Below are 57,671 nucleotides of genomic sequence, written 5' to 3' on the forward strand. Positions count from 1 at the left end.
AGCCTTACCGGGCGGTGCTGGAATATGTGGTCATCGAAGGCCGCTCCTACGACGACGCGGCAGAAAAATTCGGCTGCGCGATCGGCACGGTGAAGAGCCGCATCAACCGGGCGCGCCAGCAGCTCGCCGCACAGCTCGATGAGGACTTTAGCTGACATCGCTGACCGCCATCGCGGCGTCACGGGCGTCTTTTTAAACCCAGCCGACATCGTGCGGCTGGGTTTATAGGTTGGCAGAGGTGCGGCACATGTGCATCGCAGCAAAAAACTTCGGCCCGAGGGGTTTACAAGCAGTTCCTTGAATGTGACTCTGCTCATCGAGAGTTGCTTAAGACGCGCGAAGCGTTTGTCTCGCGCGACGGCGGTGTGAGCGCCTAAAGGTAGCGCACCGTTGGATCGGCTCTAACCAAACCAAATCAATTTGAGGCTGAACATGCGTTTTCGCATTGTCTTCGGCTGTCGATGCAGCGCTCCAGCGCGCGGGCATTGATACAAACGCAATTGGGCTTTTGTGATGAGATTCGTTTCAACCGGTATTTTTCTGGGTATTCTCGCAGGTGCTGCCCCGCTTTCGCATAAGGCTTATGCCGGCGACCTCGTGATCTGGTCGCCGGTCAAGGTTGCCCCGCGGACCTATCACGCGACGATCGGCTTTCGGCTGCCCATGGCCTGGGAAATGAGCGCAGGTGCGGATGTCGGCCTCGGGGGCGCGGCAGGTGGAACGATCCTGACCGGCTCCGAACTCGCCACGTTGTGGGGAAGAGCGGTAGACGATCGCAGCAATTTTTCCGGCAATTCGCGCCGGGAAGTGGCGGTACGGGTGGACACGCTGAAGGGCAGCGGAATGATGTACCTTGGTCGCTCTCGAAACTGGATCTTTTCGCAAGATATCGACATGCAAATGTTGCGGTCGTTGAACGTCAGCTATGCGACGACGCAGGCCGTACCAGCCTCCATCACCGCCTCGCAGGCGGCAACGATGATCTTTCCGTGGACCGGAACGTCGATTTCGGCGAGCGGAGAGGTGACCGACGCAAAGGACGCCTTTTCGAGCAGATTTGCCTTCAAGCAGGCGGTCGCCCCCAATCTCAATCTCACCGCGTCACTTACCGATCCGCTGACGTTGACGCCGGCGGGCAATGTGCGGGTCGACTATCGCATCAAGTGGTAACAGGCGTGGACTTCGAGTCCGCCCGGAAATGAAACCCCGGCCCTAAGACGCGGTCAGGCCGGGGTTCTCTTTGTCGCGAACATCTTGGGAGGATTTCCGCCACATCATGTTGTGAGCCCATCAGGCCGTGAAGACATAGACGATCGTAAACGTGCTGGGGTCGACGATTACGATACGACCATCGTCAAGTACGAAGAAGCGATACGACTTGTATTGCGGTACGATTTTGACGATTCGCGGGGGAAGCGCCACGAGCTTGATCGAGTGCGGAATGGTGGCGCCAACGGACACCGTCTTGATTTCCGTCTGCTGGATCGGCTGGGTATGAACTTCCTTGATGACCTGCCGCACCTGGGTTTGCTGCTCGACGGTTATGTTGGTGTTGGAGTTCGTAGACTGGTTGGTATTCGTTTGGGTGGTGCTGCCAGTCTTTGTGGTGTCGGTCGTTCCGCTGTTGTCATTGGTGGATTTGGACTGATCCGTGCCAGTCTGCGTCTTGCCTGATGTTGTCGATTGCTGGGTGTCGATCCTCGTGCCGGATTTCTGTGTTGTGTCGGAGCTTGGCTGTTTCGTTGATGATTTTGCCGTGGGCGACTTCGTGCTCGACCCCTCGGAGGTGCCTTTTTCCATCGTTCCGCCTTGTGTCTTCTTCTCACCGGATCCGCTCTTAGACGTGCCGGTCTTCGGAAGGACAGTCGAATCTTGCGAATCCTGGGCAGTCGCGATGGAATGAGCCACCGGGGAGAGGCTGAGGGCGGCGGACGCCAAGAGAATGTAGAATAGATTGCGAGTCATGTTGAATTCCTTCTAGTGCACTGATGCCGATCGACGACAAAAGCGCCGTTTGCTTCACGACGAGCCGACCATGATGATGTGTCTCCACGGCGCACACGCCGGCCGCGGCGCCAGAGACGCCGGGTTCCGTTTTTAGTTGTGAGAAATGATTGGAGAGCCCTCAGGCTCTCCAACGGTCGATCAGTTGAGCACTCGGATCACTTTCCGCGAGGATGGCTCAACGATTACGCGTTCGTGGTTGACTATCGCGTAGGCGTATTTCGGATTTTCCGGAATCGTTCTTACCCTGACGGTTTCCGGCAAGGGTCGACCGACTACGACTTTCTCTCTGACGACAACCGTGTCCTCGGGCATCGGCTGTTCACGCACATAGGTCACGACCCTCTGTGGCGGCGGATCGATAGCGGTACCGACAATAGCGCCGGCAACACCACCGACTGCGGCTCCTACTGGACCGCCCACGATGGCACCTGTCACTGCGCCGCCTGCGGCGCCGTTAACGGTCGACGACTGTGCGAAGGCGTACCCGCTCGCCAATGCAAGGGAGAGGGCTGCCATACCAAATAGTTTCGTTTTCATTAGATTCTCCTTTGTATTTCCCATTCGTCCGCGGGTAACGGAGCTTTGGCTAAAACAACTGGGAACCGGGTCTGTTCCTGTTTTGAGGCTTCAGTCGGGGTGGGGTGGGACGTTGGTCCCAGGCGGTTCGGACTAAGGTCTCACAACGCTCCGCCTGCTATCGGATCATGGTCGCGGTTGCGGTGGCATGCCACGTCGTTGTCGGGAACAAATGCTGTCAATAGCAGTTCGAATGCCCGCGAGGTGGTCATCCTTGCTAAAGGTGCCGCACGCCTTATGCGGCCATGGAAGCCTGCCGTTGGTGACTGTTCGCCTATGCCGACGGCAGGTTCAACCGCCCGATTTACTGAGGAACCCGGCGAGACCGAACGAGGTCGCGGAACGCGAGGCTTGGGAAGAGGCCGATGTCAAAGGTAAGGCCGAGAAAAAGCCCGGAATTCGGCAGCAACTGCCACCAATCGTGGGTGCTCCTTCATGACACCTTCGCGCGCTAGTGGATTGATCGAGACAAAGGAGTCCGATTTGGGATTCCCATTTTGGCCTGCATATGCGACGATCTTGCATGCGCACAGGTATCACATTTGAGGTTTCCGCTGCCGACCGGGTTCGGCTGAATGCAATCGTTTCAGCGGGCAGTTCGCCGCAAAAGCATGTGTGGCGGGCGAAGATCATCTTGATGAGCGACGAGGGCCTGGGAACGACCGCGATCATGGAGGCGACGGCTAAGTCGAAGACCTGCGTCTGGCGTTGGCAGGAGCGCTTTATGACGGAAGGTGTAGACGGCCTTTTGCGCGACAAGAGCCGGCCGCCCGGCACTGCGCCGCTCAAGGGTGACCTTGTCGACCGCGTTGTTGCTCTGACGCAGGAGCCGCCCACGCAGGAAGCCACACACTGGACGGTTCGTGCCATGGCAAAGGCTGTGGGGATTGCGGCATCCTCAGTCGTCAAGATCTGGCACGAGCATGGTCTCGCACCCCATCGGTGGCGCAGCTTCAAATTATCGAACGACAAGGCTTTCGCCGAGAAGCTTCACGATGTGGTCGGTCTCTACGTCTCGCCGCCTGCCCATGCGATTGTCCTTTCCGTCGATGAGAAAAGTCAGATCCAGGCGCTGGATAGGACGCAGCCGGGTCTTCCCATGAAGAGGGGTCGTGCCGGCACGATGACCCATGATTACAAGCGCCACGGCACCACCACACTTTTCGCTGCCCTGAATGTTCTCGACGGCTCCGTCATCGGTCGCAACATGCAGCGCCACCGGCACCAGGAGTTCATCCGCTTTCTCAACACGATTGAGGCTCAATTGCCGAAGGATAAAGCGGTTCACGTCATCCTGGACAACTATGCCACACACAAACAGCCCAAAGTCCGCGCCTGGTTGGCGCGACATCCACGATGGACCTTCCACTTCGTTCCGACATCATGTTCCTGGTTGAACGCCGTCGAGGGTTTCTTCGCGAAACTCACCCGTCGTCGGCTGAAGAACGGTGTCTTTCATTCGGTCGTTGATCTTCAGGCAGCCATCAACCGCTTTATCAAAGAGCACAACGAAGAACCCAAGCCGTTCGTCTGGAAAGCAGACCCTGACGACATCATCGCTGCCGTCAGACGTGGGCACCAAGTGTTGGAATCAAACCACTAGAAGCGGTCACCAGCTTGTTAGGTTAGACAATCTGTCCGGAAACATGGGGCAAGCCCACTCATGCCGTGTGATGGGAATGTTATGATCTCATCTGCGTCAACATGGCTGATGTTGTATGCAGCAGTTTTGAGGTAGTGCTCCCTCACGATAGATAGTGCCAAGTAATAGCGTGGAAATATCCGAAATGTGGGATTGGTTCCCTATAGTCTTCATTACGTTCAAGGTTCTCGTGTTAGGCACGGGCATGTTCTTCGCCATCAAGTGGCATCACGATCAAGAGAAGAAGAAATAACGAAACCAGCGGACCGCAAGCGCTCGCTGATTAGAGAAGCGCCGTCCATTTAGTCCGCTTAGGGCCAGATGGCGGACGAACGTGTCGGCCGGAACGCGCCGCAGGCGGACCTTCCTTTATAGGCCCGCACATACCGGATACTTGGTTGGGCAACTTGGCACGACGGCAGTCGCCACACGGTGAAACCCTGCAATGTGCCATGAACAGACCTCGGAGGGAACGCTATCCATTACCTCTGGACGTTACACTTTTTGCGTGAACCAGACTGTCGGTGTCCCAACCACTCCTCCACTCTGCATCGCCTTTCGCAACTCTTCCAACCTAGTGAAGGCCTGAGCCGCCTCCAGTGTCGCGAATTCATGTGTCACGGTAACGTCGTTGGGGTTATCGGTGGCTTGATACACTGCCTCCGCTGTTACGCCGTTCGCCTTCTGGATCGCAGAAAACGTGTCGTAGACCTTCCGCCAAGCCTCGTAGTCCGAGACAGCGTGCCTCACGAATAATGTCGTCATGTCATCCTCCCGGTAGCTATTCTATTCGCCATTCGGATGTTCGAATTGGCGTCCACGACGCGGAATTCTGGACTTTCCCGCTACGATTGAACGCATCCGCCGCTGCCTTGGTTTTCCTGAACTCAGCCAAGCGGCCCATGTCGGCGCCTCCATGACCAGTCCAACTCGTTTGGACGGCTGTGGATCGACAAACGTGCGAATGTTTGCACAGCCAACGGGTTCGAACATCTCTTTGCGGCGCGGTGAAGCGAGCCAGTGTTTGACGTCTTTGACGTCATGGTAAGGCCAATATGGTAGGCATCGCGTCCTCCTCTTGTTGCCCCCCGAAATGAAGGGCGAACAGAACACTACGCCTCGCTTGATCACAATAAAATTACTCGAATGGGACGGGGGCGCACTATGCACTAACCCTTATGGGCGCGCCCGGCGTCGACACTATCGATTCTAAACACCCAAACTGCATCAACTCGGACCAGATCGATGGCGGGAATCCTCGAGCCGTTCTTCGGAAATGGTTACGCTATACAATTCGTCCATCATTCAACCTTTCCTTCAGCCGCAAAGCCGCCCGCATGGAAAGGCGGCTGCGGCTCCAGTTCTTTATCGTGCCGATGGTCTTCGTTTGGATACGGCGAGAAGACCTTCGCGCTGCATCTTCTTCCGAGCAGCTTTGCGCTGCCGGCTGATTGCCTGCGCTTTTTCCCGAATGCGGCGTTCGGAGGGTTTTTCGTAAGCCCGCCGCTCCTTCATTTCCCGGAACAGCCCCTCGCGCTGCATCTTTCTTTTCAGCGCTCTGAGCGCCTGTTCGACGTTATTATCTCTGACCAGAACGTGCATTTTGTTCTCCTTGTTGTTGCGTTGGTAGATGTTTGCCGATCAGCCGAGCTGTTCGGCGATTAATTCCTGCAGTTCTCGACGTGTGAGAAGGCAGGGATACGGTTTCCAGTTCTTGTCGGGCCGGTTTACGGCCCCATCGCGCTCGCGCGGCTTCACAGCCGCGGGCGCGGCAGCGATGTTTGGTTTGTTCAATAGAAGTCCTCTACCGACCGTTCGGTCGGCGTAAATGATAAGGAATTACGGGAATGCCATTACGCAAATAAGCGGTCGGCATGTTGGCTGTGGAGTAATGCTCCTGCCATGGTTTCGGCGGCGCATCGGTTTCGGCGCGACACAAATTCGCGCGGCTTCACAGTCGTCACAGCATAAAATGGGTAGTAGGCTAAGGCTTTGCAAGGTGGAGATGGCGCCTCCTCCCGCCTCCACACCCGCCTACAGCCTCATCGCCTCCAGCTCTTTTTGGAGACGGTTCCGTTCGGCAATATGCATCAGTTTCAGTTCTTCAAAGGTCGATAGGAGCCGACGAGCTTGTGACGTGTCGTCTTGGCCTTGCGTAAGTTTGACAATGATTTGCTTTTGCCGAGTGATATGCCTGCGGCCTTCGGCAACGTGCTGCTTCGCCAATTTCAAATGTTGTTCTACAAGTTGCTTATCCATACCCAATTGTACGCCTTGGACGATGTTCATGCATCTGTTTCGTCAATCTCTTCGTGAGCCGAGGAAACGGGAGCATATCGCCCGAGCGTTCTCAAACGCGAAACCGGACCCCAAGGCAGACCTTGGAACCCGTGATCGCATCCGGCTATGTATCTGCCGACAGAAGACACTACCGCCACCGAGGTTGTTTCGGCGGTGCGTTGGCATGTAGTTCATGCAGCGGAGCATGACGGCCTAACAGCTTGACCAGTTTCTTGGTTTCGGCCGCGTCAACGCCGTGCTTCTTGCAATGTTTCTCAACGTCCAGCTCGCGCGGGCCTGGCCTTTTGACCTGTCGGCTTTGCAAACTCTTCATGGCGCATTCCTCCTGGCGGAGAAACGCTCCCAGGACGCTTATTGTTCATAAGTTATTTCCGTCAGGCGCTGGGCTCGTGTTTCGGAATTTCGTGATGGGTCACCGCTTCCGCGATGATCTCTACGACGGCGCGCGGATCGGTGTGCTCGGTTGTTGCGCGGCGCTGGCTTAAGTAGCCTCAAATCGGATAAAATATTGTGTCGAAGGGCTACGCTTCCTTAACTAGGTCACTTCATTCGATATTGTGATTTTCATGGCACAACCAGCTCAAAGGCGAGGTGACCTATGAAAGAACTCTCAGTTTCATCGAAAATTATTGAGTCTGTCTTTTTTAATCCGGACGACGGCCGTCTCTATATTCGTTTCAAGAACGGCGAAGAGCGTCTATTCACAGGCGTTCCGGAAGAGGCCGCCTTGGCTATGGTCGCAGCGTCCTCCCCCGGCCAGCACTATATCGAGCATATCCGTACCCGCTTCGAGCGTGTTGCTTAAAAGAATTCCAGCAAGCCGCGCCGCGGCTCCGTCCGGAATCGCGAGGCATCAATTAACTGGAGCGATTCTGAGATTTCGTGAAAAGCCGAAGCACGCGCGGCGTTTAAAGGCGTGTTGTGGGGCCGCAGCCATGCGGCCTAATCTTCCTTGTTCAGGATCCCGCGAATACTGCGTTATTTCACGCCAAAGGCGGAAAACACGTCACTCTTGGACAGGTATAACCCATGCCTGTCTCAGTGCTCACGCGCAATCTTTGATTGAACATTTGACAGGGCTCACTTCATTAGCATAATGTAAATGAGTGCCTGGAAGAGTGTTCCCGCGGATGGGGGCGCTGTCTGGGAGCAATCGCGTGTGGGGGCTTAAGTTCGGCAATTATTTAATCATTTATGCGTAATATTCGAAACACAACCATTTGGTACTTGTGAAGAGCAGGTGTCTGTATTCGGTCCGTTAAATCCTAAGACGACAGGAGATTGAAAGCGATTACGAAGCCTGAAAGTTCCCAGGACAGGACGGAGACCGGAATGGCAGCCAGTAGCGTCATTAAATTTGACATACCTTTGCCGGCTAGCAGCGCACCTGACGTGCTTTTTTCGTTTTATGACTGCGACTTGAATCTCATTATGTCGTCTGAGAGATTCAGGGCGTTCTACGGCGACGAGAGGACCTCGCAGGCCACGCTTTTCGGAATATATCCGGAGCTGGACGATCCGAGCATGAATATGTTCGCTGAGCAGGCGGGCAATACCGGATGGCTGCGGAATGTGCAGTTCCAAAGACCGGGCGAAGCGCTATGCGATCTGATCATATTCCGACCGGCCAACGGCTTTGCGGTTATTGAAACGAGGAACCCACTTCGGCAGGAGCCGTCGCCGGATGAAGCAGATCGGGCGCTCCTGCTGCATGAAGCCAATCATGATGCCTTGACCGGGCTGCCGAACCGGCGGCAGTTCGCCGCCCGGCTGCGTGACGCTCTGTCAGGCGGAAAGAACGGTATCGCGCTGATGCAGTTGGACCTCGACGAGTTCAAGCCGATCAACGATACGCTGGGTCATGCCGCGGGCGATATCGTCCTGCAGCAAACGGCCGAGCGCATACGTAATGTCCTGGGAGCTGGAGAAACCGCGTACCGTCTGGCGGGCGACGAGTTTGCCGTCATTCAGCTTCGGAATGACCAGCCGGCGGAAGCTGAGCGGCTCGCGGATTCGTTGGTGAACGCTTTCAAAAAACCATTTCTGGTGAATGGTATCGCGGTGTTTTCAGGCGCAAGTATCGGCGTAGCGCTTGCCCCGCGTGATGGCAACGAGGAAGACCAGCTCATGCGTGCCGCCGATATCGCTCTTTACGCCGCAAAAAGTGAGGGAAGAGGCCGCGCGCGAACATTCGAGCCGGCCATGATGATGGTGCTGGAACAGCGGGAGTTGCTGAGGCGAAGCCTGCGCGTGGCGCTACAGCACGGTGAATTTTTTATCGAATATCAGCCACTAATGGATTGTTMCGGTTCCGTCGCGGGCTTCGAGGCGTTGTTGCGGTGGCATCACCCGATGATGGGTATCATTCCACCCTCGGCCTTTATCCCGATGGCAGAAGCCGATGGAATGATGCCGGAAATCGGCCAATGGGTCTTGGAAGAAGCCTGCCGCCAGGCAATGAATTGGCCGTCGCACTGTATGGTCGCGGTCAATCTCTCGCCCGCCGAATTCTTGACCGGAGGCTTTACCGACCGGGTATCGCAGACACTCGATACGATCGGATTTCCGGCTGAGCGCCTTGAACTCGAAATCACCGAAGGTGTTTTGCTCGAGCGCACGATCAACAATCTCGATACGCTGAATACCCTCAACGTCCTCGGCATTCAGATCTCGCTMGATGATTTCGGTACCGAGTATTCGTCCCTCAGTTATCTGAAGAACTTTCCCTTCGACTCCATCAAGATCGACAAGTACTTCATAAAAGATCTGACCAACGACCCTAAGAGCCAGACGATCGTCCGCTTTATCGTCGCTTTGGCGCACGGACTGGGAATGAAGGTCACCGCCGAAGGTGTGGAGGACCAAGCTCAAGCCGCCTGGCTCACCGCTGCCGGCTGCGATCGTTTGCAGGGCTACTTTCTAGGTCGGCCTCTGCCTGCGTCCGACGTCCTGGATTTCCTCCGGCGCAACGATACGGCAAATTGGCAAAGTCACGAAAAATAGGCGATGGAAAATTGGAGGAACAGTTGGGACCTGTTCCGTGAGCATTCGTGAACATGGGAATATCTGCTCTCTGAAAGCGGATGAGATGCTCCAGCACAGTTCCGGGAAAAGCGGTTTTCCGCCCGGGATTGTGAGAACAAATGACAGAGCGGTTCTGTGCATCCATGCGAATCTAACCGCTCCAGATGATAAGGGGATTGGCGTTGAGCGAGCAAAGCGGAGGCCGCACTACATTACCATTTCATCCGATGCTGGAGCTGGAAATGGAAATGGACGTTTTCATGTCCGACTGGCTCCATTGCAATCAGCTTTCAAACTACGTTGCGCGCATGGTGAGCCATGATCGAAGCGATCCGGTTCGGCACGCCAATTTGCTTTCCTCCGCACTGAACGAGCTTTTTGAAATCTCGTTTCGCTCCGGCCGCGCCTCCGGGCGACTTCACTGCAATGTCTCCCGGGGGGATGGCGCGGAGCGGATTGCCCTGACCTTTCCCTGTGCTCCCGCGCAACAGCACCTGTATCGCGACGCAACCGCAAGAGCGTCGAAAGCCGGTGCCTTGCAACGATATCTCGACGCACTCGCCGATGAAAGTTCGGTCTCGGAAGAGGACGTCATTCTGCTCGGCTTGGCGATCAACTACGACGCATCGCTGTCGCTGCAACAGGTGGAGGATCGAGCCCTTACAGTGGTGTTGGACATTCCAGTGGAGGGGTTACTGAATTGAGTTCGCACGAACCGGTTCCGCTGTTTTCGGCTCAGTTCGACCTGAACAGCCAGGAGTTTTCGCTTTCAGGCGTTCTGCGGCCGATATCGCCTGTCGAGATCGCCGAAACGACCGCCCTGCTTGAAAAGAGCATCAACCAAGTCAGAGGCGTTCTCTACATCAATGTCAAACGTCTCATTCATATGAATGCGACGGCGTATCACGCCTTGGCGCGGTTATTGGTCAATGCGAGCCGTAGACGCGGGGACATTCGCTTTGTCGTCGTGACGTCCAGTGTCGTTGGTTGGGCGACAAGGACGTTCCGTCATCTCAGTGCCATCGAACCGAAGATTGCCGTCGAGGCGTATGATGCCGCCTTTTATCCGGGCCAGACCTTTGTCGAAGACCAGAGCTTCATTCCCATCCTGCGGACACAGACAAAAATGACCTGGCGCCACGAACGCGAGATATTGCCGCGTCACGGCATGAGCGCCGGTATCACATTGGCTGACATCTGCTGCGGGATCGGTGATTTCGCCGTATTGGCTTACAAGGAATTCAAACCGGCGAGGATCGTGGCGCTGGATCATTCGGTGGGTAGTCTCGAATACGCCCGCAGGGTCGCTGCCGATTTCGACATCCGCGATATCGAATATACCTTCGGCGACGCATCAGAGATGTTGCTCGAAGATAATCAGTTCGACTTGGTGACCTGCCGCCATTCGCTGCAAATCTTCAATCGGCCCGATATATTGCTGAGGGAACTCTACCGCATCTGCAAGCCGGGCGGCCGCGTATACATAACCAACGAAAAAAACTCTCATTGTCTTGGCGAACCACGAGCGGCAAGCATACAGTGGACCTACAACGAGGTGGCGACGCTGTTCGCCCATTTCGACATGGATGTCGAATTAGGCCCTAAAAGCCGCCGGCTGCTAACGGATGCGGGTTTCGAGGATATCGAGGTGGAAAATTTCATGGTGTCTAACCTCGACGGCGATCCGCAGGATTTTGCCGATGTCATCGCCGCCTGGGAAGATGTCTACGCCGGCGAAATGTCGGTTCGCCGGGGCGATACGCCGGAGTTCATCCAGCGTTTCCGTCAAGGCTTCCAGGATCACATCTTCGCCGCCCTTCATCCGAAGGGTTATGCCGGCTGGCCTATCTGGGCTGCCTCTGGGCGGAAGCCGTTATGAGCAGAAAAATTGGCCGATTTTTCATTCCCGGCATCCGGTCGTTTCGCGCGAAATTTGTCCTCGTGGTTGGCGGGGCCGTCCTTTTCGACCTTCTCGTCAGCGGCGGGTTGGCATTGTGGAACGTGCAACGATTGTCGCGCGACGCCACGTCCGAAGTGGGCCAAGGTCTTGAGAGCGCGAGCCAGGATTATATCAGGTCCTATGCGGACTCGACGGCCGCCCGCGTCGGGCTGCTTCTCAATCAAGTGCATTCCGACGTCAAAACGCTCGCCGGTGTTCTCCAGTCGCAGATAGATCATCCCGACCGAAACAATGCGATCGCCGAGGCGCTGGCGCGTTCCGAACCCGGCGCCAACAACCTCACCTACGATCCAAAAGGCCGGTGGGCCCAGAACCTTCCGGGTTCGACATCCGTCATCAGCGTTTGGGGCTATCTGCTCGACAAAAATCACCAGCCGTTGCCTGATGTGCAAAAAGACATAGAGACCAGCACCGTTGTCGATCTTGTCGCGCCGAACCTGCTGAAGAGCGGCTACCCCAAGCTGCAGATGTATTACATCGGCCCCAAGGACCGCCCGATTTTCAGGACAGTGCCGTATACCGACCAGGCACAGACCTTTGATCGCCTCTATCCGGGTCACAACGACGCCAATTTCTGGGATTTCTTCTTTCCTGGCCTCTACGAATCCTGGCAGCAATGGGGCCGCGAACCGGCTTCGCGCCCTGTTGCGGACGACATTACGCAGACGGCACCCTACACGGACGCGATTACGGGCAAGCTGATTGTCAGCTTCTTCAATCCTCTCTGGTCTCCCGACCGCAAGGACGTTGCCGGCATTGCCGGGGCAGATATCACCTTGGACCAACTGGCCGGAATCGTCGAAAGCGTGAAGGTTGCCGATACCGGTTTCGGCTTCCTGACGATGTCGAATGGCAATGTGGTTGCCATCAATCATGCAGGCGAAAAGATCATCGGCCTGCGCGCGTCGAGCGACACAGGCGACAAGGGTGTGACCGGCGTTGACCGCTCGTTCCACAACAGCACACAAAAGGCGATGGCAACGCTCCCCTTGGATCGCGATGGCGTCATTCAGCATATTATGCTGGACGAACAAGGGGAGAAGATCCCGTATCTGGTTGTCGTCAAACAGATAGCGCCGACGAATCTTTGGGTTTCCGGGCCGGTTCAAAAGGAAGCAATGTCGCTCGGTATCGTGGTGCCGGAGCGGGAGATTTACGCTTCTCTTTTTGCGGCGCAGGACGAAATATCGCGGGCGACAAACCGCATCCTTATCTATCAGGTCCTTGCGATCTCCATATCGCTGATGATCGTCATCGCGGCGGTGTTCGCGGTTTCCAAGCGTATTACCAGCGGTATCAGCGCGCTTGCAGGTGCTGCGCGGCGTATTCAGGCGAAGGATTATTCGGTCAGGGTCGATATCCGCTCGCGCGACGAGGTGGGCCAGGCCGGCGTTGCATTCAACCGCATGGCGGAGGAGATAAGCTTCCACACGGAAAACCTTGAATTGCTTGTGGACGAAAGAACCAAGGAAATCGAGGAGGCGAAAGAGGAAATCTCGGCGCTGAACACGCAGTTGAAGAGCGAGAATGTTCGGCTGGGCGCAGAGCTGGCCGTCGCTCAGCGGATACAGCTCATGGTCTTGCCGCGCCAAAACGAACTTGCCGCCGTCGAACATCTGGAGATCGCCGCGTTCATGCGTCCCGCCGATGAGGTCGGTGGTGATTACTATGACATTCTGCAGGACGGAAAGCGGCTGAAGATCGGGATAGGGGACGTCACCGGCCATGGGCTTGAAAGCGGCGTGCTCATGCTGATGGTTCAGTCTGTCGCGCGTGCCTTGCAGGAGGCCGGGGAGACCGATCCGACGAAGTTCCTGAACGATCTCAACCGCACGATTTACAAGAACATCGAACGCACGAAGACCGACAAACATCTGACCCTTGCCTTTCTCGATTATGATGGCGAGCGCTTGACGCTCTCCGGCCAGCACGAGGATCTGATTGTCGTGAGACAAGGCGGCGAGGTTGAGCGAATAGAAACCTCCGATCTGGGACTTCCCGTGGGGCTCGATCCAGACATTTCCGAATTTGTCGACACGCGAGATGTGGCGTTTAAAAGCGGCGATATCATCGTTCTGCATACCGATGGAGTGACCGAAGCAGAGAACCGAGACGGCGAATTGTATGGAATTGAGCGGCTTTGTGAATCAGCTCGCCATCTTTATGGCGGCACGGCTCAGGACGTCATGAACGGTATCTTGGAAAACCTCATGACTTATATTGGGTCGCAAAAGATTCACGATGACATAACTCTGGTTGTAATGAGGCATAGGTGATAACATGGCGAAGGTCGTGTTTGGGCTCGCAGATCTTGTAGGAGAGAGCAGTGGGGACAGCGCCACTTTTCTCCGATTGCTTGACGGACCGCTCGCTTTGAGCTGGTCCCATTGTTCGATGACATCCGATTTTATCGCTGAGATAACGGCTTTGCGTTACAGGAGCTTACGTCAGGTCTATCATCAGGTGCGCCATGACATTGGTTACGTCGCCAACGAACTTATTGAAAATGCCGTGAAGTTTCGTGTATCCGGGGAAATCGGTATTTCGGCTTCGATAAAGGGGGAACGGTTTCGCATGAGGGTCTCGAATTTTATCGACAACGAAAATGCGCAGCGTTTTCAGCATCTGCTTGCACAGATAACCAATGATAACCCCTCGGACCTCCTCATTCGGCAAATCGAGAAGAACGCGGCGTTGACGTTCGGCACCGAGTCCGGCCTCGGCCTGCTGACGCTGATGAGTGACTATGAAGCTGACTTGGCGTGGACTTTTGATGCGAAACGGCCTGATGGTCCAACTCATCTGCAGACATATGCCTCTTTACCAATCCCTTCCGTCCAAAATGGCTGAGCTTTGACCATGGAAATCAGAGGAGAGGCATTTCGGGTTTGGACTGAGGGACATGTCGTGTTCTTCGACGGTTCCATGCGTTTGGCAGGATCTGAGGCCTATGCTCCGATCTTCCAATTGGCTATGGATCTGCTCGAGAAAAACCCTGAGCGGCTGACGCTCGATCTGACGGGGCTTCAGTTTCTGAACTCGTCGGGCATAAACCTGCTTGCGAAACTGACCATAGAGGCCCGCAAACGCGCCGACGTGCAGATGACGGTGCGCGGTTCCAAACAGATTTCATGGCAGCTAAAATCATTGCCGAATTTGAAGAAGCTTTATCGCGAGCTCGATCTGCGTCTGAGCTAATTTCGCGATGTCTGGCGCGTTCGATTCGGCCCTAGAAGGCCGAATCGTGTAAGCTTTTGATGGCGGATCGCTTGTCGGCAGGGGATTGGTGCCACCTTTCGATGCAAAAGGGTGGTTGCATAAAATCTCGCAGTGATTGAGGATTTGACACCATTAGTCGTCCCGATGTACTTATAAGTTACTAACATACGAAATTCAATTTATCCGACAGCGCCGGTCGGTTGTAGGTTTCCGCATCAGGACGTAGGCCCCACGGCTTGGCGGTTTTGCTCGCAATCGAGATCAATGACTGAGAATTGCATCGCTGGAGGTGTTTCTCACTATGTCCAAGGCTGTTTCCGATCGCGGACTGAGTTTTGCCGCACAAAAGGTCAGCCAAATCGATGTTCCGGACAAGGTGCTCTATTGGGAGTGTTTTGCGCGGATCGTGGACGCTCGCGGCGTTGTGCACAGCGCAAGCGCCTTTGCACCTTATCTCGAATCCTCCATGGCCTCCTTCGATCTCGATGAGCGCATGCTGGATCTCATCCTGTCGCATTTGGCCAGAGATCCAAACCTTGTTCTCGGATGCAACATTTCCGCGGCGAATCTCGCCGCCCCTCATCATTGGAAACAGATTTGTCGGCAGATCGATCGTCATTCCGAACTTGCGCCGCGGCTCGTCCTTGAGATTACGGAGACCTACCCTTTGGTGGCTGAAGGCGTCGGCAGGCTGTCGACAGTTCGCTCACTCGGCTGCAGGGTAGCTATCGACAACTTCGGAGCGGGTATGGCTACGCCTGCACGACTGCTGACGGTCCCGGCCGATATCATCAAGATCGACGCTTCGCTGGTGCGCAATGTGCGGACTTCTCGGAAGGGACAGAGCAGCCTGCATTATCTTGTCGGATTTGCGTCCTGCGTTGCCCCGATCATCGTTGCCGAAGGCATCGAAACGAAAGAGCACCTGGATGCCGCCCGCGACTCGGGGGCGACTCACGTGCAGGGTTTTCTGTTCGGAAAGCCGGCCTCTTTATCGACTCAGTGACCCTGATCCGAAAGCCATTCGTCGAGTTTTTCTCCTTGTGCGTGCCCAATCCGGGCGGCTTTAAAGCTGAGGTAGGGCCGGCTTAGTCGCGCACCCAAAAAACGGCAGCAGATCAATGCAATAGAGGGCGCGTTCCGGGTCGCGTTAACCTTTTGTTAACCATGCCAGCGCTAGACATGATCAACGAAAAATTTACACAGATGACCAAAGTGCTAACAGACGCTCGCTCGATCCGTATCAAAGGCCGTTCCTTCCTGGCCGTCATGCTTTCCCCGGATCTTCCCATCGATGAATGGTTGATCCGGCTGGACGATCTCGCCGCGCGCTCGGCGGGGTTCTTTTTGGGGCGGCCGGTCGTGCTCGACCTGACGGACCTGCCGATTGACCGGTCGCAGTTGAAAGAGCTGCTCACGGAGCTCACCCAGCGCAATGTGAGCATCATGGGTATCGAGGGTGCGCGTCCTTCAATCCTGGGGCAGGGCATGCCTCCTGCGCTCAAGGGCGGTCGGCCGGTTTCCGATATCGAGGTTCCGGTAAGCGAAACCCCGGTGAAGGAACCTGAAGTCGATGTGCGCAGCCGGCCGGCGGCTCCTGAGGTCAGGCCGGCCATGCAATCCATCGTCATCAGGGAGCCGGTGCGTTCGGGGCAATCGGTGATCTTCCCCGAAGGCGATGTCACCGTTATCGGATCGGTCGCTTCGGGTGCGGAGATTATCGCCGGCGGTTCGGTGCACATCTACGGCAGCTTGCGCGGCCGAGCCATGGCAGGGTCGGTCGGAAACGCATCGGCGCGCATTTTCTGCCGAAAGCTCGAGGCCGAGCTGGTGGCGATCGACGGTATTTACAAAATGGCGGAAGACATGGCCCCCAACCTTCGCGGACAGGCTGTTCAGCTCTGGCTCGAAGGCGATGCGATCATGGCAGAGAAACTTATCTGAGCCGGCAGCCGGCCACGACAGAGGAGAGCAAGATGGGGAAAGTCATCGTAGTCACGTCAGGTAAGGGCGGGGTTGGCAAGACGACCTCGACCGCCGCGCTCGGAGCGGCCCTGGCACAGAGAAACGATAAGGTCGTCGTCGTCGATTTTGATGTCGGGCTGCGGAATCTCGACCTGGTCATGGGGGCGGAGCGAAGGGTCGTTTACGATCTGATCAATGTCATCCATGGTGACGCCAAGCTCCCCCAGGCGCTGATCMGTGACAAGCGGTTGGATACGCTGTTCCTGCTGCCGGCCTCGCAAACCCGCGACAAGGACAACTTGACGGCGGAAGGTGTCGAGCGGGTCATCAACGAGTTGAAGCAGCACTTCGATTGGATCATCTGCGACAGCCCCGCAGGGATCGAGCGTGGCGCTACTCTCGCCATGCGCCACGCGGATATGGCGGTGGTCGTCACCAATCCCGAAGTCTCGTCGGTGCGCGATTCGGACCGCATCATCGGCCTGCTGGACGCCAAGACGGCCAAGGCCGAGCGCGGTGAGCGGATCGAAAAGCACCTGCTCCTCACCCGCTATGACGCAACCCGCGCCGAGCGAGGCGACATGCTCAAGGTCGACGACGTTCTGGAGATCCTGTCCATTCCGCTCCTCGGCATCATTCCGGAAAGCACGGATGTTCTGCGGGCGTCCAATATCGGCGCCCCTGTCACACTGGCCGATAGCCGCTGTGCACCCGCGATGGCTTATTTCGATGCCGCGCGCCGGCTTACCGGTGAGGTTCTACCGATCACGATTCCCGGCGAAAAGCGGAACTTTTTCGGTAAGATATTCGGACGGAGGGCGGCATGAACATTTTTCGTCTTTTCGGCAAACAAAGAACCGCACCGGCGGCCCGGGAGCGCTTGCAGGTGCTTCTCGCCCACGAACGGTCGTCGGCGGGCTCGGATCTAGTATCGCTGCTGCGGGAGGAAATCCTCGGCGTGATCGCAAAGCATGTTCAGCTCGACGGCGATAAGGTGCAGGTCAAGATGGATTGCAACGAACACGTTTCGACCCTGGAAATCGACGTCGAAATCCCGCTGCACGCTGTCGTTCAGGCTGCGTGACGAGAGCGGAAGCTACCCGCACGGCGAGCTTAGGGGGTCTGGAACGCGGATAAGATACCATCCGCGTTCCCCGATAGAATGGGCCACATAGCGCCACGAACAGGTGCTGTGTGGCCTCTAAAATTGTAATGAAACAATAATCAGATTGACATGATCTTATGTCTCTTTCACGCTGATGTCATGAACATCGGCTGCGAAAGAGATATGAAATCGTGCTGACATTTGTCATGGCATTTCCAGAGCGACGGACCGCGCGATGACCGCGATGGTGACGTTGCCCGATATCGAAGAGGCAAGGCGGCGCATTGCCGGACACGTTGTCAGCACGCCTTTGCTGCGCTCACAGGCGCTCTCCCGCCAATCCGGCGCGCCCATATTCCTTAAGCTGGAAAACCACCAGAAGACCGGCAGTTTCAAACTTCGCGGAGCCACGAATGCGATCCTCTGCCTGAGCGAGGACGCACGTTCGCGCGGGTTGGCAACCGCTTCCACGGGCAATCACGGCAGAGCGGTCGCACATGCCGCCAGGACATTGGGCGCGCGGGCGACCATCTGCCTGTCGGGGCTTGTTCCTGCCAACAAAGTCGAGGCGATCCGCAGCCTCGGGGCGGAAATCCGCATTGTCGGCCGCTCACAGGATGATGCCATGCGCGAGGTCGAGCGTCTGGTAAGCGAAGAGGGCATGAGCTTTGTGCCGCCCTTCGACGATGCCGGCGTGATCGCTGGCCAGGGAACTATCGGCCTTGAGATCGCGGACAGCATGCCGGATGTGACGCTTGTGCTGGTGCCTCTGTCAGGCGGTGGACTTGCATCGGGCGTCGCCGCCGCGATCAAAGGCAGGCGGCTGCAGGCCCGGGTAATCGGCATATCGATGGAGCGGGGAGCGGCGATGGCAGCTAGCATTGCCGCCGGCGCGCCGCTTGACGTCCAGGAGGTTGAAACTCTGGCGGATTCGTTAGGCGGCGGCATCGGGCTCGACAATCGCCTGACCTTCGCGATGTGCCGCGACCTTCTCGATAATGTGATCCTGCTCAGTGAAAGCGAGATAGCGGAAGGCATCCGCCATGCGGCACTCGTCGAAGGCGAGATCGTCGAGGGAGCGGGTGCAGTCGGTATCGCGGCGCTGCTTGCCGGCAAGATCAGACCGGATGGCCCGACGGCGATCGTCGTCTCCGGCGGCAACATCGATCCGGCACTCCATAGCCAAATCGTCAACGATATCAAATCGGGGGTGGCGTGATGGCGCGCGTACTTGTGCTGACGGAAAGTGATTTGCGCACAATCGTGCAGCTCGATGCCGACGCGGTCGATTGCGTTGAACAAGCTTTCGCGGCCTTGGCGACCAAGGCCGTGGAGATGCCGCCGATCATGCGGCTGGATATCCCCGCCCATCGCGGCGAAGTAGACGTCAAGACGGCCTATGTGCCGGATTTCGACAGTTTCGCGATCAAAGTTAGCCCCGGCTTTTTCAACAATCCATCGCTAGGCCTGCCCAGCACCAACGGATTGATGATGCTGCTGTCGGCGCATACCGGACTGGTCGAGGCGCTTCTGCTCGACAATGGCTATCTGACGGATGTGCGGACGGCCGCCGCAGGCGCCGTTGCCGCTAAACATCTGGCCCGGCCGGATGCCCGGGTCGCCGCGATCCTTGGGGCAGGCATGCAGACGCGCTTGCAGCTCCGCGCATTGACTTTGGTAAGGCCGATCGAGGCCGCCCGTATCTGGGCACGCGATACGGAAAAGGCGAAACGGATTGCCAATGAGCTTACCGCCGAACTCGGTTTTCCGGTTTCGGCTGAGGCCGACGCCGAACGGGCTTGCCGCGGCGCCGACATTATCGTCACCACCACACCGGCGGACATGCCGATCCTTGACGCTGCCTGGCTGGAGCCGGGCCAGCATGTCACCGCCATGGGCTCGGATGCCGAGCACAAGAACGAGATCGATCCGGCGGCGATCCTGCGTGCCGCCCCCTATGTCGCCGATAGCCTGAAGCAGACCCGCCGGCTCGGAGAACTGCATCATGCCATCGCCGCAGGACTGGTCAGAGAAGATGCGGTCTTCCCCGAGCTGGGCGCCATCATCTGCGGCCAGGCGGTCGGCCGTCAGTCAAACCAGGCGATCACCCTTTGCGATCTGACCGGCACCGGCGTGCAGGACACGGCCATTGCCACGCTTGCCCACCGCCGCGCCATCGCTGCCGGTGCGGGACAAGCCATTGAAACGACAAAAGCATCAGGAGATCCAGCGTGAGCGAACCCACCCTCAATTTCACCCGCTCCGAATATGCCGATCGGCTCGCCAAGACGCGGCGCGCCATGGAGAAGGCTGGTGTCGATCTCGTCATCGTGACCGACCCGTCCAATATGCATTGGCTGACGGGCTATGACGGCTGGTCCTTCTATGTGCATCAATGCGTGCTGGTGCCGGGTTCCGGCGAACCGATCTGGTACGGACGCGGCCAGGATGGCAATGGCGCCAAACGCACGGCCTATCTCAGCCACGACAACATCATCGGCTATCCCGATCACTATGTGCAGTCGACCGAGCGCCATCCGATGGATCTGCTCTCCAAGGTCATCGAAGAGCGCGGCTGGGCCAAGGCCTCGATCGCCGTCGAAATGGACAATTACTGGTTCACCGCCGCGGCCTATGCTTCCTTGGTCAAGCATCTGCCGAATGCCCGCTTCAAGGACGCCCAGGGGCTGGTGAACTGGCAGCGCGCCGTCAAGAGCCCGACCGAGCTCGACTACATGCGCAAGGCCGGCCGCATCGTCGAGACCATGCACAAGCGGATCGTCGAAAAGGTCGAGCCGGGCATTCGCAAATCCGATCTCGTCGCCGAAATCTACGATGCCGGCATCCGTGGCGCTGATGGCTTTGGTGGCGACTATGCCGCCATCGTTCCCTTGCTGCCGTCGGGCGCCGATGCCTCCGCGCCGCATCTGACCTGGGACGATAAGCCCATGAGAAGCGGTGAGGGGACCTTCTTCGAGATTGCCGGGTGCTATCGCCGCTATCATTGCCCCCTGTCGCGAACCGTCTTCCTCGGCAAGCCGACCCAAGCCTTTCTGGATGCCGAGAAGGCGACGCTCGAAGGTATGGAGGCTGGTCTTGCCGCCGCCAAGCCCGGCAATGCCTGCGAGGATATCGCCAACGCCTTCTTCGCGGTCCTGAAGAAATACGGGATCGTCAAGGACAACCGCACCGGCTATCCGATCGGCCTGTCCTATCCGCCGGATTGGGGCGAACGGACCATGAGCCTGCGTCCCGGCGACCGCACGGAACTGCAGCCCGGCATGACCTTCCATTTCATGACGGGCCTGTGGCTGGAAGACATGGGGATGGAGATCACGGAAAGCATCGTGATCACGGAGACCGGTGTCGAGTGCCTCTCCAACGTACCCCGCAAACTCGTCGTGAAATGATCCCCGAGATGAACGGCATGACGACGATCACACGCCCATCACCCATAACGCCGACCGTCGATTTCGATCGGGATGGAGTCCAGCACGGTCATCTGCGCCTGCCCTGGTCGCGCGACGATTCCGCCTGGGGCTCGATCATGATCCCGATCTGCGTCGTCAAGAACGGCGATGGCCCGACGGCGCTTTTGACCGGCGCCAACCACGGCGATGAATATGAAGGCCCGGTCGCGCTCTACGATCTCGCCCGGACTCTGAAGGTCGACGAGATCAAGGGGAGGGTGATCATCGTCCCGGCGATGAATTATCCCGCCTTTCAGGCGGGTACCCGCACCTCTCCGGTCGACAAGGGCAATCTCAATCGCAGTTTCCCCGGTCGGCCCGACGGCAGCATGACGGAAAAGATCGCCGATTATTTCACCCGACACCTGCTGCCGCTGGCAGATATCGTGCTMGACTTCCATTCCGGCGGCCGGACTCTCGATTTCCTGCCTTATGCCGCAGCCCATGCGCTGCCGGACAAACGGCAGGAGAAGGCCTGTTTCGATGCGGTTGCCACGTTTTCTGCGCCCTATTCCATGCGGATGATCGAGATCGATGCCGTCGGCATGTACGACACGACCGCCGAGGAGCTGGGCAAGGTTTTTGTGACGACCGAGCTTTCAGGGGGCGGAACCATATCGGCTCGTACGGCTTCCATTGCCAAGCGCGGCGTTCTKAACGTCTTGAAGCAGGCCGGCATCGTTGCCGGCGCGCCGGAAATGGAGCCAACGCAGTGGCTCGATATGCCGTCCTCCGATTGCTTCGTCTTTGCCGAAGCGGACGGGCTTTTCGAACCCGTGAAGGATCTTGGCGACATGGTTGTGGCCGGAGAGATCATCGCCCGTGTGCACTCGATCGGCCGTACCGGGTCCGTGCCCTTTGAACATCGGGCGGCTCTCGACGGTATCCTTGCCGCTCGTCATTTCCCCGGCCTCATCAAGACCGGAGATTGTCTGGCCGTCGTCGCAACGCTGACGGACGGCACCTGAATTGCCGCGTCGCGACAAGGCGGCGCGGATTGAACCCCCATCACGGCAAAGATCCGGAAAACCGGACAGCCGATGACGGTATCCAACCACAGAGGAGTGAACCATGAGATCGAATTTTTACCGCAGCCTCGCCGCCATGAGCCTGACCCTCGGCCTGGCCGTCTCCGCCCATGCCGCCAGCCTCGAGCAGGTCAAGAAAGACGGCTATATCCGCGGCGCCAGCGCCAATGAGGTTCCCTACAGCTACATGGATGAGAGCGGAGCGGCCAAGGGCATCGGTCCGGATGTCGCCGCGGCCGTGCTGAAGTCGATGGGCGTGAAGGAGGTCGATTGGACCGTCACGCCATTCGGATCACTTATTCCCGGCCTGAAGGCCAAGCGCTTCGATTTCGTTGCCGCCGAGCAGAACATCCTGCCGGAGCGCTGCAAGCAGGTGCAATTCACGACGCCAAATTCAAGTTATGGCGAAGGCTTGCTGGTGCCGAAGGGCAATCCGAAGAAGCTGCATTCCTATGAAGACATCAAGAAGGATCCGTCTCTCAAGGTTGCGATTGTATCCGGTGCCGATCAGCTCGACTTTTTCCATGGCCTCGGCATTCCGGACTCTCAGATCGTCATGATCCAGGCCAATGCCGATGCGCTCTCGACCATCCAGACCGGCCGTGCTGATGCCTATGCAGCAACGGAGCTGACGGTCGCCAAACTGGTCCAGGGCGGCACGAATGTCGAGCAGGCAGCGCCCTTCACCGATCCGGTCATCGAAGGCAAATCGGTCAGAAGCTATGGCGGCTTCGATTTCCGTCCTGAGGACAAGGATCTCTACAAGGCGTTCAACACCGCTCTCACCGACTTCAAGAAGACGGATGACTACAAGAAAATCCTGATGTCTTACGGACTTAGCGCCGAAAGCGTCGAGGCTGCGCGAACCAAGAACACGGAAGACCTGTGCGCGGGCAAGTGAGGCTGACGACAACGAGATCGGCTTGGTCTTTGCCCACGGGCGACGGCCGGGCCGATCGGCCCCTTACATCTTGCGGACGGAGGTGACCCGGATATGAGCTGGATGCACTATCTTCCGGCACTGCTGAAAGGCGCAGAGGTGACGGCCATTATCGCCGTCGCATCGATGTTGCTCGGCGCACTCTTTGCCTTCGCGGCCGGCCTTGCAAGGTTCGCCGGCGGACGCCTGCTGTCGTGGATTGCGCTGGTTTACATAGAAATATTCCGGGGCACATCGCTCCTGGTCCAGCTCTTCTGGCTCTACTATGCGCTGCCGCTGATCGGTATCTCCTTCGATCCTATCACGACGGGTATCGCTGGGCTGGCGCTGAACATCGGGGCCTACGGCGCCGAGGTGGTGCGCGGCGCGCTGCAGTCGGTTCCGGACACGCAGCATGAGGCGGCGCGTGCCCTGAACTTCGGGCAGGGGCAGACGCTGTTCCATATCGTCCTGCCCCAAGCCGTGGTGGAGATGATGCCGCCATTCGGTAATCTTGCCGTCCAGAACCTAAAGGACACGGCGCTGGTGTCGCTGATCTCGATCAGCGATCTGACCTTTCAGGCGCAGCAACTGCGCAACATCACCTTGGACAGCGTCAGGATCTATTCGCTGACGCTGATGGGATACTTCATCATGGCGCTTATCCTTGTTGTCTTCATGCGCTGGCTTGAGACGATCCTTCGTCGCGGCCCCGCCTTTCCGGGGAGTGCGCCGGCATGATGTATGGCTTCACCTGGGATACGTCCTCGACGCTCTCCTTCGCGCTGTCGATCCTGCCGATCCTCGGTATCGGATTGATCGTGACGCTGGAGGCGGCGGCGGCCGGATTTGCGATCGCCCTGATCCTCGGCCTGGTGTTCGCGCTGTTGCGGCGCAGCCGCTTCGTGGCGATTTCCTGGCCGACAGCGCTCGTCATCGAATTCCTGCGCGACACGCCGCTGCTCGTCCAGCTCTTCTTCCTCTATTACGTCCTGCCGATTTACGGGATCGTCCTGCCGGCCTTCCTAACGGGAGCGCTGGCGCTCGGCCTGCAATATTCGGCCTACACATCGGAGGTCTATCGCGGCGGCCTGGACGCTGTGCCGCGCGGTCAATGGGAAGCGGCGACGGCGCTTAATCTGGGGCGCGGCATCACCTATCGCGACATCATCATCCCGCAGGCGATCCCGCGCATCATCCCGGCCATGGGCAATTATCTCGTCTCCATGCTCAAGGAGACGCCGGTTCTATCCGTCGTCACCGTGGTCGACATGCTGAATCTGGCCAACCTCATCGGTGATCGGACCTTCGAATATCTGGTGCCGCTGTCTCTCGTCGGCCTGATCTTTCTCATCCTCACGCTCGTCTGCTCGGCGGCCATTCATTGGCTCGAAAAGACACTGCCGAAAAACGGAATTGCTTTGAGATGACCGAATCCCTGATCCGCTTTCACGACGTCACCAAGCGCTATGGCAATTTCACCGTGCTCGATAACTTCTGTTTCGATGTCGCCCCCGGCGAGAAGGTGACGTTGATCGGCCCCTCCGGCTCGGGCAAATCGACGGTGCTGCGTATCCTGATGACGCTCGAACCCTTCCAGGAAGGCACATTGCAGCTTGCCGGCATGTCCTACCATCAGGAGAATGGCAGGGGACGGTTCCGCGCCAGCGAGGCGCATTTGCGCCAGATCCGCACGCATGTCGGCATGGTGTTCCAGAGCTTCAATCTGTTTCCGCACATGACCGTGCTGCGCAACATCGTCGAGGCGCCGACGCGCGTACTCGGATTGGGTCGGGCGGAAGCTGAGTGCCGTGCCGTCGATCTCTTGCGTATGGTCGGTCTTTCCGAGAAGAAAGATCACTATCCGAGCCAGCTTTCCGGCGGCCAGCAGCAGCGTGTCGCAATAGCCCGCGCGCTTGCCATGCGCCCGCGCGTCCTGCTGTTCGACGAGCCGACTTCTGCACTCGATCCGCAGCTTGTCGGCGAAGTGCTCGGCGTTATCCGCGATCTCGCCCATGAGCACGATTTGACGATGTTGCTGGTGACCCATGAAATGCGGTTCGCGCGCGAAGTATCCGATCGTGTCTGCTTCTTCGACAAGGGTCGGATCTGCGAAGAAGGCAAGCCCGAACAGATTTTCAGCACCCCGAAGGAGGATCGCACCAAGGAGTTTTTGCGCTCTGTTCTGTGACTGAAAAGGAACCTGATACCGGCCATCCGGTATCGAGCTTGTTTTAAGCGATCGATCCTACGTCGAAAATCGGCGGCAATTGCTCGAAGGCGCCGCGGACCGTTTCCAGCGCAGAGCGAAGAGCGGAGTGTGACAGGCGACCGCCAAGGCAGATGCGAATTCCGCCGCCCGGCCGTTCCCCGCCGGCGACGAATGGATCTGATGGTGTGACCGCGACACCTTTGCGAGCGAGTACGCGGACAAGTCCGTCCTCCGTCCAGCGCTCGGGCACCGAGAGCCATGCGCAGAGCGACAGGGGATGGCTGCCGGCGACGAAGGGACCCATCACGTCGGACACGATCGCCTGCCTGGCCTCAGCCTCCGTTCTCTGAACGGCAATCAGCGCGTCGGCGGTGCCATCCAGAACCCAGCGCGAGGCCATTTCCGCGACGACATTGGTGGCGCTCCATCCGGTGACGCGCAGGATCGACGCGACACGGATGGAATAGTTCGCCGGAACGACGAGATAGCCGATACGCAAGCCCGTCATCACCGATTTCGTAAAGCTCGTGACGAAGAAGCCGAGTTCCGGCAACAGGTCTGGCATGGAGGGAAGGGGATCGCGCAGCAGCGGCTTATAGACCTCGTCCTCGATGACGAAGATGCCGTGCCGACGGGCGATATCGGCGATGGCGCGGCGGCGCTCCGCGCCCATGACATGGCTGGTCGGGTTGCTGAGCGACGGAATGATGACCAGGGCCGACACATCGCCGACCGCGCAGGCATTCTCGAAGGCGTCCGGCAAGATGCCTTCGCGATCGGTCGGAAGACCGCGGAGCGTAAAGCCGAGCACATTGGCGAGGCCGATAATGCCGTGATCGGTGAGGTTTTCGGTCAGAACAACCTCGCCGGGCCGAACCACCGAGGCGACGGCCAGGAAAAGGCCATKGGCAGCGCCATTCGTGATCACAATGCGATCTGGATCGGCATTGACGGACAAACGCGCCAGCCAAGCCTGCGCTGTGGCGCGGTGGGCATCGAGGCCTGCGATCGGCCGGCATGGCCGCATGAAACTGCTGTTGTCGCTTTCGGCGAGAGCGTGCATCAGTTCACGCGCCGATCGCTCGTGCGCTTCAGTGTAGACGGCCCGGATGATCGAAAGATCGGCGCTGCCGCTCGGATCGCGGTCGAGCATGAAGCTGTCGGCGCGTTCTGTAACGCGGCTACGGACGAAGGTGCCGCGACCTACTTCACCGCGCAGATAGCCACGCCGCTCCGCCTCCTTGTAGCTGATGCTCACGGTCTGAACCGAAATCCCCAGCGCGTGAGCGAGATCGCGATGTGTTGGCATGCGCGTATGGACCGGCAGAATGCCCTCATCGATATCGGAAATGATCTTGTCGGTGAGCAGCTTGTGCTTGGTCACGCCCTTGCGGTGCTGAAGGACGGGTTTCCAGACATCGTTGTGCTGGCCTTTTGAATCATGACGAAGCATGGATTGATCCGGTACAATTGCAGGATATCCATGTACACCATCCAATGCGGCATGGCGATGACCAAGCCGATAAGCTCAGTCCATTGTCAACAACGGACTGCGCGATGCTCGTATGAGCCTTCCGCGGCAGCCGCGTCAGAGATTGGAAAATACGCTTTTGATCGCGTCCGCCGCGACCTTGACGACGATATCGGCTTCACCGCGCGTCAGGCACAAGGGCGGGGCGAAGCCGAGAATGTCTCCCTGCGGCATGGCGCGGCCGATCACGCCCCGCTCAAGCAGTGCTGCCGCCACCTGCGGGCCGATCTTTTTCGCCGGATCGAAGAACTTGCGATCATCCCGGTCTTCGACGAATTCGACCGCCGCCATCAGCCCATCGCCACGGACCTCGCCCACATGCTTGTGATCGCCGACGGCCTTGGCAAGCTCGGACCGGAAGTAGGCGCCAGTCGAACCAGCGTTTTCGACGATGCCGAGTTCATCGATCAGTTCGAGATTGGCGATGCCGGCGGCCGCACAGATCGGGTGGGCGGAATAGGTCCAGCCATGACCGATGGCGCCGAGCTGATCGGAACCCTGTACGAGCACTTGCCACATCTTGTCGGAGACGATGCTGCCGGAAAGCGGCGCGTAGGCGGAGGTCAAGCCCTTGGCGATGGTGATCAGATCCGGCTTCATGCCGTAGTGGTCCGAGCCGAACATTGTCCCGAGCCGGCCGAAACCGGTCACGACCTCGTCGGCGACGAGAAGGACATCGTATTTGTCGAGCACGGCCTGGATCTTCTGCCAATAGGTCTTCGGCGGCGGAACGATGCCGCCGGTGCCGAGGATGGGTTCGCCGATGAAAGCGGCGACGGTTTCCGGACCTTCGGCCAGGATCATCTCTTCCAGCTTGTCCGCACAATATTGAGCGAACTGTTCTTCATCCATCGACCGATCGGGGCGGCGGAAGAAATAGGGTGCTTCCGTATGGAGGATGGGGTCGCGCGGCAGATCGAAAGCCTTATGGAAGAGTTCGAGCCCGGTAAGGCTGCCGGTCATGACCCCCGATCCGTGATAGCCGCGCCAGCGCGAAATGATCTTCTTCTTTTCCGGCCGGCCGAGGATGTTGTTGTAATACCAGATGAGCTTGATGTTCGTCTCGTTGGCGTCCGAGCCGGAGAGGCCGAAATAGACGCGGCTCATGCCCTTGGGCGCCCGGTCGATGATCATCTTGGAAAGCGTGATCGACGCTTCCGTACCGTGCCCGACATAGGCGTGATAATAGGCGAGGTTCTTTGCCTGCTCCGCGATGGCGTCGGCGATTTTCTGCCGGCCATAGCCGACATTGACGCAGTAGAGGCCAGCAAAGGCATCGAGGCTTTTCTTGCCGTTGGTGTCGGTGATGTAGACGCCTTCGCCGCCGCCGACGACGCGGGTCGGCGTTTCGCCGCGGGCGTGCATTCCCATATGGGTCGAGGGATGAAAGAAGTGATCCCTGTCCCACGCGTTCAGTTCGTTGCGCTTGTCCAACATGATATTTTCCTTTGCTGAAAGTGGGTGGCGCGTCAGGCAGCCGTGTCGATGCAGAGATATTTGAGCTCGGTGAAAGCCTCGATGCCGTGGCGCGAGCCTTCGCGGCCAAGACCGGATTGCTTCCAGCCGCCGAAGGGAACCGGTCCGCCTGTAATCTTGACGCGATTGATCGCCACCATCCCGTAATCCAGGGCTCGGCCGAGGCGCATCTGACGCGCACCGTTTTGCGTCACGACATAGGCGACGAGGCCATATTCGATATCGTTGGCGCGGGCGATGACCTCCGCCTCGGTGTCGAACGACGTCACTGCGGCAACCGGCCCGAATGTCTCCTCGTGCATGATCAGCGCATCGGGGGATGGCTCGACAAGCAGTGTCGGTTCGAAGAAAAGTGGGCCTGCCGCATGGCGTTTCCCGCCGGTGGCTAGCCTTGCGCCGTGTTTCAGCGCATCGGCCACATGTTCCTCGACTTTCGCCACGGCCCGCTCGTGCATCAGCGGACCGATGTCGACCGCGTCCATCAATCCATCGCCTACCTTGAGAGCCGCTATCCGCTTGGCAAAGGCTGCGACGAAGGGCTCCATGATCGCACGCTGCACGAAGATGCGATTGGCGGCGAGACAGTCCTGGCCGGACGTCGCAAATTTGGCATTGATCGCGATGTCGACGGCGCGCTCCAGGTCGGCATCGTCAAAGATGATCAGCGGCGCATGCCCGCCGAGCTCCATCACCAGCCGCTTCATGGTAGGAGTGCATTGGCCAGCAATCAGTTTGCCGATGCCTGTCGAGCCGGTGAAGCTCAAGGCCCGCACTCTGGCATCCTCGCAGAGAGCGCCGACGATCGTGGCGGCGTCGCCGGTGACGACGTTGAAGACGCCGGCGGGGATGCCGGCACGCTCACCGAGTTCGGCAAGGGCCAGCGCCGACAGCGGCGTTTCCGACGATGGATGGGCGACGACGGTGCATCCGGCGGCAAGGGCTGCGGCAGCCTTGCGCGTGAGCATGGCAGAGGGAAAGTTCCAGGGCGTGACGATCCCCACGACACCCAATGCTTCCCGGCGCACGATCATTTCGGTGTCCGGCAGATGGCTGGTGACGCTTTCGGAATTGATCCGCTTGGCTTCCTCCGCATACCATTCGATGAAGCCGGCGGCATAATCGATCTCCCCGCGGGATTCGGCGAGCGGCTTGCCCTGTTCCAGCGTCATGATGAGCGCCAGATCCTCCTTCGCGGCGAGCATCAACTCATACCATTTGCGCAGGATCGTCGTGCGCTGCTGCGGCAGGAGCGAGCGCCAGGCTGAAAAGGCATCCGCTGCCGCGTCGATCGCCTCGAACGTCTCATCCCTGCCCAGGCTGGAAACCCAGGCGAGCGTGGTGGCGAAGGCGGGGTCGATGACGTTGAAGCTCGCGCCGGTCTTGCCGACGACCCAGCGGCCGCTCACATAGGAGAGATCCCGCAGTAAATGCCGGTCGTTCAGTCGTGACAGGGCTTCGTGATAGACGGGGCGGGCGCGCACTGCAGTCATCGGCAAACCTCTCTCTTCAGGTGTCCAATGCTCTCACGGAACGCCGCGAGACATTGTCCATTGGTCGCTGCTGAAAGAGAGAGAGCGCCTAAAGAGTAAGGCGGCCGTAGAGAGTGTCTCTATTCGTCGCCCTGAGGCTCTGCGGAAAGGAGATTGGCGATCGGAAGCACGGTCTCCTCCTTGACGGTCTTGGTGACGATATAGGTAAAATAACGCTCGATGCCGAGGTCGCGATCCAGAAGGCCATCGATCAGCCGCTGATAGGCATCGATATTGGGCGTGATAATCTTCAGAATGTAGTCGACGCCGCCGCCGACCGACCAGCAGGCGACGATTTCGGGAATGGAAGAGATTGCCCGCTCAAAGCGCTCGAAGTCGCTCTGGCGATGGTTGGCGAGCGTGAGTTCGACCATGACGCTGGCGACCGGCGCAAGCCGGCGTGGCGCAAGATGGGCATGATAGCCGGAAATAATCCCGGCCTTCTCGAGCTTGCGCAGCCGAAGCCAGCATGGGGTCGGCGAAAGCCCTACCTTTTCGGCAAGCGCGAGTTTGGTGATGCGGCCATCACGTTGAATGGCATCCAATATACGCAAATCGATTGCATCGAGTTTCATTTGCAGAACTGTGTGTGAATGAGCTGACTGTTCGACCAATGACATTCGAGACCGGGACTGACAAGCGCATATCCGGGAATTGGGCTTTCGCGACGGCATCCGGGATCGTGTGCTGCGGCAAGACGGGTCCGAGGGCATTTCACGAGGAACAATATCAACGTGAAATGGATTTTATTGATTGATCGAAACAGCACCGTCGCGAGAAGCGTATTTGCTTCCAGGCGTGCCTCCGGCTTTTCCCGTTGACAGTTTTTGGAGTGTGCCATGGTGATCTACTTGCTCCAACTCCTGGCCTGGTCGGTCTTTATTGCGGCCCTGATGCTGTGGCCGGCGGGTACGCTGGCTTTTCCGGGCGCTTGGGTTGTAATTGCCTTCTTCGTGCTCGGCGGCTTGGCGATGATCCTGTGGTTGTCGAAGCATAGCCCGCGCCTGTTGCGTGAACGTATGGCATCTCCGCTGCAACGTGATCAGAAGCCGTGGGATCGCGTCTGGTTGACGTTTTTCGTTTTGGCCTTCTTGGGTTGGTTATATTTCATGGGTTGGGATGCGGCCCGGACGGGCTTCCGAGCGATGCCGCCGTGGCTTCAAGCGCTTGGCGGCCTTGGTATGGCGGTCAACATGCTTGGTACCTGGTGGACGTTTCGCGAAAACGTCTTCGCCGCGCCCGTGGTAAAGATCCAAAAGGATCAAAAAGTGATCGATACCGGCCCCTATGCCATTGTTCGCCATCCGATGTACGCGAGCGCGTTGTTTTTCCTTATTGGCATGCCGCTATTGCTCGGTTCCTGGCTCGGCCTCGCATTCTCCGCAGTGTTCATCCTGGGTGTCGCCTGGCGGGCGGTGCATGAGGAGCGCGCTTTAAGCGCGGAGCTGAGCGGCTATCAAGCCTATGCGGCCCGCGTGCGATATCGGCTCGTGCCATTCGTCTGGTAGCACCTCGTATGGTGGTGTTGCGACCGCAATTTCCGTGCGGCGCAATCGATCATCAACATCCCTTGGTGCCATGCTTTAACGCCCAATTTAGCAAGTTCGCGTTATGGTAGCGTCATAGCTTTTGGCGATTGGTATATTTTACATGAGTTATGATGCATCGACGGCGACACCTCGACCGCTATTTGGGATGACAATGGGGTCAGCCGAATGAGTAGCGCGGCGGACACGCCCGGATTTAGGTCGACGACGTCGTCAGTGCTATGGGTCGCGCTGCTTCAGAGTGCTGTGGTTTTCATGGCGGTGGCGCTGTGGCAGCAGCGGTGGGGAACCATCGTCGACACAAGCTGGCTCATTACCATGGCTGAGCGGGTACTCGATGGAGAGCGGCTCTATGTCGATGTGATCGACAGCAACCCGCCGTTTTCGCTCTGGCTTTTCCTACCGGCGATCATAGCGTCGAGATGGGCAGGGATCGCTCCCGAAATAGGCATCTGTCTCTACACCTGCCTCGCAGTGGTCATGGGTCTGGGTTTATCGGCCGCAATCGTCCGGCGGGCGGGCTTTGCCGAAAATCACGCCCTGCTTCGGTTGCTACCACTTTTCGTCGCACTCTTCACGATTTTTCCCGGCAATACCTTCACCGAGAGAGATCACGTCGGCACGGTGCTGTTTCTGCCCTTGCTGGCGCTCATGGCATTGCGGGCTGACACCACACGTCGTGTCGCACCCGGCTTCGCCCTGATTGTCGGCGCCGGTCTCTGCGGTAGCGTTCTTGTTCTGGTGAAGGCCTATTATGTCGTCGCTTACATCGTGCCCGCGCTCTATGTGGCCTGGCGGCGCCGAAACCTGTGGCTACTTCTGGCGCCCGAGAACTGCATCATCGGCATAGTCGGTGTCGCCTATATCGCGCTCGTCTTTTTGCTGACGCCCGAATTCATGCGGGATCTCCTCCCGCAGGTAGCGGATGTCTACATGAAGATAGGTGATCCGGTCAGGGTCGTATTGAGGTGCGGGCCGTCCTACCTGCTGATTTTGCTTCTGTTTCGGATGGTTGCACCCAAAGCGCCGGCTACGCCACTTTGTGCCGTGACGCTTCTGGCTTCACTCGCTGCCGTCGCGCCCTTGATCTATCAAGGCAAGGGTTGGGCCTACCATGCTTTCGCTGCGATCTCGCTGGCACTTGTTGCTGTGCTTTGCAGGGTCGCAGCGTCTTCCGGCTGGCGTTACAACCGTGAAACGCTCGCACGTGGCATTCTTTGCGCCATTGTCGTCATGTTTGCATGGCTGCCGTTTTTGCAGACGGAGAAGCCGAGCGACGCTTTCGTCGCTGCAGTGAAAGCGGCATCGAAGGGAGAGCCGACGCTCGGCGTCATCGGCAGCGATATCGCCGATGCCCATCCGCTCGCCAGGATTGTCGGGGCCCGCTTTTTGTCTGCCAATAACAGCGACTGGTTCGGCGCCCTCGCGTATGTTCTGGCTCGGAAGGCGTCAGCGAAAGGAGACGCGGCGGATGCTGACCGCTACCAGAAGCGGTCGGATGCTTATCTGGACGCCAAATATGCCGAATTCGCCAGCTACAACTACGATCTGATCGTCATCCAGCAGGATGAGCCACTTTGGACCGATTACGTGCTTGGTCAACCACGTTTTGCAGCGCTGCTTTCTGCCTATCATCCCATTGCAAAGGATGAGCGGGTTACCGTCTATGGTCGCAACGTTCCCGCCGAACCGAGTTCGAACGCTCCGTAGTAGATGATCCGGAAGCGTTGTTGGCCGCAAACGCAGTTCGACGGGCAAGCTCAATGTGGCAAGTTGCAACCGTTCGAGACACTGCTAGCTAGCCGGCGCGTTTTCCGTCGCCGTCGAAGACGTGTAGATGTTGCGACGGGAATATCACATTCACTTTCGGTCCCGCCTTCAGCACATCTCGATTGAGCGAGAAGACCTTGAAGGGCAGGCCGTGCAGCGAGAGGTGGAGAATGATGCCGAAGCCGGTGGGCTCKATAAGTTCCACATCGGCGCTGATGCCGGAGCCGTCCGCTGACAAAATCACATGCTCCGGTCGGATTCCGAGTGTCACTTTGGCTCCGGTCGGCAGGTTTGGTGTTGCCAAAAGCGGGACGATGGTTCCGTCCTTCAGTCGCGAACCGCCTGTTTCATAGGTCGCGTCGAGAAAATTCATCCCTGGAGAGCCGATAAAACCGGCAACGAAGAGATTGGCGGGGCGATCGTAAAGCTCGAGCGGGCTGCCGACCTGCTGAACCACTCCGCCATGCATGGCGACAATCCGGTCTGCCAGTGTCATCGCCTCGATCTGATCGTGCGTCACATAGATCGAGGTCGCCTTCAGGTCGCCATGCAGTTTCTTGATTTCGGCCCGCATCTGTTCGCGCAGACGCGCATCGAGGTTCGAAAGCGGCTCGTCGAAGAGGAAGGCTTTGGGCTGGCGCACGATGGCGCGGCCCATGGCGACGCGTTGGCGCTGGCCGCCCGACAGCGCCTTCGGGCGCCGTTCGAGCAGGGGATCGAGACCAAGTTTCGACGCTGCTGCGGCGACGGCCTTTCCGATCTTATCCTTCGCAATCTTCCGGAGCTTGAGGCTGTAGCTCATATTGCCGGCGACGTTCATGTGCGGATAGAGCGCATAGGATTGGAACACCATGGCGATGTCGCGGTCCTTCGGATGCAGCTCGTTGACACGGTTGTTCGCAATACGGATCTCGCCGCCGCTGATGTCTTCGAGACCGGCGATCATTCGGAGCAGCGTTGACTTGCCGCAGCCGGAGGGACCGACGAGAACGACGAATTCGCCGTCCTTGATCCTGAGGTCGATATCGTGCAGCACCTGCACGTGGCCATAGGCTTTTTTGACGTTCTGGATATCGATCGATGCCATGTGACTAACCCTTGACCGCGCCGGCCGTCAGACCCTGCACGAGATAACGCTGGATGAGCAGGAAGAAGAGGCCGGCCGGAATGAGCGCCATGACGCCCGCTGCCATCATCTGCCCGAAATCCACGGAGAATTTCGAAACGAAGGTGAGAAGCCCGACGGGGAAGGTTGCTGCCTGATTGCCGTTGATGAGCATCAGGGCGAACAGCAGCTCGCTCCAGGCGGCCGTGAAGACGAAACCGAGCGTMGCGGCGATGCCGGGCAATGTCAGCGGCAGAATGATCTGCCGAAACGCCGTGAACTGCGTCGCACCGTCGATCATCGCAGCCTCTTCGAGGTCCTTCGGGATACCGTCGAAGAAGGATTGCATCAGGAAGGTGGCGAAGGGCACGTTGAAAGCCGTGTAGACGATGACGAGGCCGGTCAGGCTGTTCGTCAGATGCAGCGGCGTCAGGATCTTGAAGATCGGCGCAACCAGCATGACCAGCGGAAACATCTGCGTCAGCAGCATAAGGGCCACGATCCAGTATTTGGCGCGGAAGGTGAAGCGCGAGAGCGCGTAGCCGGAAAGCGATGCGCAGATAGTCACTGTGATCGCTGTCGATGCGGAGACGATCAGGCTGTTTTTAAAAAATGTCGGAAAATCGCTATGTTGCAGCACGAAGGCGTAGTGCTCCCATGTCGTGCGCGACGGCCACATGCGCACGCCTTCCGAATAGAGCAGGTCATTCGGTGTGACCGAGACCTTCAGCAGCCAGAAGAGCGGGAAGAGCGCAAAAACCACGTAGCAAAGGATTGCCAGGCGATGCGCGATGGTGGGGATGACGGATCGTCTCATGGCTCAATCCTTGTTCAGCAGGGTCTGCCGCAGCAGGATGATCAGCATGGAATAGGCAAGCAGCAGCAGGAGCAGGACGAGAGCTATGGCGGATGCGTAGCCGAAATCCAGCCGCTTGAAAGCCTGGGTGAAGATGTAGCTTGCGACGATCTGGGTGCGATCGGCAGGCCCCCCTCCGGTCATCACGACGATCAGATCGGCGAAGTTCGAGATCCAGACCGTGCGCAACAATACGGTGATGGCGATCGTCGGAGCAAGGAAGGGGAGCGTAATCGAGCGGAAGCGCTGGAACCAACCGGCACCGTCGATCGAAGCGGCTTCATAAAGATCGCGTGGGATCGCCTGAAGGGCGGCCAGCAGCGTAATGGCGAAGAAGGGAATGCCCCACCAGACATTGGCGACGATCGGCCCCCACATCGCATATTGTGGATCGGAGAGGATGTTGCCGGGCTCCTTCATCAGGCCGAGCGCGAAGAGCCAGTGCGGAATAGGGCCGATCACGGGATTGAAAAGCCATGCCCAATTGAGGCCGGCGAGGAAGGAGGGGACCGCCCAAGGCAGAAACACCAGCGCCTGCACGATTGCCCTGCCGAGAAACGGCTTATCCAGCAACAGAGCAAGAATCAGCCCGAAGATGAATTGCAAGACCACCGAGGCGCCGGTCCACCAGAGCGTATTCTTCAGCGCGCCGTAGAAGGCGGGGTCTTTTGAGAGATCGCGGAAATGCTCCAGGCCGATAAAGCCGCCGGAAAACGGATTGAGCAGTTGAATATCGCGAAACGCGTAGGAAATGCCGATCACCAGCGGCACCAGCATGACGGCGATAATGAGGATGAGCGCTGGGGCGCTATAGAGATAGGGCTCCGAGGCATCGGCAAGGCGCTTCAGCCACGGCCTGCGGTCGTGACGCCTGTCGAGCGTGTCGGCGGTCATGGTCATCGGCCAATGTTCCCGTTCGCGGCGTTCGGACGCCGTCTGTTTCATGTGCGGAAAAGCGGCGGCGGATTGCTCCGCCGCCGGGAGTCGATCTTATTTCTTGGCGAGGAATTTCTGCTGCGCCTTGGTCAGGTAATCGGCCCATTGATCGGCCAGGTCCTTGGCCGAGATATCGCCGAGCAGTGCCTGCTGCGACGTCTTGATGGCGAGCGAATCCTTGAAGAAGGCAAATTCCTCGAGATAGGTCGGCATGACCGTCGGAACAGTATTCTTGTCGGCCAGTTCCTCGAACCAGCCCTTGAACTGGTCGCCGGCGTAGAAGGGGTCCTTCTCAGCGGACGTGTAGGCCGGCAGGGCGCCGATCTTCTTGTTCCATTCGAGATTGCCTTCCTTACCTTCAAGGGTTGCGATCAGCTTCCAGGAGAGATCCTTGTTCTGGCTCGTCGAGAACATCGACCAACCGGCATAACCGATTGTCGGGAAAGACTTGCCGTCCGGACCCTTCGGCAATGGCGTGACGCCGAAGTCATCCTTGTTCATGCGTTCGGCGATTGCGATCAAGGCATCCGGATCCTGATCGAGGAAAGCGCAGGTGCCGGAATAGAAGCCGGCGACGACTTCGTTGAAGCCCCAGTTGACGCTGTCCTTCGGCGCATAGCCCTTCTTGTAGAGATCGACCATCCATTCGATGCCCTTGGCCCAGCCGGGGCTGTTCATCGTCGATGTGCCGTCATCCTTGAAATATTTGTTGTCGCCGGCCATGGAGGCCGCGAAGATCATCCAGCCGTTCAGGCCGCCGGGGCCGCCGCGCATGCAGTAGCCGTATTTGCCGGGCAGCTTGGAGATCGCTTCGGATGCCTTGACGAAATCGCCCATCGTCTTCGGCGGTTCGGCGATGCCGGCATCCTTCAGGATCTTCTTGTTGTAGAACATGGCGCGCAGATAGAAGCCGTAGGGCAGCATATAGGCGGTTTTCTTCACGTCGCGGCCGAGCTCGAGGGCGCGCGGCGTCAATTCACTCGTATGCTCCCACTTCGCCAGATAAGGCTCCAGGCTTTCGAGCATGCCGTTATTGCCATAGAGCGACAGCCAGGTATCGGGCATTTCCATTACGTCGGGCGTGTCACCCGCCGAAACCATGGTCGCGAACTTCTGGAAGGCCTCGTTCCAGGGCAGGGAGATGATATCGACCTTCGTGCCCGGATTGGCCGCTTCGAACTTGGCGACGATCGACTTCAGCGTCTCGGTGCGTTCAGGGCTGGTAATGACTTCGACGAGTTTCAACGTGGTATCGGCAAAGGCCGTGCCCGCCATCATCGTGGCGAAAAGTGCTGCCGTGATCAGTGTTTTCATGCTCAGTTCCCCCTTTTCGGTGTTTCTCTCAGGTTGATGGTCTTATGAGGCGGCGGCGATCGCTTCCTCGATATCTCTCCACAGCGCCTCGGTTCCTTCGAGACCAACATGGAGACGTACGGACCGCGGACTGATACCAAAGGTATGCGCGGAATTCGGCTGTGCCTTCTGCTGAAGCACGACCTCGCCCGGTACGATCAGGCTTTCGTGCCCACCCCAGCTCACACCCAGTTTGAAGAGCTTGAGGTGATCGGCGAAGGCGCGAATATCGACGCCTTCGCGGAAGATGAATGAAAACAGGCCCGAGGTACCGTTGAGCCCGGCGGGCAAACGGTTGGCAAGGCCCGGATGGCAGACCTTCTCGACGACATCGAGCTCCTGCAGTCGCTTGGCGATCGTCATTGCGGCGGCCTCATGCGCTCTCATGCGGATCGGCAGGGTGCGCAGGCCACGGATCAAAAGCCAGGCGTCGAAAGGCGAAAGCTTGCCGCCGAGATAAGGATATGCCTCGGCTTTCAGCCGCGCAATCATCGCTTTCGAGCCGGCAACCACGCCGGCAACGACATCGCTATGACCGCCCAGATATTTGGAGGCGGAATGGATGACGAGATCGACGCCGAGCGTCAGCGGCCGCTGGAAATAGGGGCTGGCCCAACTATTGTCGATCATGGAAACGGCGCCATGCTGCTTGGCGAGTGCCGCGAGCGCGCCGACGTCATGGGCTTCCATCACCCAGCTCGTCGGGCTTTCCAGATAAAGAACCTTTGCGCCGGGCAGCGCCTTGGCAACAGCCTCCTCGTCGCGGCCATCCACATAGGTCACCTCGACCTTCATCCGTTTCAGCACCGTGCCGAACAGGCGGAAGGCATCCGGATAGACATGCTTGACCGCCACGATCCGATCGCCGGGCTCGACGAAGCTCAAAACGGCTGAAGAGATCGCCGCCATGCCGCTCGCAAAGCCGAGCGCATCCTCTGCACCTTCGAGTTTTGCCAGCATTTCCTCGAACATGCGCACGGTCGGATTGAGGCCGCGCGTATAGATCGGCCGCACCTTCTCGCCGCGATAGGAAGCGATCATGTCGTCGTAATTGGCAAAGGTGAAAAGCGATGTCTGAAAAATCGGCGGCACCACGGCATCGGCGTAATTGCCGTCATCATGGGCCGTGATGAGAGAAGCGAGATCGAACGGCTCTAGCCCGTCAGTCATTTGGACATTTCCTTGATGTCTTCCTCGACGACGTCGAGAATTTTCAATGTTTCGGCGCGCGCCGCCTCGGGGTCCTGAGCGACGATCGCGTTGAACAGTGTGCGGTGAAACGGAAAGGACCGGCGGGCAAAATCCTGCCGGTCGAAGGGGTGGGTCCAGAACCGCTCGAAGCTGCCGCGCATCTGTTCGAGGAGCTGCTTGAACAGAGGATTATGGGTGGCGTCATAGACGGCAAGGTGAAACGCCAGATCCTCCGGGCCGGAGGTGCCCTTTGCGATATGGACGCGCTCCATCTCGTCGAGCTTCTCCTCGATGATCGCAATATCCTTGCTCGTGCGCCTCTTGGCGGCGACCATTCCGGCTTCGCATTCGATACCGCGGCGAACCTCCAGGGTCTGCAGCAGCGCATCGCGCAGATGCGCCGTATCGAGCGACAAGGGCATATGGATGGTCGCTTTGGAAACAGGTTTCAGCAGATAGGTACCGCTGCCCTTGCGGGTTTCCACGACGCCCAAGGCTTGAAAATGCGTGACGACCTCCCGGATCGTCGAGCGCCCGACCGAGAGGGCCACCATCAATTCGCGCTCGGTCGGCAGCCGGTCACCGGCCTGGAGCCTCGAAGACTCGATGAAATCGGACAGCGCGTCGATAACTTGCTGCGTCCGGTCGATCGATGGGAGAGGGGTGAGCATGGCCTTCGTCATGACATTAAATTGGTCTGACATCTGCCATCAGGTCAATCTCTTTTTTATGTGTGGGCGTGTTTTTCACATAGGAATGAGACTATCAGTTCTCACCGTGGTGATAGGCGGCGACCGGACTGGTAAAAACAAAGGCCCGGCACATCGATTCCTCTGAATCCGTGTGCCGGGCCTTATGCAGTGGGTGACGATTAAGATCAGCGCACTTTCATCGAATAACCGCCGAACGCGCCTTTCCATCGCAACAATCTCATCGCATTTGCGGTGACGAGCACGGTTGCGCCGGTATCGGCGAGGATCGCCGGCCAGAGGCCGGTGATACCGGCAATCGTGGTCACCAGGAACACCGCCTTCAGGCCAAGTGCCATGCTGATGTTCTGGCGGATGTTGCTCATCGTGGTCCGTGATAGCACGACCATATTGGCGACATCGGTGACACGGCCGTGGAGGGCGGCGGCGTCCGCCGTCTCCAGCGCCACGTCGGTGCCGCCGCCCATGGCGATGCCGACGTCGGCGGCGGCCAAGCCAGGGGCATCGTTGATGCCGTCGCCGACCTTGGCAACGATCTGCTGCTTCGCCTGCAGTTCACGCACGATGCGCTGCTTATCTTCCGGCAAAAGCTGCGCGCGGGGTTCGATGCCCAGACCCTTTGCGATTGCACCGGCGGTACGGGCGTTATCGCCGGTCAGCATGACGGAACCGACGCCGGCCGTCTGCAATGCCTCGATCCCGGTGCGCGCATCGGCGCGGGGCTCGTCACGCATGGCGATCAAACCGGTAATCTTGCCGTCGACCACGAGAACGGAGACGCTTTTGCCTTCGTCGTTCATCGCTTCGATCCGGGCGTTCTGTTCGGCCGACAAAGGCTCGTTCTCCCGTGCTGCCTGTGGGGAGAGGAGCGATATGGTCTCGCCACCGACGCGGCCGCTGACGCCCTTACCGGGCAGGGCCTTCGCTTCGACTGCGGGCGGAACCGGAACGCCATCGGATTTCGCCCGCTCCAGAATTGCGAGGGCCAGCGGATGGCTCGAACCGTTTTCGAGAGCGGCAGCACGCGAAAGAACCTCTATCTCGGTGCGGCCGAAGCCCAGGATGTCCGTGACCTTGGGCTTGCCCTCGGTCAGGGTGCCGGTCTTATCGAAGGCGACCATCGTCACCTTGCCCATCGTTTCGAGAACAGCGCCGCCTTTCAGCAACAATCCACTGCGGGCGCCCGCCGATAGAGCCGCCGCGATCGCCGCCGGGGTCGAGATCACCAGGGCGCAGGGGCAACCGATCAGCAGGATGGCGAGGCCCTTGTATATCCACTCCAGCCAGCTTGCGCCGGCCACCAGCGGCGGCGTCACCGCAACCAGTGCCGCGACGGCGACCACGCCGGGCGTGTAGTAACGTGAGAAGCGGTCGATAAAGCGTTCGGTCGGTGCCTTGGATTCCTGCGCCTCTTCAACCAGCTTCACCACGCGGGCAATCGTGTTGTCGGTTGCGGCGGCGGTGACTTTGACGCGCAATACGGCATCCGTGTTGATGGTGCCGGCGAAGACCTTGGCATCCACACCTTTACGTACGGGCGTGCTTTCTCCGGTGACCGGCGCTTCGTCGATGGCGCTCTCACCTTCGATGATCGTGCCGTCGGCGGCGATGCGGTCGCCGGGACGCACGAGAATGATGGTACCCACCTTAAGGCTCTCGGCCTGGACTTCGCGGGTCTCGCCCTTGTCTTCGATCAAGGCGGTTTTCGGGACCAGGGTCGTCAATGACTGGATGCTGGCGCGCGCCTTACCGGCGGCGACACCTTCCAGCAGTTCGCCGACGAGGAAGAGGAAGACAACGGTTGCCGCTTCTTCGCCGGCATTGATGATGACCGCACCAACGGCCGCAATCGTCATCAGCATCTCGATGGAGAAGGGCGTGCCCGCCAATGCCGCCATGACGGCGCGGCGCGCGATCGGCACGAGACCGACCAGCATGGCGACGATGAAGGCATAGGATGCAATCGATGGTATGAGATGGCCAATGGCATAGGCGGCAACCAGCGCCACGCCCGAGACGATGGTCAGCCGACCCTTTTTGCTCTTCCACCAGGGACCATCCATGGGCGCATGGTCGTGACCGTGCAGGCCCTCGATTTCCTTTGAGGCATGGTCGTGATTATCATGATCGGCGTGGTCGTGCGATGAATGATCATGGCCGTCGTGATTATGGTCGTGGTCGTGGTGGTCGTGATCATGATCATGATGGTCATGCTGGTGCTCGGAGGGCGCGCGCTCGGCCTTGCCGGCCAGCGGGGCGAGGGAATAGCCGAGGCCGGCCACTTTCTTTTCGATCGCGGCGAGATTGCTGGTCTCGTCGTGACGAACGGTCATCGTTCCTGCGGTAACGGAAACGGAGACATCCTCCACGCCCGGCATGCGCCTCACAGCCGTATCGATCTTGGCTGCGCATGACGCGCAGTCCATGCCACTTACCCGGTATCGTGCTTCCGCTGTCTCTGCCATGATCCATTCCTTGTCAAACCGTGGCACCTCTCCTACATCCTCTAGTGGCTAGAGGTGCAAGAGGAAAATCATGAAAAAAATTACAATCGGCGAGGCGGCCCGGCAGAGCGGGGTGAAAGTGCCGACAATCCGCTACTACGAAAGCATCGGGCTTCTAGCTGAACCGGAGCGAAGCGAGGGCAACCAGCGTTCCTACGAGCAATCGCACCTTCATAGACTGGCTTTCATTCGCCATGCCCGCGAATTGGGCTTTGAGGTCGATGCGATCCGGACGCTTCTGGCGCTTCAGGACGACCCAAATCAATCCTGCGCCTCCGCCGACGCCATCGCCAAAGCCCGCCTAATCGAAGTCGAACAACGGATACGCAGCCTGAGGGCACTGAAAGCTGAGCTGGAGATGATGGTCGAAGGCTGCGGCCACGGCCGTATTGACCAATGCCGGGTGATCGAAGTTCTGGCCGATCACGGGCAGTGCATGCATCCGCGTCACGAGTAGGATTGAGCTTTCTCGAAGCGTTGCGGGCCATTTGATCTGGGACTAGAATCCACCGATTGGACTAGGAGCGGTACGGCAGCATCGCGAAAGGAGGTCCGATATAATGAGCCCGCCAGCACATGGAAGCGACGCGAAACCGCCACCGCAATGGGCCGGTCTTAAGTCGATTAGCTCCGTGCATGAAGCGACCATCCATGCCGCTGTTCTTGCGCTGCTGCCCGATCCCGCAACCGTCCGGAACTGCCTGGATATTGCCGAGGACGCCGCACGCGCTGTCCACGGCACTATGGCGGCAGCCCATATTGGTGCCGATCCCGAAAGGATGATCGCGGCGCCTGAGGAAGTCGACCTGCAGATTCTGCGAGACATGAATGAGGACTCTCCGAGCCAAAGATTCGAGCGGATTGCGGGTGCCTTTGCGGACTGGAAGCGGGTCAGTCCCGACCGTGAAAGCCTGCTATTGGATGATTGCCGCGGCGATCTGAGCCGCTGCGTGACGGCCGAATGCCATGAGACGGCGCTGGTCGTCGCTCCCTGCCATGGCAACATGGATGCCCGCGACGCGTTTTATGATCTGCTGTTCAGGGAACACAAGCTGGTGCTGGTGCCGCCTCCCGATGCTTACACCGGCAATCTTCTGGCCCATGTGGTGATCGGCTGGAAACCGCATGAACATGCGCAACGCGCTGTCGTTGCGGCAAGGCGCTGGCTGGTTGCGGCCGATCGCATCACTGTTCTATGCATCAACGACAAAGCCGACGGAAGCTATCAGCGCACGGCGAGGGAATTACTTGATCAGCTCGGCCTCGAGGGCGAGGTGGTCGCGATCAGTTCCGGAGGCCGGTCGGTCGGAGAAACAATCCTTGATTTTGCCCGTTCCGCGACCGCGACATGTCTGCTGATCGGAGCATTCAAGCACGGATACCTTCTGGAGCTGCTCCTAGGCCGCGTCACGCGCCACCTCCTGTCGCATTCCAAGCTTCCGCTGATGATGAAACATTAGCTCCTTGAGGCGATCGTTTGATTGCCCGCATTTGCGAACAACCTTCGCCGCTACACGCGCTTCAGGATGATGCCGTAGTGATAGGGTGGCAATTCCTCGATGAGGGCGGTGCTAAACCCCGCAGGTTCGACGATCTTTCGCACGGCGTCGGGCGACATGCGCATGTCCGTCCTTGGGCCGCGCGGCTGATCCAGGACGACCGTTTGTTCCCTGGGGATCGGATGCCAGTTGACGATCGCGAACAAGCCGCCCGGCCGCAGGATCTGCCAGGCTGCCCGTGCCAGATCCGGCTTGTCCGGCACGCCATGAAACGTGTTGGCAATCAATACATAGTCGACCGGTTCCGGCAGCAGCGAGACGATCTCGCGCGCATCGGCATTGATCCATAGGCGGACAGTGCCTCCGAGGCGCGCGACCTCGACTTTTGCCTGCTCGATCATCCCTGCATCCAGATCAAGCGCATAGACGCGGCCATCGACAAGACGGGCGAGCGGCGCGGTAAAATAACCATCCCCACAGCACAGGTCGAGCACGGTCATGTCAGGCCGGATGCCGAGATCAGTCAGAACCTCCGCCGGCCGCGGCCAAAGGGCCGCCCACCAATCCCGGTCGGGCATCGAGGTGGCGGGGAACAGATCATCCATTGTTCTTTTCTTTCGACGCGGAGGCCGTTTCCGGCGCGAGGCAGACGATTGTCTTGATGGTAGGCTAGACGGGCTCCTTTCGGAACCCGTCCACACGCTTATTTGGCCGCCGCCGCAATGCTCATCCGCATCATGGAAGCGTGTCGAACTGAGCGCTGTGAAGCCTGGCGTAACCACCGCCGCGGGCCAGCAGTTCCGCGTGCGATCCCTGCTCGACGATGCCATCAGACCCCATGACAATGATGCGATCGGCATTGCGGATGGTCGTCAACCGATGCGCCACCACCAGGGTCGTGCGCCCCTTCGAGAGATCTGCCAGTGCCTGCTGGATGGCATATTCGGTTGCCGTGTCGAGCGCCGACGTTGCCTCATCGAGGATAAGGATCGGCGGGTTCTTGAGGAAGATGCGCGCGATGGCGAGACGCTGCTTCTGCCCGCCCGACAGTTTCACGCCGCGTTCGCCGGTCGGCGTGTCCAGGCCGTCGGGCAGAGAGCGGACAAATTCATCGAGCGATGCGCGCCGCAGCGACTCCATGATGTCCTGATCGGTCGCACCAAGCTTTCCATAGGCGATGTTCTCGCGAATGGTCGATCCGAACAGGAACACGTCCTGCTGCACGATGCCGATCTGGCTGCGCAGTGAAGCCTGCGTCATATCGCGGATGTCGATGCCGTCGACGGTAATGCTACCGCCGGTCACATCGTAGAAGCGCGGTAGCAGCGAGCAGATCGTCGTCTTGCCCGTTCCCGAAGCGCCKACGAAAGCGACCGTTTCTCCGGCCGATATCGTCAGGTTCAGGCCATCGAAGATCGTACCCTGATCCGAATAGCCGAAGCTGACATCCTTATAGACGATATCGCCCTTGAGATGATCGACCACAATCGCATGTGGCCGGTCGGCGAGGTCGGGCTGCGTGTCGATCAGCGACAGGAAGCGTTTGAAGCCGGCAATGCCCTTCGGATACATTTCGAGCACCGACGTGATCTTGTCGATCGGGTGGAAGAAGACATTGATCAGCAGCAGGAAGCTGACGAAGCCGCCATAGGTCAACTCGCCGGAAACCACGAACCAGGTTCCGGCCACCATCACCACGAGCTGCACGAGGCGCGTGCTGAAATAGCTGAGCGCGATGCTGGCCGTCATATAGGCATAGGCATTGAGCTTGGTGGCCTTGTAGTCCTCGTTGTTGCGGGCAAAGAGCCGGCTTTCGTAGTCTTCGTTGGCGAAAGCCTTGACGACACGGATACCGCCGACACTCTCCTGCACGCGGATGTTGAAGTCACCGACCTTGGTAAACAGGCTGCGCCAGTTCAATGTCATCTTGGCGCCATAGCGGCTGACCAGCCAGGTCATGAAAGGCACGATGATGGTCGTCAGCAGCGCCAGCTTCCAATGCACCGAAAACATTAGCAGGAAGGCGCCGATGAAGGTCATGATGGCGATGAAGACGTCCTCGGGTCCGTGATGGGCGATTTCGCCCACCTCTTCGAGATCCTTGGTGACGTGGGTGATCAGATGCCCGGTCCTGTTGTTGTCGAAATAACGGAACGAGAGCTTCTGGATGTGGTCGAAGGCCTGGCGGCGCAAGTCGGATTCGATCGAGATGCCGAGCGCATGGCCCCAATAGTTGACCACGGCCATCAGGCCGGTGTTCAGCGCATAGACAACCAGCAGCAGCGCAGCCGTCGCGGCAATCAGACCCCAGTTACGGCTTGGCAGCAGCTCATCGACAAAGAGCTTGACCGCCAGTGGAAAGCCAAGTTCGAGCAGGCCGGCGATGACCGCGCAGCCAAAATCGAGAAAAAACAGGGTCTTGTAGCGCGCATAATAGGAAAAGAAGCGACGAAACATGAATGCCCTCCAAGGGCACGAGAGATCATATTGTTAGACAAGGATGGACTGAACAGCAGTCCGCATTCGGCATCGCTGTTCAGCGTTGATTGGTGCCGAAATTTCTCATCTAACTGATCTCCCTCATGAGTCGCACAGACCTTATAGCCGACAAACCAGGCGTTGTCATCCCCGACAGGGAATTGGTGTCATCATGCGCGTCGATTTCCTCGCCGCGTGCCGATGTGAGAGCACGCGGCAAGCCTGCACAAGTCCAATTCAGCGCGCGTTATATTTCGCGTCGACCTCATTGATTGCGTTGACGTTTCCGGCAGAACGCCCTTGCTCGTCGAATGTGTGTGCGAGGAAGGTGTCGGCGATTGCCTTGGCAAGCTCCGGCCCGATGACGCGGGAGCCCATCGTGATGATTTGCGCATTGTTCGAAAGCGCCGCACGTTCGGCCGAATAGGTATCATGCGTCAGTGCCGCGCGGATGCCGGGCACCTTGTTGGCCGAAATACTGACGCCGATGCCGGTGCCGCAGACGAGGATCGCCTTGTCATAGGTGCCATCGATGACGCCCGAGGCGACGCGATCGGCAAGGTTTGCGTAGAAAGCATCGGGACCGGCGTCGGTGCGCGACACTTCCTGCACGTCGTAGCGGGCCTTCAGATGTTCGGCGAGAATTTTTGCCAGGCCTTCGCCGGCGCTGTCTCCTGCGATTGCAAGCTTCATCGTCTGTCTCCTTGGAGTTTGGCGGTGCATTGGGCGAGGATGCCGAGATAACCTTCAGCGCTCCAAGCCGAACGACCGATGAAAAGTCCGTCGATATTCGGGCACGATATGAGTTCTTCACAGTTCCCCGGATTGACCGATCCTCCGTAAAGGCAGGGGATTCGTCGGCCGAGTGCATCCTGTGCGACCGATATGATTTCGGCATGGCGTGCATCGGCATAATCTGGCGAGGCGGGAATTCCCTTTTCGCCAATTGCCCATACAGGTTCGTAAGCAAGTAGGATCTGTGCGTCCTTTTGCGCCTCGGACAGCTTCGAAAAAGCACCGAGAACCTGAGCTTTCAAGATATCTGTCGCCCTGCCGCTTTCCCGGTCGGCCAGCGTCTCGCCGATGCAGATGAGCGGGATCAGACCGTGGCGGATAGCGGCTTCAGTTTTCATGCCGACCGTCTCGTTGGTCTCGCCGAAATGCTCGCGGCGTTCGGAGTGGCCGAGTTCGACGATGTCGAGGTTGCAATCCCTGAGCATGAGGGGAGAGATCTCGCCGGTCCAGGCACCCTCATCGGCCCAATGCATATTCTGTGCACCCACCTTTACGGAGGTGCCGGCAAGCAGAGCCTTGACTTGCCGCACCGCCGTAAATGGCGGAATGACGAAACGCTGGATCGTCGGATCCCGCTCGCCATCGGCGGCGCGTAGCGTCTCGGCATAGCTGCTGGCTTCTGCCAGCGTCTTGTTCATCTTCCAACTGGTTCCAATCCAGAATCGAGGGGCGGCGCTCATGTCGTCTCCTAGTCCGAGGCGATGATCAGGTTGATGTTGGCGCGTTCGAGCTGCGCGGCGGCGGCGGGCTCTGGGGTGCTATCGGTGATGATGGCCTCGAAAGCGGAAAGATCGGCCATGACATGCAGGGCCGTATGTCCGATGCGCTGGTGATTGACCAACAGGCAGGCCTTACTCGCAGACGCGATCATGGCCCGTTTCGCGCGTACGACATTGTCATCCATGTGATAGGCGAGGGTGCCGGAAACGGCTGGTGTCGAGATGAAGGCGATATCCGCCCTGAGGCGAAACAATGCTTCCTCCGTCACGACCCCCAGAAATGCGTTGAATTTCGGCGAATATATCCCACCCAGCGCAATCAATGTGATGCCGCTTTCGTTCTTCAATCTCTCGATGATCGCGGCATTATTGGTGATCAGCGTCAGCGGGCGCTTCTGCAACAACATCTCGCCGAGAACCGCTGCCATGGAACCGTCGTTGACMATGACCGTCATGCCCGGCTCGACAAGTTCCAGCGCGCGACGCGCCATGCTGACCTTGGCCTCATTGCCCTGGCGTTCGCGGATGCGGAAGTCGCTTTCGAACTGCATGCCCGCGTCGATCGTCGCGCCGCCCCGGATCTTGCGCAGGACGCCGGCCTGTTCGAGATCATCAAGATCCCTGTGAATGGTCATCTTCGACACGGCAAAGCGATCGGCCAGGTCATCGAGGTCGATGCTTTTATGCTCGATGAGCAGGTTGATGATCGATTGTTGCCGTTCTTCTCGTTTCACCTTGGTGCTCCGGTTCTCTCCGGCTTGGGTGCTTCGGAATGTAACACGTTTATCACATGATTCCACATTAATTTTGTTAGTTTGTTATAATTTTATGTGGCGTGAGACGGCCCCAGAAGCGCCTGGGCCGTTCGTTCGTCGGTAATCAGGCCGTAGAGACACCGGCTTTTGAGGACCGCGCGGATGGCCTCCGCCTTTGCAACGCCGCCGGCCAAGGCGACCAGCCTTTCCTTCTTCGATTTAGGCAAGGAAGCCGACAGCGTTCTCGCCGTCAGCGTCGTCTCGAGAATGCGTCCGTCAGCATCGAAGAAATGCCCGAGTATTTCGCCTACACCGCCCGCGGCCGCGATCTCCGCGATCTCGCGCGGCTCCACCATGCCGGAGAGGACAAGCTGTGCATCGGTATCGACTGTGCCAAGACCGACGAGCTTCAGGTCGGCGTTGTTTGCGAGATCGAACACTTCCTTGACGCCACGCTGAGCAAGCATCACTTCGCGGTCCTCGCCGGTATTGGCGAAAAAAGGCACGGGCATCATATAGGCGTGCGCGCCGGTCTTTTCGGCGATGCGGTGCATCACATCATAGGGATTGGCCACGTAGTTTCTTGACAGGCCGCCGAGCATCGAGACAAATCGCAGCCCCTTCGCGTTCAAACGCGGCATGTGGTGCACGGCCGACGATAATGTCCGGCCATGGCCGAGACCGATGACCTTGTTGTCGCCGCGTTCGATTTCCCGCTTCAGGAAGCCGGCACCGGCCTGGCCGAGGGCGCGAAACTCGAAGCCCTCTTCGCCGAGATCCGGTGCTACCTCGCAATATTGCAGGCCGAAACGTTCCGCCAGACGGGTTTCAAGCTCCACGCATTCGACGATATCGCCGTCGATCGTCACCTTGACGACGCCATCGGCAACCGCCCGTGCGATCAAGCGGTGCGCCTTGACGGAAGGGACGCCAAGGCGTTTGGCGACCTCCGACTGTGTCAGTCCGCCGGCATAGTGCAGCCAGGCAGCACGCACCGCGAGCGACTCATCCGCATCGGCCATCGATTGTCCCCTTCCATTCAGTCCTGCGTTTCACCCAAGGTCGCCCTTTCTCCGGTAGCACCGTTCGATGCCGGCCCATAAAGGCTTCGTTGCTGTTACGGCATCGGTGCTCGACMAAGAATCAAATGCGATGCCGTAACGTTGATGTCCTAAAGCCTTGCCGGGTTCTTGCAACTAGATGCGGAGGCTGCCTGCGCCGGTGTCGATGTGAGGCGCCCAGAAGGCGATGCTTTCAGCGATTTGCGAAACAACTTGACGATCATTGGGTTCGCGCTCCTTGAACGACAGTTCGAGGCAGATCTCGTTGTCCTCAGCGCCGCCCTCGGTGAATGCCTGCAGCAATGGCGAGGGCTGGATACGGCCCCTGGCGTTGAATTCTGCCGTGAATGGCCGATGCCCGCCCTTGTCCATCAGGCTTTGCTTGATGTGGATGATCGGAGAAACCTTGGGAACGGCGCGCGCCCAGGCATAAGGATCATAATCGTCGGGATTTGCCGATGTGACATCGCCATGATCAATGTCGGCCATCATCCACATCGGCACCGCGAGATCGGCAGCCGTCAGGCGGTCCTGCAGCGCAATACATTCATTGATCGTCTCACCGAACTCGCGGCCGATGCTCATCGGCTCCCAGAACACATAGGAAAGGCCGGCTGAACGGGCGTGTTCGGCAACCTCAGCCCAACAATCGATCGCGATCTGGGTAAGGTTCTCCCGCTGTGCCGGATCGTCGAAATCCTTGTAGGTGAAGATGGCGAATTGTGTGCCGACCGACTGGCCCCCGAGATCGGCGATGATGTCGGCGAAGGTCTTGAACCAGTCGACGTAGTAGCGTCGGACATCGGCGTCGGGGTGGCCGAAATGATTGAGACGCCCATAGGGACCGGTCATGCCTGAAGTTACGCGAACGCCGGTGCGCTCCAACGCGGCTCGCATCGTACGGGTCAGCTTCCGGATCACCGCCGCCTGCCAGCTCGGATTGATGAATTCATGCGTCAGTTGCAGATCGCGGATCCKGAGATCGCGTGCAACCGTCTCGATGAGATCGTCCGGCTCGGCAAAACGGTTCACCAGCGGATTGGTGTTGAGTGAAAGTGTCAATGGCATGGGCGGCTCCTCGGATGCGCGGATATCTCAGGCGGCCAAAGCCAGTTCGCTCTCGAACCAAGCCGAGAAATCCGCTTTCTCCTTGGCGGTCATATGCAGGCCTTCCTTGGTGCGTCTCAGGAGAACGTCGTCCACGGTCTGCGCCCATTCGTAGGCAACGAGGTAGCGGACCTCTTTCTCATAGAGGTTGCCGCCGAAATGGCGTCCGAGGCCGGCAAGCGAGGCCGCTTCGCCTACGATGTTCCTGGTCCGCGCGCCATATAGGTGCCCGTAGTGGTTCACGAGCGCGCGCGGCATCCAGGGATAGGCCTCGCGCAGTGTGTCGGTGAAGCTGGCATAATCGGCATTCGGAATGTCGCCGCCGGGCAATGTCGCAGCACGGGTCCAGTCGCTGCCCATCTTGGGGAAGAATTTGGCGAGCCTCTGCAGGGCGTGTTCGGACAGCTTGCGGAACGTCGTGATMTTGCCGCCGAAAACATTGAGCATCGGTGCGCCGCCGGTTTCGTCGAGGTCGAAGACATAGTCGCGCGTCACGGCGGAAGGATTGCCCTGACCGTCGTCGAACAGTGGCCGAACGCCGGAGAAGCTTGAGATCACGTCGGAACGGCGCAATTTCTCCTTGAAATAGCGGTTCACGGCGGCGATCAGATAGTCCATCTCCTGCTCGTCGGCTTTCACCTCTTCCGGCTTGCCCTCGTAGGGAATATCGGTGGTGCCGATCAGGGCCATGTCGCCTTCATAGGGGTTGATGAAGATCACGCGCCGGTCATGGTTCTGGACCAGATAGGCATGCTGACCGCTCCAGAATTTCGGGACGATGATATGGCTGCCCTTCACGAGCCGGACCTTGCGGTGGCTGTTGGAGCCGGCGACACGGCCGATGATATCGTTGACCCAGGGGCCTGCGGCGTTCACAAGAGCGCGTGCCCGCACCGTGCGGAGGTCGCCGGAACGCTGGTCGCGCATCTGGACGAGCCAACTGCCATTGTCGCGCCGGGCGCTGATGCAGGCGGTGCGCGTCAGGATCTTGGCACCCTTCTCAGCGGCATCGAGGGCGTTCAGCAACACGAGCCGCGCATCGTCGACCCAGCAATCGGAATATTCGAAGCCCCTGGTATATTGATCGACGATCGGCGTGCCTTCCGGATCCCGGCTGAGATCGAGGGAGCGGGTGCCGGGCAATCGCTTGCGGCCACCCAGATGGTCGTAGAGGAAGAGGCCGAGGCGGACGAGCCAAGCGGGGCGATCCGTCGGGCTGTGCGGCAGCACGAAACGCATTGGCCAGATGATGTGACTTGCGGAATTCAGCAGCACTTCGCGCTCGATCAGGGCTTCGCGCACCAGGCGGAATTCATAATATTCAAGATAGCGCAGACCGCCGTGGACGAGCTTCCCGGATCKGGACGACGTGCCTTCGGCCAGATCATCCTTTTCGCAGAGCATGACGGAGAGACCCCGACCGGCTGCGTCCCGGGCGATGCCGGCGCCGTTGATGCCGCCTCCGATCACGAAGAGATCGAGGATTTCGGATTCAGTCATTTCATGCTCCTTCGGATGCCGTGCGCATCAAAAATCATCTCTCTTGCCCCTATGGCTGCGTCGCGAGCTTGTCCCATGCGGGTGCGATCGCCTGCCGCACGTCCAGATAGGCTGGGAACAATCGATCGTAGCGGCGCGCCTGTTCCGCATCGGGCGCTTCGGCTTCGCCGAGCAGCGGGGTGACCCATTCGGCAATGCAGTCGTCCATGGTCGCATAGGCGCCGATTGCGACCGCGGCCATCATGGCAACACCGGCAGCTCCCGCCTCCTGGCGTTCGGAAATCCGGACCGGCGCGCTGATGGCGGCCGAGAGCGATTGCCGTAGCGCGCGGCTTCGCGCGGCTCCGCCGGTCATTCGCAGCTCAAGCGGCATATCGCCCATCGCCGCGTAGCAATCGCGCGTCGCCATGCCGAGGCCTTCGACCACGGCGCGAACCAGGTCTGGGAAGCCGTGGCGGATGGAGAGCCCGGTAAAACCGGCGCGCGCGTGGGCGTTGACGAAGGGTCCGCGTTCTCCCGCCTCAGAAACATAGGGGTGATAGAGAATGGAGCCGGGGCGGCTTTCAGCGAACCATGTGTCGATCCGGGAAATGAGGTCCGAGGCGGCAACGGGCTTGCCCGCCTCCGACATCAGGTCGGCGGCGATCTGCAGAATCCAGTCGATATTGATCGTCGCGCCCATATTGGTCTGAACCTGGGTGACGATGCCGGGGATCGGTAGGGCGATCACATAGCCGGTGCCCTCGGCATTGAGCTGGACGTCGGAGACCGCCTTGGCGCGCATGTGCACGCCCGTCGAACCGATCGTCGAGCAGGCGGCGTTCTGGCCTGCGGTTCGCACTCCGGCGCCGAGTGCCGTCATGACCATATCGACGTAGCCGAGACAGACCGGCGTGCCCGCCCCAAGTCCCGTCTCGCCTTCTGCCCCCCCCGACGAATCGTACTGGCGCGTGCGGAAATTGCCGAAGGTGAAGCTTGCCTCGGACGGATCGGTTGCGCGGACGCCGGTGAGATTGAGGTAGAGCCAATCCTTGCAATGAAGGGCCGTCTCGGCTCGATCCAGAAGCTCCGGCATATAGCGGTCCATATGCGCGAGCTGCGGGCCTTGTTGGCAGGTGTTGAGCCCTGTGCCGGTTGCCTCGAAGCGGGCGCGATTGTAGGGATGGCCGTTCAGGCGGCTGACCGTCGAAGCGGCCCTTGCATCGAGCCAAAGCCAGGCATCGCCGACGGGGACATTGCCGGAGCCGACGAGCCAGGTGCCGTCGCCCTGACCGGTGACGCCGATGGCGGCGGTGCGCGCGGCAAGGTCGTTGACCTTTTCGACGAGCCCGCGCAGGGCGCTGACGCAGTCCGACCACGTGCGGTCAAGCGGCTGCGTAGCGGAACCATCATCCCCCATCGTATATTGATTGCGAGCCGAGGCGGCGGCGATCTGCCGGCCTGAAAGTTCGAAGGCGACGGCCTTGATAACGGATGTCCCCGCATCAATTCCGATAATGATCGGGTCGTTGCTAGGCATTGGGCGATAGCTCCCACGCACCGAGATCCGCCTCAGCGGCCAGTCCTTGTGTGAACTCCATTCCTTGCTCCTCCCCAATCGCCCGACCTGAGATCTTCACGGTCCATGCCGAAAACTGCTCCCACGGCGCGATCTTGATAAGCCGCATTCTCACGCTACAAATCGCAATCAGATTATAACATAGAAATCTCATATCGATMGTAATAATTTTCTAGCAATGTAATTTTTTTCATATAAAATAGGTCGTGTCAATTGTTGCGATCGCTCGAAGGTACGTGGATTCCGCGTGGGTGAACGCCGTGTGGCTTGGACACGTAGCGTTTGCAGCCMAAAATCMTGCCAATCGAAGCGCATGGTGGAATCGCGTCATATATTTTTGATATTTAACGATATTTTCTAAGAGAATTCATTCGGAAATGCTGAATTTAATGTTTCGAGCGCCAAGGCGCTGGCGGCAATGACAAATATGTCGGCTGCTGCAGTTTGTTCTACGGGGAACATGAGAGGAAGTTGCCGAGGGTGCCAGAGTGCAGTTGACACATTCGGAAAATTATAACATGCTTGGTGATGTTAATAACATTCTTATATCGTAACTGACGTCGCATGCCGTTGTTTACGAGGCCAGGCGATTGGGGGGAGACAAGCGCTGGCAACCGAGGAGGAACTTCGATGAGCTATTTCGTTTCGGTATACGGTTGGGCTTCATGGCGATGCCGTCGTGTCGATGGGCGAGGCCTATGTCGTTCCATCCGGGCAAGCCGACAGCGGCTTCGATGACCATCGTTTGCCAGCGAAAGTCGTTCGCTTTTTCCGTTTTCCTGCCAGCAGGGCAATCCGGCCGATAGCGCCGAAGGTCTTTCGAATATGAGTGCACAAATTCAAAACGCGGCCTCCAAGCCGAAATTCACATTGTGGGCGAGCGTGGCGGCGGCAGTGATCGTCATCGCGGCGATCGGCTTCGATACGACCATCGTCAAGATCGGCTCCGAAGACGATGTGCGCGAGCAGGCGTTTTCGCCGGAGGCTTACGGCGTCCAGGAGTTCCCGAAGGTGCAAGCAAATGTCGAGCAACGCGCCGTCGGCGCCGTCGATCTTGCCAATGCGATCGCGTCGGACAAGAAGGCGGCCGGCGACAAATATGGTGTTGCTACGAGCACTGGCCCGGTCATGCCGGTTTCGCTGACGGGCGTGTTTGGCGCCCGAAAGGCCAACTACAACGAGATCAAGGTGGATGGATTGCCGGCCGACGTMGTCGTGCGCGTCCAGACGGGGCCGGCCGTCAACGGCACGGACCTGCGCGACGCTACGGGCACTATCGAGTTCGGTCAGTTCACCAACCAGATCGAGTATCAGGATGCCGGTTCGGCAATCAACAACGAGATGAAAAAGGCCGTGCTCGCCGGTCTMGATGTTGAAAATCTCTCCGGCAAGACAGGAACGGTCGTCGGCGTCTTCAAGCTCATCAATCCGAAAAACTGGCTCGTCACGCCGGTGAAAGTCGAAGTCAAATGAGTGCGGCGCTGCAAAATGAGGGCGTACGCGGCGAGGTCGTTCTTGCTGCCCGCCACGTCACGAAATCCTATGGCAGCGTCCATGCCCTGAAGGGTGTCAATTTCGACATTCATCGTGGCCAGGTGACCACCCTGTTCGGCGAGAACGGAGCGGGCAAATCGACGCTGATGAAGATCCTCTCCGGCGTCGTCCAACCAAGCTCCGGCGAGATCGTCCTCGACGGCCAGCCGGTCTCGTTTTCTTCCTCCACCCATGCCCGCGAATGTGGCATCTCGATCATCCATCAGGAACTGAGCCTCGCTCCCAATCTCAATGTCCGCGACAATATTTTCATGGGCCGCGAGATCATCAAGAGCGGCGGCGTGGACTTTGCCGAGGAGGAACGCCAGACGCGGGCCTTGATGGCGGAACTCGAGGAGGAGATCGATCCGCTCACTCCCGTCGAGGATCTGCGCCTCGGCCAGCAGCAGATCGTTGAAATCGCCCGCGCTCTGTCGGTCAATTCGCGTATTCTCATCATGGATGAGCCCACTTCGGCGCTTAGCGCCAGCGAGGTGGAGGTTCTCTTCAAGGTCATTCGTGACCTGACAAGCCGCGGCGTCTCCATCGTCTATATCTCGCACCATCTCGAAGAGGCGCTGCAGATTACCCACCATGCCGTCGTGCTGCGCGATGGCAACATGACGGCTTATGCCGAGCGTAAGGACATCGATCTCGAATGGATCGTCCGCAACATGGTTGGCGAGAACTTCGATCTCGGCAGTCCGCCGACCGGCCATGAGATCGGCGAGGTCGCGCTGGCGCTTGAGGATTTGACCGTCCCCGGACCGTCCGGCGCCGCCTATAACGCAGTGGATCGTCTTTCGCTGCAGGTCCGTGCCGGCGAGATCATCTGCATATATGGTTTGATGGGCGCAGGGCGCACCGAACTGCTCGAATGCGTCGCCGGACGTCTTCGATCAAGTGGCGGCAGGGTTCTGCTTGAGGGCCGCGATGTCGGCAATCTCAACATCGCCGGACGCATCGCCAACGGCCTGGTGCTGGTGCCTGAAGATCGCCAGCGCGACGGCCTCGTCCAAACAATGACAGTCGGCTCCAACCTTTCGCTCGCCAGCATCGCCGCATTCACCAAGGGGTTGCTCACCTCCGGTGGGCGCGAGCGGGAGCTGGTGAACAACTCGATCCGCAAGGTTCATATCAAGACGGATGGTGGCGAGGCGGCGATCGGCTCTCTCTCGGGCGGCAACCAGCAGAAGGTCGTGATCGGCAAGATGCTGGCGACCGAACCCAAGGTCATGCTGCTCGACGAACCGAGCCGCGGCATCGATGTCGGCGCGAAAGCGGAAGTGTTCAAGCTTTTGGCCGAACGCGCCAAGCAGGGCCTGGCGGTGATCTATTCGACCTCGGAGGTCGGCGAATGCCTGAGCATCGCACACCGCATCATCGTCATGCATCGAGGCAGGATATCCGCCGAATTCGGTCCCGACGTCACCAAAGAAAAAATCATGGCCGCCTCAGGCGAAGCAGTGGTCGCGCACTAGCCGGCAATTATGGAGCGCTGATTATGTCAGTCACGAATGTCACAGGAAAGAAAGCGGTTGCGAACGGGCAGAAGCGGAACACCAATCCCATCCGGTTGATCCTCGAGGGCCGCGCGTTCTTCGCGCTGATCGTCATCATCGCAGTCTTTTCCTTTCTGTCGCCCTACTATTTCACGCTCAACAACTTCCTGATCATGGCCTCGCATGTCGCGATCTTCGGCATTCTGGCGATCGGCATGCTGCTCGTGATTCTGAATGGCGGCATCGACCTTTCCGTCGGCTCCACGCTCGGCCTTGCCGGCTGCATCGCCGGTTTCCTGATGCAAGGCGTCACGCTGTCGAGCCTCGGTGTCATCCTCTATCCGCCGGTCTGGGCTGTTGTCGTGATCACATGCGCGCTCGGCGCGTTGGTGGGCGCGGTAAACGGCGTGCTGATTGCTTATTTGCGGGTACCGGCCTTCGTGGCGTCGCTCGGTGTTCTCTACGTAGCGCGCGGCGTCGCGCTGCTGATGACCAACGGCCTGACCTACAACAATCTCGGCGGCCGTCCGGAACTCGGCAATACTGGCTTTGACTGGCTCGGCTTCAACCGCCTGGCAGGCATTCCGATCGGCGTCATCGTGTTGGCGGCGCTGGCCATCATTTGCGGCATCGTGCTGAGCCGCACCGCTTTCGGTCGCTGGCTCTATGCCTCCGGCGGCAATGAGCGTGCAGCCGATCTGTCTGGCGTGCCGGTCAAGCGGGTGAAGATCATCGTCTACGTTCTTTCCGGCGTCTGCGCCGCGATCTCCGGCCTCGTTCTGTCGTCGCAGCTCACCTCGGCCGGTCCGACAGCAGGCACGACCTATGAATTGACCGCAATCGCAGCCGTAGTGATCGGCGGCGCGGCGCTGACCGGTGGTCGGGGCACCGTTCGCGGCACGATGCTCGGCGCCTTCGTCATCGGCTTCCTGTCGGACGGTCTCGTCATCATCGGCGTGTCCGCCTACTGGCAAACCGTCTTTACTGGCGCAGTCATCGTGCTCGCGGTCCTCATGAACAGCATCCAATACGGGCGTCGGACCAAATCGGGCTGACGATCGCGACAGAACTTGTCCACGACGGCGGGCTGCTTCGAACAGCCGCCGATTGCGGAAAGCACCGCCGGCTCGCCGGCACAATCCGAGCTCATCAAATGGGAGAGAGACCAATGTTTAAAAAAGGCTTGCGCATTGTTATTACGGCAGTCGCGGTGGCGCCGCTTTTGACT

Annotated in this window: 56 protein-coding genes and 1 pseudogene (1 of these 57 running past the window's edge); 30 read left to right on the forward strand and 27 right to left on the reverse strand. The window is 59.0% G+C overall.

Annotated features, from left to right (window positions below):
• Window positions 1-14: 14 nt before the first annotated feature.
• Complete coding sequence (locus tag QD357_RS09310; protein WP_414124334.1) at window positions 15-155, forward strand: sigma factor-like helix-turn-helix DNA-binding protein; 141 nt, start codon at window positions 15-17, stop codon at window positions 153-155.
• 358 nt (window positions 156-513) lie between these two features.
• Complete coding sequence (locus tag QD357_RS09315; RefSeq protein ID WP_414124146.1) at window positions 514-1,170, forward strand: hypothetical protein; 657 nt, start codon at window positions 514-516, stop codon at window positions 1,168-1,170.
• Between the two features lie 120 nt (window positions 1,171-1,290).
• Here QD357_RS09315 and QD357_RS09320 read toward each other — a convergent pair whose 3' ends face one another.
• A complete protein-coding gene (locus tag QD357_RS09320; protein ID WP_414124147.1) occupies window positions 1,291-1,965 on the reverse strand; it encodes a DUF1236 domain-containing protein in 675 nt (224 codons plus the stop codon).
• 180 nt (window positions 1,966-2,145) lie between these two features.
• Window positions 2,146-2,544, reverse strand: coding sequence for a DUF1236 domain-containing protein (locus QD357_RS09325; RefSeq protein ID WP_183941263.1), 399 nt, complete (start codon window positions 2,542-2,544; stop codon window positions 2,146-2,148).
• A gap of 562 nt (window positions 2,545-3,106) precedes the next feature.
• On the opposite strand from QD357_RS09325, the gene QD357_RS09330 reads away from it, so the two are divergent.
• Window positions 3,107-4,186 (forward strand): IS630 family transposase, encoded by a 1,080-nt coding sequence (locus QD357_RS09330; protein ID WP_414124148.1) that lies wholly within the window; start codon window positions 3,107-3,109, stop codon window positions 4,184-4,186.
• A gap of 534 nt (window positions 4,187-4,720) precedes the next feature.
• Here the strand turns inward: QD357_RS09330 and QD357_RS09335 are convergent.
• The 5 genes and pseudogenes from QD357_RS09335 to QD357_RS09355 form a co-directional block, all read right to left on the reverse strand.
• Entirely contained in the window at window positions 4,721-4,990 is a 270-nt protein-coding gene (locus tag QD357_RS09335; RefSeq protein WP_414124149.1) for a cyclase, read from the reverse strand.
• A gap of 16 nt (window positions 4,991-5,006) precedes the next feature.
• Window positions 5,007-5,291: pseudogene (locus QD357_RS09340) on the reverse strand (hypothetical protein).
• A gap of 299 nt (window positions 5,292-5,590) precedes the next feature.
• Window positions 5,591-5,827 (reverse strand): 30S ribosomal protein S21, encoded by a 237-nt coding sequence (rpsU, locus tag QD357_RS09345; RefSeq protein ID WP_414124150.1) that lies wholly within the window; start codon window positions 5,825-5,827, stop codon window positions 5,591-5,593.
• A gap of 432 nt (window positions 5,828-6,259) precedes the next feature.
• On the reverse strand, window positions 6,260-6,514 hold the full coding sequence (locus tag QD357_RS09350) for a hypothetical protein (protein ID WP_414124151.1): 255 nt from the start codon (window positions 6,512-6,514) through the stop codon (window positions 6,260-6,262).
• A 139-nt stretch (window positions 6,515-6,653) separates the two neighbouring features.
• Window positions 6,654-6,839, reverse strand: coding sequence for a hypothetical protein (locus QD357_RS09355; RefSeq protein ID WP_246451676.1), 186 nt, complete (start codon window positions 6,837-6,839; stop codon window positions 6,654-6,656).
• 285 nt (window positions 6,840-7,124) lie between these two features.
• On the opposite strand from QD357_RS09355, the gene QD357_RS09360 reads away from it, so the two are divergent.
• From QD357_RS09360 to ehuA, 19 genes are all read left to right on the forward strand, one after another.
• Window positions 7,125-7,331 carry a KTSC domain-containing protein gene (locus tag QD357_RS09360; protein ID WP_183937764.1) on the forward strand — a complete coding sequence of 69 codons (207 nt, stop codon included), beginning with the start codon at window positions 7,125-7,127 and terminating at the stop codon, window positions 7,329-7,331.
• Between the two features lie 527 nt (window positions 7,332-7,858).
• Window positions 7,859-9,529 carry a putative bifunctional diguanylate cyclase/phosphodiesterase gene (locus tag QD357_RS09365; protein WP_414124152.1) on the forward strand — a complete coding sequence of 557 codons (1,671 nt, stop codon included), beginning with the start codon at window positions 7,859-7,861 and terminating at the stop codon, window positions 9,527-9,529.
• 203 nt (window positions 9,530-9,732) lie between these two features.
• Window positions 9,733-10,254: a ubiquinone biosynthesis methyltransferase UbiE gene (locus QD357_RS09370; RefSeq protein ID WP_246451187.1), complete on the forward strand. Its 522-nt coding sequence runs from the start codon at window positions 9,733-9,735 to the stop codon at window positions 10,252-10,254.
• Entirely contained in the window at window positions 10,251-11,429 is a 1,179-nt protein-coding gene (locus tag QD357_RS09375; protein ID WP_183937768.1) for a class I SAM-dependent methyltransferase, read from the forward strand. Before QD357_RS09370 ends, QD357_RS09375 begins: the two co-directional genes overlap by 4 nt.
• Window positions 11,426-13,786, forward strand: a complete 2,361-nt coding sequence (locus QD357_RS09380) for a SpoIIE family protein phosphatase (RefSeq protein ID WP_414124153.1) — start codon at window positions 11,426-11,428, stop codon at window positions 13,784-13,786. The genes QD357_RS09375 and QD357_RS09380 overlap by 4 nt, the downstream gene beginning before the upstream one ends.
• 4 nt (window positions 13,787-13,790) lie before the next feature.
• Window positions 13,791-14,360: a slr1658 superfamily regulator gene (locus QD357_RS09385; protein WP_414124154.1), complete on the forward strand. Its 570-nt coding sequence runs from the start codon at window positions 13,791-13,793 to the stop codon at window positions 14,358-14,360.
• A 9-nt stretch (window positions 14,361-14,369) separates the two neighbouring features.
• Complete coding sequence (locus QD357_RS09390; RefSeq protein WP_183937774.1) at window positions 14,370-14,708, forward strand: slr1659 superfamily regulator; 339 nt, start codon at window positions 14,370-14,372, stop codon at window positions 14,706-14,708.
• 322 nt (window positions 14,709-15,030) lie between these two features.
• Window positions 15,031-15,735 carry an EAL domain-containing protein gene (locus QD357_RS09395; protein WP_183937776.1) on the forward strand — a complete coding sequence of 235 codons (705 nt, stop codon included), beginning with the start codon at window positions 15,031-15,033 and terminating at the stop codon, window positions 15,733-15,735.
• Between the two features lie 200 nt (window positions 15,736-15,935).
• A complete protein-coding gene (minC, locus tag QD357_RS09400; protein ID WP_183937778.1) occupies window positions 15,936-16,673 on the forward strand; it encodes a septum site-determining protein MinC in 738 nt (245 codons plus the stop codon).
• A 32-nt stretch (window positions 16,674-16,705) separates the two neighbouring features.
• A complete protein-coding gene (gene minD / locus QD357_RS09405) occupies window positions 16,706-17,521 on the forward strand; it encodes a septum site-determining protein MinD (protein ID WP_414124155.1) in 816 nt (271 codons plus the stop codon).
• A complete protein-coding gene (gene minE / locus QD357_RS09410; RefSeq protein ID WP_028750328.1) occupies window positions 17,518-17,778 on the forward strand; it encodes a cell division topological specificity factor MinE in 261 nt (86 codons plus the stop codon). The genes minD and minE overlap by 4 nt, the downstream gene beginning before the upstream one ends.
• A gap of 256 nt (window positions 17,779-18,034) precedes the next feature.
• Complete coding sequence (gene eutB, locus QD357_RS09415; protein WP_246451189.1) at window positions 18,035-19,018, forward strand: hydroxyectoine utilization dehydratase EutB; 984 nt, start codon at window positions 18,035-18,037, stop codon at window positions 19,016-19,018.
• Window positions 19,018-20,034, forward strand: coding sequence for an ectoine utilization protein EutC (gene eutC / locus QD357_RS09420; RefSeq protein WP_183937782.1), 1,017 nt, complete (start codon window positions 19,018-19,020; stop codon window positions 20,032-20,034). The genes eutB and eutC overlap by 1 nt, the downstream gene beginning before the upstream one ends.
• Window positions 20,031-21,209, forward strand: a complete 1,179-nt coding sequence (doeA, locus tag QD357_RS09425; RefSeq protein ID WP_183937784.1) for an ectoine hydrolase DoeA — start codon at window positions 20,031-20,033, stop codon at window positions 21,207-21,209. The genes eutC and doeA overlap by 4 nt, the downstream gene beginning before the upstream one ends.
• Before the next feature lie 17 nt (window positions 21,210-21,226).
• On the forward strand, window positions 21,227-22,237 hold the full coding sequence (gene doeB / locus QD357_RS09430) for a N(2)-acetyl-L-2,4-diaminobutanoate deacetylase DoeB (protein WP_414124156.1): 1,011 nt from the start codon (window positions 21,227-21,229) through the stop codon (window positions 22,235-22,237).
• Window positions 22,238-22,340: 103 nt separating this feature from the next.
• Entirely contained in the window at window positions 22,341-23,198 is an 858-nt protein-coding gene (gene ehuB, locus QD357_RS09435; protein WP_183937787.1) for an ectoine/hydroxyectoine ABC transporter substrate-binding protein EhuB, read from the forward strand.
• A 93-nt stretch (window positions 23,199-23,291) separates the two neighbouring features.
• Window positions 23,292-23,957 carry an ectoine/hydroxyectoine ABC transporter permease subunit EhuC gene (ehuC, locus tag QD357_RS09440; protein ID WP_183937789.1) on the forward strand — a complete coding sequence of 222 codons (666 nt, stop codon included), beginning with the start codon at window positions 23,292-23,294 and terminating at the stop codon, window positions 23,955-23,957.
• Window positions 23,954-24,646 carry an ectoine/hydroxyectoine ABC transporter permease subunit EhuD gene (gene ehuD, locus QD357_RS09445; protein WP_183937791.1) on the forward strand — a complete coding sequence of 231 codons (693 nt, stop codon included), beginning with the start codon at window positions 23,954-23,956 and terminating at the stop codon, window positions 24,644-24,646. Before ehuC ends, ehuD begins: the two co-directional genes overlap by 4 nt.
• On the forward strand, window positions 24,643-25,407 hold the full coding sequence (gene ehuA, locus QD357_RS09450; RefSeq protein ID WP_183937792.1) for an ectoine/hydroxyectoine ABC transporter ATP-binding protein EhuA: 765 nt from the start codon (window positions 24,643-24,645) through the stop codon (window positions 25,405-25,407). The genes ehuD and ehuA overlap by 4 nt, the downstream gene beginning before the upstream one ends.
• A 43-nt stretch (window positions 25,408-25,450) precedes the next feature.
• Here the strand turns inward: ehuA and QD357_RS09455 are convergent, their stop codons facing one another.
• The 4 genes from QD357_RS09455 to QD357_RS09470 form a co-directional block, all read right to left on the reverse strand.
• Window positions 25,451-26,881, reverse strand: coding sequence for a PLP-dependent aminotransferase family protein (locus QD357_RS09455; protein WP_414124157.1), 1,431 nt, complete (start codon window positions 26,879-26,881; stop codon window positions 25,451-25,453).
• 135 nt (window positions 26,882-27,016) lie between these two features.
• Window positions 27,017-28,396, reverse strand: a complete 1,380-nt coding sequence (locus QD357_RS09460; RefSeq protein WP_183937797.1) for an aspartate aminotransferase family protein — start codon at window positions 28,394-28,396, stop codon at window positions 27,017-27,019.
• Between the two features lie 32 nt (window positions 28,397-28,428).
• Window positions 28,429-29,925: an NAD-dependent succinate-semialdehyde dehydrogenase gene (locus tag QD357_RS09465; protein ID WP_414124158.1), complete on the reverse strand. Its 1,497-nt coding sequence runs from the start codon at window positions 29,923-29,925 to the stop codon at window positions 28,429-28,431.
• 119 nt (window positions 29,926-30,044) lie between these two features.
• On the reverse strand, window positions 30,045-30,539 hold the full coding sequence (locus QD357_RS09470) for an Lrp/AsnC family transcriptional regulator (protein WP_414124159.1): 495 nt from the start codon (window positions 30,537-30,539) through the stop codon (window positions 30,045-30,047).
• Between the two features lie 264 nt (window positions 30,540-30,803).
• On the opposite strand from QD357_RS09470, the gene QD357_RS09475 reads away from it, so the two are divergent.
• On the forward strand, window positions 30,804-31,472 hold the full coding sequence (locus QD357_RS09475) for a methyltransferase family protein (RefSeq protein WP_183937803.1): 669 nt from the start codon (window positions 30,804-30,806) through the stop codon (window positions 31,470-31,472).
• A gap of 207 nt (window positions 31,473-31,679) precedes the next feature.
• The gene (locus QD357_RS09480) at window positions 31,680-33,221 is read left to right on the forward strand and encodes a hypothetical protein (protein WP_414124160.1); all 1,542 of its coding nucleotides are present in this window, start codon (window positions 31,680-31,682) and stop codon (window positions 33,219-33,221) included.
• Window positions 33,222-33,309: 88 nt separating this feature from the next.
• Here the strand turns inward: QD357_RS09480 and QD357_RS09485 are convergent, their stop codons facing one another.
• The 7 genes from QD357_RS09485 to QD357_RS09515 form a co-directional block, all read right to left on the reverse strand.
• Complete coding sequence (locus tag QD357_RS09485; protein WP_414124161.1) at window positions 33,310-34,368, reverse strand: ABC transporter ATP-binding protein; 1,059 nt, start codon at window positions 34,366-34,368, stop codon at window positions 33,310-33,312.
• A 4-nt stretch (window positions 34,369-34,372) separates the two neighbouring features.
• On the reverse strand, window positions 34,373-35,203 hold the full coding sequence (locus QD357_RS09490; protein ID WP_183937809.1) for a carbohydrate ABC transporter permease: 831 nt from the start codon (window positions 35,201-35,203) through the stop codon (window positions 34,373-34,375).
• 3 nt (window positions 35,204-35,206) lie between these two features.
• Window positions 35,207-36,142 carry a carbohydrate ABC transporter permease gene (locus QD357_RS09495; RefSeq protein ID WP_183937811.1) on the reverse strand — a complete coding sequence of 312 codons (936 nt, stop codon included), beginning with the start codon at window positions 36,140-36,142 and terminating at the stop codon, window positions 35,207-35,209.
• A 90-nt stretch (window positions 36,143-36,232) separates the two neighbouring features.
• Window positions 36,233-37,492, reverse strand: coding sequence for an ABC transporter substrate-binding protein (locus tag QD357_RS09500; protein WP_414124162.1), 1,260 nt, complete (start codon window positions 37,490-37,492; stop codon window positions 36,233-36,235).
• Between the two features lie 42 nt (window positions 37,493-37,534).
• Window positions 37,535-38,701, reverse strand: coding sequence for a PLP-dependent transferase (locus tag QD357_RS09505; protein ID WP_414124163.1), 1,167 nt, complete (start codon window positions 38,699-38,701; stop codon window positions 37,535-37,537).
• Window positions 38,698-39,393 carry a FadR/GntR family transcriptional regulator gene (locus QD357_RS09510; protein ID WP_343069926.1) on the reverse strand — a complete coding sequence of 232 codons (696 nt, stop codon included), beginning with the start codon at window positions 39,391-39,393 and terminating at the stop codon, window positions 38,698-38,700. Before QD357_RS09510 ends, QD357_RS09505 begins: the two co-directional genes overlap by 4 nt.
• A gap of 206 nt (window positions 39,394-39,599) precedes the next feature.
• Window positions 39,600-41,897: a heavy metal translocating P-type ATPase gene (locus tag QD357_RS09515; protein ID WP_183937817.1), complete on the reverse strand. Its 2,298-nt coding sequence runs from the start codon at window positions 41,895-41,897 to the stop codon at window positions 39,600-39,602.
• A gap of 70 nt (window positions 41,898-41,967) precedes the next feature.
• Between QD357_RS09515 and QD357_RS09520 the strand changes: the two genes are divergently transcribed.
• Window positions 41,968-42,393 carry a MerR family transcriptional regulator gene (locus QD357_RS09520; protein WP_183937819.1) on the forward strand — a complete coding sequence of 142 codons (426 nt, stop codon included), beginning with the start codon at window positions 41,968-41,970 and terminating at the stop codon, window positions 42,391-42,393.
• Window positions 42,394-42,496: 103 nt separating this feature from the next.
• Window positions 42,497-43,396 (forward strand): universal stress protein, encoded by a 900-nt coding sequence (locus tag QD357_RS09525; protein WP_183937821.1) that lies wholly within the window; start codon window positions 42,497-42,499, stop codon window positions 43,394-43,396.
• 50 nt (window positions 43,397-43,446) lie between these two features.
• Here QD357_RS09525 and QD357_RS09530 read toward each other — a convergent pair whose 3' ends face one another.
• From QD357_RS09530 to QD357_RS09570, 9 genes are all read right to left on the reverse strand, one after another.
• Window positions 43,447-44,040, reverse strand: coding sequence for a class I SAM-dependent methyltransferase (locus QD357_RS09530; RefSeq protein WP_183937823.1), 594 nt, complete (start codon window positions 44,038-44,040; stop codon window positions 43,447-43,449).
• A 130-nt stretch (window positions 44,041-44,170) separates the two neighbouring features.
• Entirely contained in the window at window positions 44,171-45,892 is a 1,722-nt protein-coding gene (locus tag QD357_RS09535; protein WP_183937825.1) for an ABC transporter ATP-binding protein, read from the reverse strand.
• A gap of 258 nt (window positions 45,893-46,150) precedes the next feature.
• Window positions 46,151-46,606: an RpiB/LacA/LacB family sugar-phosphate isomerase gene (locus QD357_RS09540; RefSeq protein ID WP_183937827.1), complete on the reverse strand. Its 456-nt coding sequence runs from the start codon at window positions 46,604-46,606 to the stop codon at window positions 46,151-46,153.
• A complete protein-coding gene (locus tag QD357_RS09545; RefSeq protein ID WP_183937829.1) occupies window positions 46,603-47,388 on the reverse strand; it encodes a triose-phosphate isomerase in 786 nt (261 codons plus the stop codon). Before QD357_RS09545 ends, QD357_RS09540 begins: the two co-directional genes overlap by 4 nt.
• A gap of 8 nt (window positions 47,389-47,396) precedes the next feature.
• Window positions 47,397-48,161 carry a DeoR/GlpR family DNA-binding transcription regulator gene (locus tag QD357_RS09550; protein WP_414124164.1) on the reverse strand — a complete coding sequence of 255 codons (765 nt, stop codon included), beginning with the start codon at window positions 48,159-48,161 and terminating at the stop codon, window positions 47,397-47,399.
• 92 nt (window positions 48,162-48,253) lie between these two features.
• On the reverse strand, window positions 48,254-49,204 hold the full coding sequence (locus QD357_RS09555) for a sugar-binding transcriptional regulator (RefSeq protein ID WP_183937833.1): 951 nt from the start codon (window positions 49,202-49,204) through the stop codon (window positions 48,254-48,256).
• A 174-nt stretch (window positions 49,205-49,378) separates the two neighbouring features.
• A complete protein-coding gene (locus tag QD357_RS09560; protein ID WP_183937835.1) occupies window positions 49,379-50,311 on the reverse strand; it encodes a sugar phosphate isomerase/epimerase family protein in 933 nt (310 codons plus the stop codon).
• 27 nt (window positions 50,312-50,338) lie between these two features.
• The gene (locus tag QD357_RS09565) at window positions 50,339-51,850 is read right to left on the reverse strand and encodes a glycerol-3-phosphate dehydrogenase (protein WP_414124165.1); all 1,512 of its coding nucleotides are present in this window, start codon (window positions 51,848-51,850) and stop codon (window positions 50,339-50,341) included.
• Window positions 51,851-51,899: 49 nt separating this feature from the next.
• Window positions 51,900-53,369, reverse strand: a complete 1,470-nt coding sequence (locus QD357_RS09570; protein ID WP_414124166.1) for an FGGY family carbohydrate kinase — start codon at window positions 53,367-53,369, stop codon at window positions 51,900-51,902.
• Window positions 53,370-54,233: 864 nt separating this feature from the next.
• On the opposite strand from QD357_RS09570, the gene QD357_RS09575 reads away from it, so the two are divergent.
• The 4 genes from QD357_RS09575 to QD357_RS09590 all read left to right on the forward strand — a co-directional run.
• The gene (locus QD357_RS09575) at window positions 54,234-54,881 is read left to right on the forward strand and encodes a DUF2291 domain-containing protein (protein ID WP_183937841.1); all 648 of its coding nucleotides are present in this window, start codon (window positions 54,234-54,236) and stop codon (window positions 54,879-54,881) included.
• Window positions 54,878-56,422, forward strand: coding sequence for a sugar ABC transporter ATP-binding protein (locus QD357_RS09580; protein WP_183937843.1), 1,545 nt, complete (start codon window positions 54,878-54,880; stop codon window positions 56,420-56,422). Before QD357_RS09575 ends, QD357_RS09580 begins: the two co-directional genes overlap by 4 nt.
• A gap of 23 nt (window positions 56,423-56,445) precedes the next feature.
• On the forward strand, window positions 56,446-57,498 hold the full coding sequence (locus QD357_RS09585; RefSeq protein ID WP_183937845.1) for an ABC transporter permease: 1,053 nt from the start codon (window positions 56,446-56,448) through the stop codon (window positions 57,496-57,498).
• A gap of 113 nt (window positions 57,499-57,611) precedes the next feature.
• Window positions 57,612-57,671 carry the 5' portion of a D-ribose ABC transporter substrate-binding protein gene (locus QD357_RS09590; RefSeq protein ID WP_183937847.1) on the forward strand. It continues 888 nt past the right edge of the window, so 60 of the gene's 948 nt are visible here — the first part of the coding sequence; the start codon lies at window positions 57,612-57,614; its stop codon lies off the right edge, out of view.

This window comes from Rhizobium sp. BR 317, assembly GCF_047445835.1.
In the GTDB taxonomy this organism is placed as follows: Bacteria; Pseudomonadota; Alphaproteobacteria; order Rhizobiales; family Rhizobiaceae; genus Rhizobium; species Rhizobium paranaense.

What these genes read in the sequence shown, in the direction of transcription:
- ehuA (WP_183937792.1), top strand. Translation starts at nt 24,643, where the DNA reads ATGACCGAATCCCTGATCCGCTTTCACGACGTCACCAAGCGCTATGGC.
- QD357_RS09520 (WP_183937819.1), top strand. Translation starts at nt 41,968, where the DNA reads ATGAAAAAAATTACAATCGGCGAGGCGGCCCGGCAGAGCGGGGTGAAA.
- QD357_RS09570 (WP_414124166.1), bottom strand. Translation starts at nt 53,369, where the DNA reads ATGCCTAGCAACGACCCGATCATTATCGGAATTGATGCGGGGACATCC.
- QD357_RS09530 (WP_183937823.1), bottom strand. Translation starts at nt 44,040, where the DNA reads ATGGATGATCTGTTCCCCGCCACCTCGATGCCCGACCGGGATTGGTGG.
- minE (WP_028750328.1), top strand. Translation starts at nt 17,518, where the DNA reads ATGAACATTTTTCGTCTTTTCGGCAAACAAAGAACCGCACCGGCGGCC.
- QD357_RS09330 (WP_414124148.1), top strand. Translation starts at nt 3,107, where the DNA reads ATGCGCACAGGTATCACATTTGAGGTTTCCGCTGCCGACCGGGTTCGG.
- QD357_RS09320 (WP_414124147.1), bottom strand. Translation starts at nt 1,965, where the DNA reads ATGACTCGCAATCTATTCTACATTCTCTTGGCGTCCGCCGCCCTCAGC.
- QD357_RS09545 (WP_183937829.1), bottom strand. Translation starts at nt 47,388, where the DNA reads ATGAGCGCCGCCCCTCGATTCTGGATTGGAACCAGTTGGAAGATGAAC.
- QD357_RS09360 (WP_183937764.1), top strand. Translation starts at nt 7,125, where the DNA reads ATGAAAGAACTCTCAGTTTCATCGAAAATTATTGAGTCTGTCTTTTTT.
- QD357_RS09390 (WP_183937774.1), top strand. Translation starts at nt 14,370, where the DNA reads ATGGAAATCAGAGGAGAGGCATTTCGGGTTTGGACTGAGGGACATGTC.
- QD357_RS09475 (WP_183937803.1), top strand. Translation starts at nt 30,804, where the DNA reads ATGGTGATCTACTTGCTCCAACTCCTGGCCTGGTCGGTCTTTATTGCG.
- rpsU (WP_414124150.1), bottom strand. Translation starts at nt 5,827, where the DNA reads ATGCACGTTCTGGTCAGAGATAATAACGTCGAACAGGCGCTCAGAGCG.
- QD357_RS09580 (WP_183937843.1), top strand. Translation starts at nt 54,878, where the DNA reads ATGAGTGCGGCGCTGCAAAATGAGGGCGTACGCGGCGAGGTCGTTCTT.
- QD357_RS09315 (WP_414124146.1), top strand. Translation starts at nt 514, where the DNA reads ATGAGATTCGTTTCAACCGGTATTTTTCTGGGTATTCTCGCAGGTGCT.
- QD357_RS09555 (WP_183937833.1), bottom strand. Translation starts at nt 49,204, where the DNA reads ATGGCCGATGCGGATGAGTCGCTCGCGGTGCGTGCTGCCTGGCTGCAC.
- QD357_RS09325 (WP_183941263.1), bottom strand. Translation starts at nt 2,544, where the DNA reads ATGAAAACGAAACTATTTGGTATGGCAGCCCTCTCCCTTGCATTGGCG.
- QD357_RS09355 (WP_246451676.1), bottom strand. Translation starts at nt 6,839, where the DNA reads ATGAAGAGTTTGCAAAGCCGACAGGTCAAAAGGCCAGGCCCGCGCGAG.
- QD357_RS09465 (WP_414124158.1), bottom strand. Translation starts at nt 29,925, where the DNA reads ATGACTGCAGTGCGCGCCCGCCCCGTCTATCACGAAGCCCTGTCACGA.
- minC (WP_183937778.1), top strand. Translation starts at nt 15,936, where the DNA reads ATGACCAAAGTGCTAACAGACGCTCGCTCGATCCGTATCAAAGGCCGT.
- QD357_RS09505 (WP_414124163.1), bottom strand. Translation starts at nt 38,701, where the DNA reads ATGACTGACGGGCTAGAGCCGTTCGATCTCGCTTCTCTCATCACGGCC.
- QD357_RS09395 (WP_183937776.1), top strand. Translation starts at nt 15,031, where the DNA reads ATGTCCAAGGCTGTTTCCGATCGCGGACTGAGTTTTGCCGCACAAAAG.
- QD357_RS09525 (WP_183937821.1), top strand. Translation starts at nt 42,497, where the DNA reads ATGAGCCCGCCAGCACATGGAAGCGACGCGAAACCGCCACCGCAATGG.
- QD357_RS09380 (WP_414124153.1), top strand. Translation starts at nt 11,426, where the DNA reads ATGAGCAGAAAAATTGGCCGATTTTTCATTCCCGGCATCCGGTCGTTT.
- ehuB (WP_183937787.1), top strand. Translation starts at nt 22,341, where the DNA reads ATGAGATCGAATTTTTACCGCAGCCTCGCCGCCATGAGCCTGACCCTC.
- QD357_RS09335 (WP_414124149.1), bottom strand. Translation starts at nt 4,990, where the DNA reads ATGACGACATTATTCGTGAGGCACGCTGTCTCGGACTACGAGGCTTGG.
- QD357_RS09470 (WP_414124159.1), bottom strand. Translation starts at nt 30,539, where the DNA reads ATGAAACTCGATGCAATCGATTTGCGTATATTGGATGCCATTCAACGT.
- ehuD (WP_183937791.1), top strand. Translation starts at nt 23,954, where the DNA reads ATGATGTATGGCTTCACCTGGGATACGTCCTCGACGCTCTCCTTCGCG.
- QD357_RS09460 (WP_183937797.1), bottom strand. Translation starts at nt 28,396, where the DNA reads ATGTTGGACAAGCGCAACGAACTGAACGCGTGGGACAGGGATCACTTC.
- QD357_RS09495 (WP_183937811.1), bottom strand. Translation starts at nt 36,142, where the DNA reads ATGACCATGACCGCCGACACGCTCGACAGGCGTCACGACCGCAGGCCG.
- QD357_RS09500 (WP_414124162.1), bottom strand. Translation starts at nt 37,492, where the DNA reads ATGAAAACACTGATCACGGCAGCACTTTTCGCCACGATGATGGCGGGC.
- eutC (WP_183937782.1), top strand. Translation starts at nt 19,018, where the DNA reads ATGGCGCGCGTACTTGTGCTGACGGAAAGTGATTTGCGCACAATCGTG.
- QD357_RS09480 (WP_414124160.1), top strand. Translation starts at nt 31,680, where the DNA reads ATGAGTAGCGCGGCGGACACGCCCGGATTTAGGTCGACGACGTCGTCA.
- QD357_RS09510 (WP_343069926.1), bottom strand. Translation starts at nt 39,393, where the DNA reads ATGCTCACCCCTCTCCCATCGATCGACCGGACGCAGCAAGTTATCGAC.
- QD357_RS09540 (WP_183937827.1), bottom strand. Translation starts at nt 46,606, where the DNA reads ATGAAGCTTGCAATCGCAGGAGACAGCGCCGGCGAAGGCCTGGCAAAA.
- QD357_RS09350 (WP_414124151.1), bottom strand. Translation starts at nt 6,514, where the DNA reads ATGAACATCGTCCAAGGCGTACAATTGGGTATGGATAAGCAACTTGTA.
- ehuC (WP_183937789.1), top strand. Translation starts at nt 23,292, where the DNA reads ATGAGCTGGATGCACTATCTTCCGGCACTGCTGAAAGGCGCAGAGGTG.
- eutB (WP_246451189.1), top strand. Translation starts at nt 18,035, where the DNA reads ATGACCGCGATGGTGACGTTGCCCGATATCGAAGAGGCAAGGCGGCGC.
- QD357_RS09515 (WP_183937817.1), bottom strand. Translation starts at nt 41,897, where the DNA reads ATGGCAGAGACAGCGGAAGCACGATACCGGGTAAGTGGCATGGACTGC.
- QD357_RS09585 (WP_183937845.1), top strand. Translation starts at nt 56,446, where the DNA reads ATGTCAGTCACGAATGTCACAGGAAAGAAAGCGGTTGCGAACGGGCAG.
- QD357_RS09385 (WP_414124154.1), top strand. Translation starts at nt 13,791, where the DNA reads ATGGCGAAGGTCGTGTTTGGGCTCGCAGATCTTGTAGGAGAGAGCAGT.